61 protein-coding genes and 1 riboswitch (2 of these 62 only partly in view) are annotated in these 57,671 nt (G+C 47.5%); of the genes, 6 read left to right on the top strand and 55 right to left on the bottom strand.

Annotation, left to right across the window (positions count from 1 at the left end; translation table 11 throughout):
• The 26 genes from fliF to smc form a co-directional block, all read right to left on the bottom strand.
• A protein-coding gene (gene fliF, locus MUN34_RS04515; RefSeq protein WP_247856948.1) for a flagellar basal-body MS-ring/collar protein FliF crosses the window boundary here: on the bottom strand, window positions 1-509 show its beginning. The gene continues 1,060 nt to the left of window position 1, outside the view; 509 of the gene's 1,569 nt are visible here — the first part of the coding sequence; its start codon is at window positions 507-509; its stop codon lies beyond the left edge, outside the window.
• Window positions 510-537: 28 nt separating this feature from the next.
• Window positions 538-825, bottom strand: a complete 288-nt coding sequence (gene fliE / locus MUN34_RS04510; RefSeq protein ID WP_026828005.1) for a flagellar hook-basal body complex protein FliE — start codon at window positions 823-825, stop codon at window positions 538-540.
• Window positions 826-840: 15 nt separating this feature from the next.
• Window positions 841-1,239 (bottom strand): flagellar basal body rod protein FlgC, encoded by a 399-nt coding sequence (gene flgC / locus MUN34_RS04505; RefSeq protein ID WP_026828004.1) that lies wholly within the window; start codon window positions 1,237-1,239, stop codon window positions 841-843.
• A 3-nt stretch (window positions 1,240-1,242) separates the two neighbouring features.
• The gene (flgB, locus tag MUN34_RS04500) at window positions 1,243-1,608 is read right to left on the bottom strand and encodes a flagellar basal body rod protein FlgB (RefSeq protein WP_247856947.1); all 366 of its coding nucleotides are present in this window, start codon (window positions 1,606-1,608) and stop codon (window positions 1,243-1,245) included.
• Window positions 1,609-1,854: 246 nt separating this feature from the next.
• Window positions 1,855-2,634, bottom strand: a complete 780-nt coding sequence (codY, locus tag MUN34_RS04495) for a GTP-sensing pleiotropic transcriptional regulator CodY (RefSeq protein WP_012370753.1) — start codon at window positions 2,632-2,634, stop codon at window positions 1,855-1,857.
• Window positions 2,635-2,650: 16 nt separating this feature from the next.
• Complete coding sequence (gene hslU / locus MUN34_RS04490) at window positions 2,651-4,021, bottom strand: ATP-dependent protease ATPase subunit HslU (RefSeq protein WP_026828002.1); 1,371 nt, start codon at window positions 4,019-4,021, stop codon at window positions 2,651-2,653.
• On the bottom strand, window positions 4,014-4,610 hold the full coding sequence (gene hslV / locus MUN34_RS04485; RefSeq protein ID WP_427374421.1) for an ATP-dependent protease subunit HslV: 597 nt from the start codon (window positions 4,608-4,610) through the stop codon (window positions 4,014-4,016). Before hslV ends, hslU begins: the two co-directional genes overlap by 8 nt.
• On the bottom strand, window positions 4,579-5,457 hold the full coding sequence (locus tag MUN34_RS04480; protein WP_026828000.1) for a tyrosine-type recombinase/integrase: 879 nt from the start codon (window positions 5,455-5,457) through the stop codon (window positions 4,579-4,581). Before MUN34_RS04480 ends, hslV begins: the two co-directional genes overlap by 32 nt.
• A gap of 171 nt (window positions 5,458-5,628) precedes the next feature.
• Window positions 5,629-6,933 (bottom strand): FADH(2)-oxidizing methylenetetrahydrofolate--tRNA-(uracil(54)-C(5))-methyltransferase TrmFO, encoded by a 1,305-nt coding sequence (gene trmFO, locus MUN34_RS04475; RefSeq protein ID WP_247856946.1) that lies wholly within the window; start codon window positions 6,931-6,933, stop codon window positions 5,629-5,631.
• Window positions 6,934-6,936: 3 nt separating this feature from the next.
• Entirely contained in the window at window positions 6,937-9,033 is a 2,097-nt protein-coding gene (gene topA, locus MUN34_RS04470; protein WP_247856945.1) for a type I DNA topoisomerase, read from the bottom strand.
• A gap of 47 nt (window positions 9,034-9,080) precedes the next feature.
• Window positions 9,081-9,908 carry a DNA-processing protein DprA gene (gene dprA / locus MUN34_RS04465; protein WP_247856944.1) on the bottom strand — a complete coding sequence of 276 codons (828 nt, stop codon included), beginning with the start codon at window positions 9,906-9,908 and terminating at the stop codon, window positions 9,081-9,083.
• Window positions 9,909-9,972: 64 nt separating this feature from the next.
• On the bottom strand, window positions 9,973-10,887 hold the full coding sequence (gene sucD, locus MUN34_RS04460; RefSeq protein ID WP_247856943.1) for a succinate--CoA ligase subunit alpha: 915 nt from the start codon (window positions 10,885-10,887) through the stop codon (window positions 9,973-9,975).
• Window positions 10,888-10,900: 13 nt separating this feature from the next.
• Window positions 10,901-12,061 (bottom strand): ADP-forming succinate--CoA ligase subunit beta, encoded by a 1,161-nt coding sequence (sucC, locus tag MUN34_RS04455; RefSeq protein WP_026827995.1) that lies wholly within the window; start codon window positions 12,059-12,061, stop codon window positions 10,901-10,903.
• 88 nt (window positions 12,062-12,149) lie between these two features.
• The gene (locus MUN34_RS04450; protein WP_214763980.1) at window positions 12,150-12,410 is read right to left on the bottom strand and encodes an EscU/YscU/HrcU family type III secretion system export apparatus switch protein; all 261 of its coding nucleotides are present in this window, start codon (window positions 12,408-12,410) and stop codon (window positions 12,150-12,152) included.
• Window positions 12,407-13,285: a hypothetical protein gene (locus tag MUN34_RS04445; RefSeq protein WP_247856942.1), complete on the bottom strand. Its 879-nt coding sequence runs from the start codon at window positions 13,283-13,285 to the stop codon at window positions 12,407-12,409. The genes MUN34_RS04450 and MUN34_RS04445 overlap by 4 nt, the downstream gene beginning before the upstream one ends.
• A 13-nt stretch (window positions 13,286-13,298) precedes the next feature.
• Window positions 13,299-14,051 (bottom strand): ribonuclease HII, encoded by a 753-nt coding sequence (locus MUN34_RS04440; protein WP_026827992.1) that lies wholly within the window; start codon window positions 14,049-14,051, stop codon window positions 13,299-13,301.
• A gap of 59 nt (window positions 14,052-14,110) precedes the next feature.
• Window positions 14,111-14,977, bottom strand: coding sequence for a ribosome biogenesis GTPase YlqF (gene ylqF, locus MUN34_RS04435; protein WP_026827991.1), 867 nt, complete (start codon window positions 14,975-14,977; stop codon window positions 14,111-14,113).
• Between the two features lie 214 nt (window positions 14,978-15,191).
• The gene (gene lepB / locus MUN34_RS04430) at window positions 15,192-15,731 is read right to left on the bottom strand and encodes a signal peptidase I (protein ID WP_026827990.1); all 540 of its coding nucleotides are present in this window, start codon (window positions 15,729-15,731) and stop codon (window positions 15,192-15,194) included.
• Window positions 15,732-15,831: 100 nt separating this feature from the next.
• The gene (rplS, locus tag MUN34_RS04425) at window positions 15,832-16,185 is read right to left on the bottom strand and encodes a 50S ribosomal protein L19 (RefSeq protein ID WP_012370767.1); all 354 of its coding nucleotides are present in this window, start codon (window positions 16,183-16,185) and stop codon (window positions 15,832-15,834) included.
• A gap of 112 nt (window positions 16,186-16,297) precedes the next feature.
• A complete protein-coding gene (gene trmD, locus MUN34_RS04420) occupies window positions 16,298-17,026 on the bottom strand; it encodes a tRNA (guanosine(37)-N1)-methyltransferase TrmD (RefSeq protein ID WP_247856941.1) in 729 nt (242 codons plus the stop codon).
• Window positions 17,023-17,532 carry a ribosome maturation factor RimM gene (rimM, locus tag MUN34_RS04415; protein ID WP_026827988.1) on the bottom strand — a complete coding sequence of 170 codons (510 nt, stop codon included), beginning with the start codon at window positions 17,530-17,532 and terminating at the stop codon, window positions 17,023-17,025. Before rimM ends, trmD begins: the two co-directional genes overlap by 4 nt.
• Before the next feature lie 89 nt (window positions 17,533-17,621).
• Complete coding sequence (rpsP, locus tag MUN34_RS04410; RefSeq protein WP_012370770.1) at window positions 17,622-17,897, bottom strand: 30S ribosomal protein S16; 276 nt, start codon at window positions 17,895-17,897, stop codon at window positions 17,622-17,624.
• A gap of 95 nt (window positions 17,898-17,992) precedes the next feature.
• Entirely contained in the window at window positions 17,993-19,345 is a 1,353-nt protein-coding gene (gene ffh, locus MUN34_RS04405; RefSeq protein ID WP_026827987.1) for a signal recognition particle protein, read from the bottom strand.
• An 11-nt stretch (window positions 19,346-19,356) separates the two neighbouring features.
• Entirely contained in the window at window positions 19,357-19,677 is a 321-nt protein-coding gene (locus tag MUN34_RS04400) for a putative DNA-binding protein (protein WP_026827986.1), read from the bottom strand.
• A gap of 101 nt (window positions 19,678-19,778) precedes the next feature.
• Window positions 19,779-20,783: a signal recognition particle-docking protein FtsY gene (gene ftsY, locus MUN34_RS04395; RefSeq protein WP_026827985.1), complete on the bottom strand. Its 1,005-nt coding sequence runs from the start codon at window positions 20,781-20,783 to the stop codon at window positions 19,779-19,781.
• Entirely contained in the window at window positions 20,780-24,349 is a 3,570-nt protein-coding gene (gene smc, locus MUN34_RS04390; RefSeq protein WP_247856940.1) for a chromosome segregation protein SMC, read from the bottom strand. The genes ftsY and smc overlap by 4 nt, the downstream gene beginning before the upstream one ends.
• 128 nt (window positions 24,350-24,477) lie before the next feature.
• Between smc and MUN34_RS04385 the strand changes: the two genes are divergently transcribed.
• Entirely contained in the window at window positions 24,478-24,678 is a 201-nt protein-coding gene (locus tag MUN34_RS04385) for a DUF1128 family protein (protein ID WP_026827983.1), read from the top strand.
• Between the two features lie 49 nt (window positions 24,679-24,727).
• Here the strand turns inward: MUN34_RS04385 and rnc are convergent, their stop codons facing one another.
• From rnc to MUN34_RS04330, 11 genes are all read right to left on the bottom strand, one after another.
• The gene (rnc, locus tag MUN34_RS04380) at window positions 24,728-25,498 is read right to left on the bottom strand and encodes a ribonuclease III (RefSeq protein WP_247856939.1); all 771 of its coding nucleotides are present in this window, start codon (window positions 25,496-25,498) and stop codon (window positions 24,728-24,730) included.
• 57 nt (window positions 25,499-25,555) lie between these two features.
• Entirely contained in the window at window positions 25,556-25,795 is a 240-nt protein-coding gene (gene acpP / locus MUN34_RS04375; RefSeq protein ID WP_012370777.1) for an acyl carrier protein, read from the bottom strand.
• A gap of 69 nt (window positions 25,796-25,864) precedes the next feature.
• Window positions 25,865-26,596 carry a 3-oxoacyl-[acyl-carrier-protein] reductase gene (gene fabG / locus MUN34_RS04370; protein ID WP_026827981.1) on the bottom strand — a complete coding sequence of 244 codons (732 nt, stop codon included), beginning with the start codon at window positions 26,594-26,596 and terminating at the stop codon, window positions 25,865-25,867.
• Complete coding sequence (gene fabD, locus MUN34_RS04365) at window positions 26,593-27,513, bottom strand: ACP S-malonyltransferase (protein WP_114595477.1); 921 nt, start codon at window positions 27,511-27,513, stop codon at window positions 26,593-26,595. Before fabD ends, fabG begins: the two co-directional genes overlap by 4 nt.
• Before the next feature lie 13 nt (window positions 27,514-27,526).
• Window positions 27,527-28,522, bottom strand: a complete 996-nt coding sequence (plsX, locus tag MUN34_RS04360) for a phosphate acyltransferase PlsX (protein ID WP_026827979.1) — start codon at window positions 28,520-28,522, stop codon at window positions 27,527-27,529.
• The gene (fapR, locus tag MUN34_RS04355) at window positions 28,519-29,088 is read right to left on the bottom strand and encodes a transcription factor FapR (RefSeq protein WP_012370781.1); all 570 of its coding nucleotides are present in this window, start codon (window positions 29,086-29,088) and stop codon (window positions 28,519-28,521) included. Before fapR ends, plsX begins: the two co-directional genes overlap by 4 nt.
• An 85-nt stretch (window positions 29,089-29,173) precedes the next feature.
• Window positions 29,174-31,204, bottom strand: coding sequence for an ATP-dependent DNA helicase RecG (gene recG, locus MUN34_RS04350; protein ID WP_026827978.1), 2,031 nt, complete (start codon window positions 31,202-31,204; stop codon window positions 29,174-29,176).
• Window positions 31,188-32,084, bottom strand: a complete 897-nt coding sequence (gene sdaAA, locus MUN34_RS04345; RefSeq protein WP_026827977.1) for an L-serine ammonia-lyase, iron-sulfur-dependent, subunit alpha — start codon at window positions 32,082-32,084, stop codon at window positions 31,188-31,190. The genes recG and sdaAA overlap by 17 nt, the downstream gene beginning before the upstream one ends.
• A gap of 4 nt (window positions 32,085-32,088) precedes the next feature.
• Window positions 32,089-32,751 (bottom strand): L-serine ammonia-lyase, iron-sulfur-dependent subunit beta, encoded by a 663-nt coding sequence (gene sdaAB, locus MUN34_RS04340; RefSeq protein WP_012370784.1) that lies wholly within the window; start codon window positions 32,749-32,751, stop codon window positions 32,089-32,091.
• A 91-nt stretch (window positions 32,752-32,842) separates the two neighbouring features.
• Window positions 32,843-34,516 carry a DAK2 domain-containing protein gene (locus tag MUN34_RS04335; protein WP_481804373.1) on the bottom strand — a complete coding sequence of 558 codons (1,674 nt, stop codon included), beginning with the start codon at window positions 34,514-34,516 and terminating at the stop codon, window positions 32,843-32,845.
• 25 nt (window positions 34,517-34,541) lie between these two features.
• Complete coding sequence (locus MUN34_RS04330; protein WP_026827974.1) at window positions 34,542-34,904, bottom strand: Asp23/Gls24 family envelope stress response protein; 363 nt, start codon at window positions 34,902-34,904, stop codon at window positions 34,542-34,544.
• Window positions 34,905-35,187: 283 nt separating this feature from the next.
• Between MUN34_RS04330 and rpmB the strand changes: the two genes are divergently transcribed.
• Entirely contained in the window at window positions 35,188-35,376 is a 189-nt protein-coding gene (gene rpmB / locus MUN34_RS04325; protein ID WP_012370787.1) for a 50S ribosomal protein L28, read from the top strand.
• 140 nt (window positions 35,377-35,516) lie between these two features.
• A complete protein-coding gene (locus MUN34_RS04320) occupies window positions 35,517-36,920 on the top strand; it encodes an amino acid permease (protein ID WP_026827973.1) in 1,404 nt (467 codons plus the stop codon).
• A gap of 61 nt (window positions 36,921-36,981) precedes the next feature.
• Here MUN34_RS04320 and MUN34_RS04315 read toward each other — a convergent pair whose 3' ends face one another.
• The 12 genes from MUN34_RS04315 to gmk all read right to left on the bottom strand — a co-directional run bounded on the left by MUN34_RS04315 (window position 36,982) and on the right by gmk (window position 49,756).
• Window positions 36,982-37,590, bottom strand: coding sequence for a thiamine diphosphokinase (locus MUN34_RS04315; protein WP_247856938.1), 609 nt, complete (start codon window positions 37,588-37,590; stop codon window positions 36,982-36,984).
• On the bottom strand, window positions 37,590-38,150 hold the full coding sequence (thiT, locus tag MUN34_RS04310; RefSeq protein WP_026827971.1) for an energy-coupled thiamine transporter ThiT: 561 nt from the start codon (window positions 38,148-38,150) through the stop codon (window positions 37,590-37,592). The genes MUN34_RS04315 and thiT overlap by 1 nt, the downstream gene beginning before the upstream one ends.
• Window positions 38,151-38,213: 63 nt before the next feature.
• Window positions 38,214-38,320: riboswitch (TPP riboswitch) on the bottom strand.
• Window positions 38,321-38,343: 23 nt separating this feature from the next.
• Window positions 38,344-39,000: a ribulose-phosphate 3-epimerase gene (gene rpe, locus MUN34_RS04305; protein ID WP_247856937.1), complete on the bottom strand. Its 657-nt coding sequence runs from the start codon at window positions 38,998-39,000 to the stop codon at window positions 38,344-38,346.
• 1 nt (window position 39,001) lies between these two features.
• Entirely contained in the window at window positions 39,002-39,907 is a 906-nt protein-coding gene (gene rsgA, locus MUN34_RS04300) for a ribosome small subunit-dependent GTPase A (protein WP_247856936.1), read from the bottom strand.
• A 37-nt stretch (window positions 39,908-39,944) separates the two neighbouring features.
• The gene (gene pknB / locus MUN34_RS04295) at window positions 39,945-41,870 is read right to left on the bottom strand and encodes a Stk1 family PASTA domain-containing Ser/Thr kinase (protein ID WP_247856935.1); all 1,926 of its coding nucleotides are present in this window, start codon (window positions 41,868-41,870) and stop codon (window positions 39,945-39,947) included.
• A 2-nt stretch (window positions 41,871-41,872) separates the two neighbouring features.
• Window positions 41,873-42,607, bottom strand: coding sequence for a Stp1/IreP family PP2C-type Ser/Thr phosphatase (locus MUN34_RS04290; RefSeq protein WP_026827967.1), 735 nt, complete (start codon window positions 42,605-42,607; stop codon window positions 41,873-41,875).
• 24 nt (window positions 42,608-42,631) lie between these two features.
• Window positions 42,632-43,972 (bottom strand): 16S rRNA (cytosine(967)-C(5))-methyltransferase RsmB, encoded by a 1,341-nt coding sequence (gene rsmB, locus MUN34_RS04285; protein ID WP_247856934.1) that lies wholly within the window; start codon window positions 43,970-43,972, stop codon window positions 42,632-42,634.
• The gene (fmt, locus tag MUN34_RS04280) at window positions 43,969-45,354 is read right to left on the bottom strand and encodes a methionyl-tRNA formyltransferase (protein WP_247856933.1); all 1,386 of its coding nucleotides are present in this window, start codon (window positions 45,352-45,354) and stop codon (window positions 43,969-43,971) included. The genes rsmB and fmt overlap by 4 nt, the downstream gene beginning before the upstream one ends.
• 11 nt (window positions 45,355-45,365) lie before the next feature.
• Entirely contained in the window at window positions 45,366-47,690 is a 2,325-nt protein-coding gene (priA, locus tag MUN34_RS04275; protein ID WP_247856932.1) for a primosomal protein N', read from the bottom strand.
• Window positions 47,687-48,877: a bifunctional phosphopantothenoylcysteine decarboxylase/phosphopantothenate--cysteine ligase CoaBC gene (gene coaBC / locus MUN34_RS04270; RefSeq protein WP_247856931.1), complete on the bottom strand. Its 1,191-nt coding sequence runs from the start codon at window positions 48,875-48,877 to the stop codon at window positions 47,687-47,689. The genes priA and coaBC overlap by 4 nt, the downstream gene beginning before the upstream one ends.
• Before the next feature lie 56 nt (window positions 48,878-48,933).
• Complete coding sequence (gene rpoZ / locus MUN34_RS04265; protein WP_012370799.1) at window positions 48,934-49,137, bottom strand: DNA-directed RNA polymerase subunit omega; 204 nt, start codon at window positions 49,135-49,137, stop codon at window positions 48,934-48,936.
• A 1-nt stretch (window position 49,138) separates the two neighbouring features.
• The gene (gene gmk / locus MUN34_RS04260; protein ID WP_234944616.1) at window positions 49,139-49,756 is read right to left on the bottom strand and encodes a guanylate kinase; all 618 of its coding nucleotides are present in this window, start codon (window positions 49,754-49,756) and stop codon (window positions 49,139-49,141) included.
• A gap of 168 nt (window positions 49,757-49,924) precedes the next feature.
• Between gmk and MUN34_RS04255 the strand changes: the two genes are divergently transcribed.
• Window positions 49,925-51,619, top strand: a complete 1,695-nt coding sequence (locus MUN34_RS04255; protein ID WP_026827962.1) for an Rqc2 family fibronectin-binding protein — start codon at window positions 49,925-49,927, stop codon at window positions 51,617-51,619.
• Window positions 51,620-51,677: 58 nt separating this feature from the next.
• Here the strand turns inward: MUN34_RS04255 and MUN34_RS04250 are convergent, their stop codons facing one another.
• From MUN34_RS04250 to MUN34_RS04235, 4 genes are all read right to left on the bottom strand, one after another.
• Window positions 51,678-52,589 (bottom strand): FUSC family protein, encoded by a 912-nt coding sequence (locus tag MUN34_RS04250; RefSeq protein WP_026827961.1) that lies wholly within the window; start codon window positions 52,587-52,589, stop codon window positions 51,678-51,680.
• Entirely contained in the window at window positions 52,586-53,485 is a 900-nt protein-coding gene (locus tag MUN34_RS04245; RefSeq protein ID WP_247856930.1) for a DUF4097 family beta strand repeat-containing protein, read from the bottom strand. The genes MUN34_RS04250 and MUN34_RS04245 overlap by 4 nt, the downstream gene beginning before the upstream one ends.
• Window positions 53,486-53,692: 207 nt before the next feature.
• On the bottom strand, window positions 53,693-54,382 hold the full coding sequence (locus tag MUN34_RS04240) for a metal-dependent hydrolase (protein ID WP_026827959.1): 690 nt from the start codon (window positions 54,380-54,382) through the stop codon (window positions 53,693-53,695).
• Between the two features lie 40 nt (window positions 54,383-54,422).
• Window positions 54,423-54,722, bottom strand: coding sequence for a winged helix-turn-helix transcriptional regulator (locus tag MUN34_RS04235; RefSeq protein WP_012370805.1), 300 nt, complete (start codon window positions 54,720-54,722; stop codon window positions 54,423-54,425).
• Between the two features lie 105 nt (window positions 54,723-54,827).
• Here MUN34_RS04235 and MUN34_RS04230 point away from each other — a divergent pair, with 105 nt between their 5' ends.
• Together MUN34_RS04230 and MUN34_RS04225 are read left to right on the top strand one after the other, a co-directional pair.
• Window positions 54,828-55,319: a lactoylglutathione lyase family protein gene (locus tag MUN34_RS04230; protein ID WP_247856929.1), complete on the top strand. Its 492-nt coding sequence runs from the start codon at window positions 54,828-54,830 to the stop codon at window positions 55,317-55,319.
• Between the two features lie 2 nt (window positions 55,320-55,321).
• Window positions 55,322-56,293: a zinc-binding dehydrogenase gene (locus MUN34_RS04225; RefSeq protein ID WP_247856928.1), complete on the top strand. Its 972-nt coding sequence runs from the start codon at window positions 55,322-55,324 to the stop codon at window positions 56,291-56,293.
• 82 nt (window positions 56,294-56,375) lie between these two features.
• Here MUN34_RS04225 and MUN34_RS04220 read toward each other — a convergent pair whose 3' ends face one another.
• Together MUN34_RS04220 and pyrE are read right to left on the bottom strand one after the other, a co-directional pair.
• A complete protein-coding gene (locus tag MUN34_RS04220; protein ID WP_247856927.1) occupies window positions 56,376-57,185 on the bottom strand; it encodes a GNAT family N-acetyltransferase in 810 nt (269 codons plus the stop codon).
• A 105-nt stretch (window positions 57,186-57,290) separates the two neighbouring features.
• On the bottom strand, window positions 57,291-57,671 hold the 3' portion of the coding sequence (gene pyrE, locus MUN34_RS04215; protein WP_026827955.1) for an orotate phosphoribosyltransferase. It continues 264 nt past the right edge of the window; 381 of the gene's 645 nt are visible here — the last part of the coding sequence; its start codon lies off the right edge, out of view; it ends in the stop codon at window positions 57,291-57,293.

Raw genomic sequence — 57,671 nt, 5'->3', positions numbered from 1 at the left:
TCTGATAAGAAAACGCTTTTTTCCGGTAATGTAATCATGACCTTTGCAGCATCAATCCCATTGACTTGTGTAATCAGATTTTCTAATTCCGTTTGCATCGTGTCCCGCTCGAGAATGTTCATTTCCTTATCTGTTGTTCCAAAGCCGGCGTTTTCGCTAAAGAAGGAATAATCAATTTGACCTGATTTCGGTATTCCGGCTGTCGCCAACTCTACTTTTAAGTTTTCTGCACTTTCTTCCGGTACGAGGATTGTCACACCTTCTGTACCACTGACGACCTCGGACTTTACACCATCTTCATTTAATTTCTCTGTTACTTGACCTGCCTCCTGGGGAGACAATTTCGAGTATAGCGGTGTCATCGTTGGTTTACTTAACCAAATCGCTGCAACAACGATAGCTGCAATTAGGAATAAGATGATTCCGATGATCGTTGCCTTTTTAACGAGCGACCATTCCTGCCATGTCATTTTTAATGCGCCAAAGCGCGTTTTTAGTCCTTCATTCATCAAACATCTCCCACGCTTTCCTTAACAATCACAGTTGCATACGCATCATTTCTTGGTATGCTTCGATGCCCTTATTCCGGACTTCGATAGCGAGTTGCATAGAAAGCGATGCTTCTTCTGTTTTGATCATGATGTTATGTAAGTCCGTCGTTTTTCCAGTCGCAAGATCGACTCGTGCTTGCGAGGAAGCTTGTTGCGCCTCATTCAGACCATTCATGGCCTGACTCAACACTTCACTGAAATCACTTGGTGTCGTTTTGGCAACAGATTGAGACGGTAAGACCATCTGCATACTTTGAATCGGTTGAATCGCCATCGTGTCATCTCCTTCTTACTTGCCGATTTCCATCGCTTTGACTAACATTGCTTTTGTTGCATTCAACGCAGTGACATTGGCTTCATAAGAACGCGTCGCCCCCATCATATCGACCATTTCCTTCAATAAATCGACGTTCGGCATTTTAACGTATCCCAGTTCATCCGCATCTGGATGATTCGGATTGTATTCCAACTTGAATGGTTCTTGATCTTTTCGAATCTCGCTGACTGTCACGCCATTGCCTGTTTCTTTTAAAACGGCTAATTTGCGGGCATATGGTTGCCATTCTCCGTTAACAAGCTCACCGCGTGTCGTCTGAGCATTGGCGATATTGGCAGATACGGTATCGAGTCGCAGACGCTGTGCCGTCAATCCCGTTGCGGATGTATGAAAACCTGAAAACATACTCATGATTTAACGTCCTCCCCGGATGACAGATTGAATTCCTGAAAATTTCCGGTTCAATTGTTCGACCAGTGCTTCGTACTCAATCTGGTTGCGTGATAATTCAGACATTTCGAGATCAATATCGACCCCGTTCCCATCGTTACGCATTGCAGACGATTGTTCGACGATACTTCCTGAAGTGCCGATTGTTGCGTGTCGTTTTAAACTCATTTTCATTTCAGAATCCAAGACATCTTCGAACACTACGCGCTTTGATTTATATCCAGGCGTATCGACGTTCGCAATATTTGCTGAGATTACTTTCTGCGCAGCTACCGTCCGATCGACGGCCTGTGTCATCGTTGTATAATCTGAACCAAGCCAGTTCATCATTCAACCTCCACCTCTATTTATCTCGTAAAACTTAGCATTATACCGTAAGCGGTTAGTAACATATCTGAAATAATTGAAACAAATAGGTCAATGTTTGAAAAGAAGTTTTTTCAAAAAAAGGGGAATGAGATGTTAATTTTACACTTTTTAAACCCTTTTTTTATAAAAATGATAAATAATACCTATAAAAAAAAGAAGACCTAGTGCTTTACTAGGTCTTCTTTGCAATTCTATTATTTTCTTTTTTTAGTTCGATTTAATCCGCTCTAATTCATAGAGGAAGTTGTCATTTAAAATCTTGATGTATGTCCCTTTCATACCAAGCGAACGAGACTCGATGACACCGGCACTTTCAAGTTTCCGCAACGCATTGACGATGACTGAACGAGTGATCCCGACACGGTCAGCAATCTTAGAAGCCACAAGCAATCCTTCGTTTCCGTCTAGCTCTTCGAAGATATGTTCGATCGCTTCAAGTTCAGAATACGATAAAGAATTGATCGCCATTTGGACGACGGCTTTTTTCCGCGCCTTATCTTCCGCTTCATGGGCTTTCTCACGTAAGATTTCCATTCCGACAACCGTTGCTCCGTATTCAGCAAGCACTAAGTCCTCTTCATTAAAATCTTCAAGCATCCGACCAAGTACAAGTGTTCCAAGTCGCTCACCGCCACCGATGATCGGAACGATCGTTGTTTTTGATGTCTCGAACATATCGCGGTTATCGATTGGGAACGCTGTATGCTCGCTGTCGATCGCGATGTTTGCCGTCGTTTCCGTCACATTAAACAATTTTTTCGTATAATCTTCCGGGAACTGACGCTCTTCGAGGAATCCACGAATTCGTGCATTCTCGATTTGTTGTTTAATTGCAATTCCTAATAACTTTCCACGACGGCTGACGATAAAGGTATTTGATTCCATGACTTCACTTAATCGATCTGCCATGACCTTAAAGTCGACATGTGTGCTTGCTTCTTGTTGTAACATCGTGTTGAGCTTTCGTGTTTTTGCCAGTAAATTCATGATTTTCTTCCTCCACTTATAAGATGAACTGACTTAAGTCACGATCATCTGCTACTTTTCCGACGCGGTCCATGACATATTGAGGTGTGATGGTGACGTCTGTCTCTGGCATCTCTGCCGCTTCAAACGATAATTCTTCTAATACACGTTCCATGATGGTATATAAACGGCGAGCACCGATATTATCTGTTTCATCATTTACTTGTGCCGCAATCCGTGCAATTTGACGAATCGCGTCTTCCGTAAATGTGACATGGACTTGCTCCGCCCCAAGCAAAGCCTTGTATTGCTTAAGCAATGCTTGATTTGGTTCTGTCAAAATTTTGACGAAGTCGTCTTCGGTCAAACTGTCGAGTTCCACCCGGATCGGAAAACGTCCTTGCAGTTCCGGAATCAAGTCAGATGGTTTTGCCATATGGAAAGCTCCGGCTGCAATGAATAACATATGATCCGTCTTGACAGGGCCATACTTCGTCACAACGGTTGATCCTTCGACGATGGGTAAGATATCACGCTGCACGCCTTCGCGCGATACACCGGCACTATCTTGTCCCTTCGTTGCAATCTTGTCGATTTCATCGACGAAGATGATTCCCATCTGCTCAGCACGACGAACGGCTTCGTCGTGGACTTCATTCAAATCGAGTAGACGTTCTGCCTCTTCCGCAGTCAAAATCGGACGTGCCTCTTTAACGCTTAGCTGGCGTTTCTTTGTTTTTTTCGGCATGACTTGTCCGAGCATATCCTGCAGATTCGCGAGCCCTTCCATACCTTGTTGTCCGGAGAACAAATCCATTTGACGCTCTTCGATGTCCACATCAATCATGCGGTCTTCTAGTTGACCTTGGAATAATTGTTGGCGAATGACGGACCGATCGGCTGTATCGTTGGCAGTTTCTTGCTCGGGCGGTTTTTGAGTTCCACCGAACAGCATCTCAAACGGATTTCCTCCGCCAAGACCCGTTGAAGCTTTTTTACCGGCAAGGGCATCAACGATTCGTTCATTCGCAACCGCTTCAGCACGTTCTTTCAAAGCTTCTTTTTTCTCATCTTTGACAAGGCGCAGTGAAGCTTCAACTAAATCACGGACCATTGATTCAACGTCACGTCCGACATAACCGACTTCCGTGAATTTCGTGGCTTCAATTTTAACGAACGGTGCACGAACCAATTTAGCAAGTCGACGGGCGATTTCCGTTTTTCCTACTCCTGTCGGTCCGATCATCAAGATGTTCTTCGGTGTCACTTCATCACGCAGACTCGGATCGAGCAGTTGACGGCGATAACGATTTCGAAGTGCAATCGCGACGGCTCGTTTCGCATCCGCTTGACCAATGACATGTTCATTTAGTTTTTCCACGATTTGTCTCGGTGTAAATTCATGCATCTGCACTTCCCCCAATCGTTTCTAAAATGATTTGATCATTCGTGAATACACATAGCTCTCCTGCTGTTTCAAGAGCGGCACGGGCGATTTCCTCGGCTGTCATATGTCCGGCATGCCGAGCCAGTGCCCGACCCGCGGCAAGCGCATAGTTTCCGCCTGAACCGATGGCCAAAATCCCGTCATCCGGTTCGATGACTTCTCCATTACCTGAAACAAGAAGTAAATGTGTTCCATCCATGACAAGCAACAAAGCTTCCAGCTGGCGTAGCATTTTATCGCCCCGCCATTCCTTTGCTAGTTCCACGGCAGCTCGTTGCAGGTTCCCGTTGTACATTTCAAGTTTTGCTTCAAACTTTTCGAATAACGTAAACGCATCAGCTACACTTCCGGCAAACCCTGCAATCACTTTCCCACCATAGAGACGCCGGACTTTTTTTGCACTTTTCTTCATGATGACTTGATTACCAAAAGTCACTTGTCCATCCCCGCTCATTGCAGATTGACCGTTATGTTGAATCGCAAAAATCGTCGTTGCATGAAACATGCTATTTCCTCCCTTAGGCACGCGGATGCGCTTGCTGATAAACATGTCGTAGCCGTTCCGTCGTGACGTGTGTATATTGCCCTGTCGTCGATAATGAAGCATGCCCAAGCAATTCTTGCACCGCTCGTAAATCTGCTCCACGTTCCAGTAAATCGGTCGCGAAACTATGTCGTAAAGCATGTGGTGTCACATGTTTCGATAAAAAGGGATCTGCTTTTTTTAAGATTTTCCGAATCCCGTCCGTTGTCAAACGGCGACCTGAACGAGAAAGAAAAATCGCTTGTTCTTCGTCCTCGGACGGTTGTCGTTCCTTCAAATATTCGGTCAAAGCTTTTTTCGCAAATGATCCGATTGGTGTAATCCGTTCTTTTCGTCCTTTACCGTATACATGCACATACTCCAAGTCCGGATCTAAATCCTTTACGTTCAATCCGGCCAATTCGCTGACACGCATCCCTGTTGCATACAGCAACTCAATCAATGCCACATTCCGTACGCCTAATGAATCCGATGTCCGGAAAACTTCTAAAAATCGTTCGTATTCTGATGGTACTAAAAACGTCGGTAGCGTTTGGTCACGTTTTGGCGCCTTCAATCCTTCAAAAGGATTGACGTCATTTGTATCCCGCGTCACAAAACGCCCGAATTGTTTCAAACAAGATACTTTTTGAGCGATCGTTGATTTAGATGCTTTTTGATCATAAAGAGCAAACAAATAACGCCGTGCAGTTGCCAATTCAATCGATCCCAGCTGATGATCGAGGCAAAAAGCGGCGTATTGTCGAAGTGTTTGATCATAAGAACGGCCCGTATTTGGAGATAATTGACGTTCGATGTGTACATACCGTAAAAACGATTTTCGCAGTACGTCAAACTCTGAGTCTACTCCCATTGATGAGCCCCCTTCTAACCATTTCATACTCGAATCGCCCTTAGCATAGCACACCGTAAGTAGTCTGACAATAGACCAAAAATCGGAAAAATAACAAAATTATCACGCTTTTATGACAAATTAAGAAATGGGAGAAAAGAACGCTGGATTGCGCCTTCTCCCCCATCTTCCTTACATATCGGTAAAGTCTTTAATTGCTTCTAATGCCCGTTCGGCAAGGAGCGCATACTTTTCTGGTTTCTTCATTCGACCTTTTTGGTCGGCAAGTCCCGGTACCAGTCCGAAGTTTGCGTTCATCGGTTGGAAGTTCTTACCTTCAGTCGTCGTGATATAATGCGCCATCGCACCCATCATCGTTTCTTTCGGGAAGGCGACCGGCTCCGCTTCGTTGACTAAACGAGCCGCATTGATACCTGCCGTCAAACCGGAAGCAGCTGATTCGACGTATCCTTCGACGCCTGTCATCTGACCGGCAAAGAATAGATCCGGACGTGTCCGTGTCTGATACGTCGGTTGCAACAGGTTCGGTGAATTGACGAACGTATTCCGGTGCATGACACCATAACGAACGATTTCAGCATTTTCAAGACCTGGAATCAAACGGATGATTCGTTTTTGTTCGCCCCACTTCAAATGCGTTTGGAATCCAACGAGGTTAAACAATGTTCCGGCTGAGTTATCCTGACGAAGTTGAACGACGGCATACGGACGTTCACCCGTTTTCGGATCTTCAAGACCAACTGGCTTCATCGGTCCGAATAAAAGTGTCTTTGGTCCGCGTGACGCTAATACTTCAAATGGCATGCATCCTTCGAAGTAGATTTCCTTCTCGAATTCTTTTAACGGAACGACTTCCGCTTGAATCAACTCATTGTGGAAATGCGTAAACTCTTCTTCTGTCATCGGACAGTTCAAGTAAGCCGCTTCTCCTTTATCATAACGTGACTTTAAATACACTTTATCGCGGTCAATCGTATCACCGTCAAGAATCGGTGCGGCAGCGTCAAAGAAATACAGGTAATCTTCTCCGGTGAACTGCTTGAGAGATTCGGACAAAGCGGCACTTGTCAAAGGACCTGTAGCGACGATGGTGGGACCATCTGGAATCGCTTCAAGTTCCTCATGATGGACCGTGACGTTCGGATGATTTTTTAACGTTTCCGTCACGTATCCGGCAAAGTCATGTCGATCGACAGCAAGCGCACCACCTGCCGGCACACTCGCAAGATCGGCAGCCTTGAGGATCAGTGAGTCGAGTTGTCGCATTTCTTCTTTTAATACACCGACTGCATTTGTCAGTTGATTCGCCCGAAGTGAGTTCGAGCAAACGAGCTCTGCAAATTGATCGGTATGGTGAGCAGGTGTCTGCTTGACTGGTCGCATTTCATATAAATCTACTTGTACACCGCGTTTCGCAAGTTGCCATGCTGCTTCAGAACCTGCGAGACCGGCGCCGATTACGGTTACCCGTTTCATCGGTCATTCCTCCTCTTGCTCCTGATCGATGCGTGTTTCATGATGTCCGCAAGACGTACATTCTACTTTCACACCGTTCTTGATTTTCTTTTGTACCATCATACTGCTACAAACCGGACATGGTTCTTCCACCGGTTTATCCCATGAGACGAATTCACATTCCGGATAATTCGAACAGCCGTAGAATAAGCGTCCTTTTTTACTCCGGCGTTCCACGATCTCACCTGTTCCACACGTCGGACATTTAACACCAATCTCAACTTGAATCGGCTTCGTGTTCCGACATTCCGGGAAGTTTGAGCACGCCATGAATTTTCCATAACGGCCCATCTTGATGACCATCGCGTGTCCGCAGACTTCACAATCTTCTCCGGCCGGTTCGTCTTTGATTTCGATTTTTTCGATTTCGGCTTCTGCACGTGTCAGACGCTTTTCGAACGATTTATAAATCGGATCGACGACTTCCGTCCACTGCATGTCCCCTTTTTCGATTGCATCGAGCAACGCTTCCATATCCGCCGTAAATTGAACGGTGATGAATTCTTGGAAATAATCACTGATCATATCGATGACCAGTTCCCCGAGTTCGGTCGGCAGGAATTTTTTCTCTTCGAGCGTCACGTAACCGCGTTTTTGGATCGTATCGAGTGTCGGCGCATACGTCGACGGACGACCAATCCCGAGTTCTTCCATCGCCCGGACGAGGCGTGCCTCGGTATACCGCGGTGGTGGTTGCGTAAAGTGTTGTTTCGGCTCAATCATTTCCTGCTCCAAGACTTCACCGTCTTCAAGCGGCGGTAACAAACCGTCCTTGACGTCCGTTACTGTCTCATCGTCTGTATCTTCAATATAGACTTTCATGAATCCGGCAAATTTAACCGTCGAACCGTTTGCCCGGAACATGACATCATTTGAAATCAAGTCGACTTTTACTGTATCCAGAACAGCCGGAGCCATTTGGCTCGCAACAAACCGTTCCCAAATTAATTTGTATAATCGGAATTGATCGCGGGATAAATACGATTTGACGAGTTGCGGGTCACGCATCGTCGATGTCGGACGAACCGCTTCGTGGGCATCTTGCGAATTTGCTGCTTTTTTCTCTTTCCGTTTTTCAACAGCGATATATTCTTTTCCGTACGCATTTTCAATGAACCCTTGTGCTTCAATGTTGGCGGTTTCGGATGTCCGGGTTGAATCGGTCCGCATGTACGTAATCAAACCGACCGTTCCTTCTTTTCCGAGCTCGATTCCTTCATATAACTGCTGGGCAATCATCATCGTTTTTTTCGCACGGAAGTTCAGCTTGCGGGCTGCTTCCTGTTGAAGCGAACTCGTCGTAAACGGCAAGGCCGGATTCCGGCGACGTTCTTTTTTCGTAACGGAATCGACCGTGAAGGACTCTGAAAGTTTGGCCAATACTTCATTGACTTCTTCTTCTGAGTGCAATTCGCGTTTCTTTCCGTCAATTCCGTAGAAGTTGGCTTCGAGCTTTTCACCATTTGCGTCCAGCTCCAGTTTGATCGTCCAATATTCTTCCGGTAAAAAGGCATTGATTTCCTGTTCGCGATCAATGATCATCTTCACAGCAACCGATTGAACACGTCCTGCTGACAAGCCTTTTTTAATTTTCTTCCAAAGTAACGGACTCATACTGTAACCGACGAGACGGTCCAAGATACGCCGCGCCTGTTGTGCATCGACAAGATCGTAGTTGATCTTGCGGGGTCTCTTGAACGAATCTTTGATGGCGTCTTTCGTGATTTCATTAAAGACGACCCGACATTCTGTCGATTCATCGACACCGAGGGCTTTCGCTAAGTGCCAAGCGATTGCTTCCCCTTCACGGTCCGGGTCGGCTGCAAGATAGATTTTTTGTGCTTTTTTAGCGGCCGTTTTTAACTCTTTTAAAACCGGGCCTTTACCACGAATCGTAATATACTTTGGTTCATAGTCATGTTCTACGTCAACACCCATTTGACTTTTCGGTAAGTCGATGACATGTCCCATCGAAGCTTTCACGGTATAGTTTGAACCGAGATAACGTTTGATGGTTTTTGCCTTTGCAGGTGATTCGACAATTACTAAATATTTTGCCATTACAATCGCTCCCTATTAGAGGCGTACTCGTATTTTAATCTCACTTATCATAGTAGTCTCGATTCCCATTTGTCAACGTTCATCAAGATACTTTTTGAAACTTCTTCCGGATTCAAGAGTGGAATCGCCCCTTCCGCAATCAGTTGATTTGTCCCTTGAAAGTGTTTTTCTGTCGGACAACCCGGGATACAATACACGTCTTTTCCCTGTTCAAGCGCGTGACCTGCCGTGTTCATCGTCCCGCTTTTCCGGGTTGCCTCAACAATAATCAATCCTGACGCCAGTCCGGAGATAATCCGGTTTCGTTCCAAAAACTGATACTTCTTGATTGGGGTTGGAGCGGGATACTCCGATAAAAGCAGTCCTGCTTGCTGAATCCGTTGAAACAGTTGTGAATGCCGGGCGGGATACAAACAATCAAAACCGCTCGCTAACACAGCAATCGTCGCTTGATGATGTTTAAGGGAAAGACGATGTACAAGAGAATCAATACCAAGAGCACCACCTGACACCGTGACGAATGGAGACTCGAAAAAGGGACGTAAGAAAGATAAACGTTTTGAGTGAGAAGGAGAGGGTTGACGACTTCCGATGATACTGATCATCGGCTGTTTTAATAAGGAAGGATCACCGCTGAAGAAAAGACCGTAGACGGGTTGAGGAATTTGAAGCAACGACATCGGAAAAAACGGGTCACCCGGAACAAGAAGGTTCGTTGGGACTTGATCCAATTGTAAGGCACGCTGATAACGGTTTTTGATGGATCTTGACACGGGTAAATCCTCTACCGGTAAAAGACCGTACTGCTCGATCAAGACAACGATTGAATACGGAACCCGGCAAGTCGCAAAACGTGCATACAGTTCTCTGTCCATTCATTACGCTCCTTTTATATAGAAGAAAGCCGTCCTGATTCAATCAGGACAGCTAACATCTTGTTTACTTCACAGTTGAACCTGTGACACATTCGCCGTAGATACCGGCTTCTTTGATGACACGAATCAACGTCTCACCGATGATAGCTGGTGTTTCTGCTACTTCGATCCCATTGGCACGAAGTGTTTTGATTTTTTCTGCAGCAGTTCCTTTACCACCTGAAATGATGGCACCGGCATGACCCATGCGTTTGCCTTCAGGTGCTGTTTGCCCACCGATGAATCCGATGACCGGCTTCGTCATGTTGGCTTTGACCCACTCAGCCGCTTCTTCTTCTGCCGTTCCACCGATTTCACCCAGCATGATGACGGCTTTTGTTTCCGGATCTTCATTAAACGCTTTGAGCGTATCAATGAAATCTGTTCCGTTGACCGGATCGCCACCAATTCCGACTGCTGTTGATTGACCAATTCCTGCTGTCGTCAATTGATGAACGGCTTCATACGTCAATGTTCCAGAACGTGAGACGATTCCGACGTGACCTGGTGTATGAATGTATCCTGGCATGATCCCGAGTTTCGCAACGCCTGGCGTAATGACACCCGGACAGTTCGGTCCGATCAGACGGACTGGTTTTCCGTCCAGATAACGTTTTACTTTAACCATATCAAGAACCGGAATCCCTTCCGTGATACAAATGATCAAGGCGATGTTCGCATCCGCTGCTTCCATGATGGCATCGGCCGCAAATGCAGGCGGTACATAGATGATTGAAGCATTGGCAGCTGTCTTTTCGACTGCTTGAGCGACTGTATCGAAGACCGGCACTCCTAGTACTTCCGTTCCACCTTTACCTGGTGTCACGCCACCGACGAGGTTCGTTCCGTAATCAATCATCTGTTCGCCGTGGAACATTCCTTGATTCCCTGTAATTCCTTGAATGATGACTTTTGTTGATTCATTTACCCAAATACTCATCCTTAGCTCCCCCTTACTTCACGAGCGCAGCAATTTTTTCTGCGCCGTCTGCCATTGATGTAGCTGCTGTAATCGCTAGACCTGAATCTTTGAGAATTTGTTTCCCGGCATCGACGTTTGTTCCTTCGAGACGAACGACGAGTGGCAATTCTAAGCCAACTTCTTTTGTTGCGGCAACGATACCTTCTGCAATGACGTCACACTTCATGATTCCACCAAAGATGTTAACGAAAATTCCTTTGACGTTCTCATCCGACAAAATCAATTTAAAGGCTTCTGTTACTTTTTCTTTTGTCGCACCGCCACCGACATCAAGGAAGTTTGCTGGATCGCCGCTGAAATGCTTGATGATATCCATCGTCGCCATCGCGAGACCTGCACCGTTGACGAGACATCCGATGTTTCCGTCGAGTGCGATATAGTTTAAGTCATTTTTAGAAGCTTCCACTTCACGTGGATCTTCTTCTGATTCGTCACGGAGTGCGACGACATCAGCATGACGGTATAACGCGTTTGAATCAAAGTTGAGTTTTGCATCAAGTGCCAAGACATCACCGTCTTTTGTTGTGACGAGTGGATTGATTTCAGCAATTGAACAATCCTTATCGACGAAGAATGTATACAATTTCGTGACCATACCGACGAACTTGTTGACAAGTTTAACCGGAACACCCATTGCAAACGCCAGTTTCCGTGCTTGGAAGGCTTGTAAACCAACTGCCGGATCCACTACTTCTTTGATGATTTTTTCCGGAGTTGCTTCTGCTACTTCCTCAATATCCATTCCGCCTTCACTTGAACCCATGATGACGACACGACCTGTTACACGGTCGAGGACGATCCCGAGATAATACTCTTTGTCAATCGCACAACCTTCTTCAACAAGAAGACGTTGGATGACTTTACCTTCTGGACCTGTCTGATGCGTGACGAGTGTTTTGCCGAGTAACTCTGTCGCGAATTCTTTCACTTCTTCTTGCGATTTAGCCAATTTAACACCACCGGCTTTACCGCGACCCCCTGCGTGAATCTGTGCTTTTACGACTTTGATCGGACCTGACAATTGTTCTGCTGCATCGACTGCCTCTTCGACTGTAAATGCTGCAATTCCGTTCGGAACAGGTACACCGTACGAACGAAGTAACTCTTTTGCCTGATATTCATGTACATTCATGAAAAAATCCCCCTTAACCCCTTTAGTTTCGGCTCTTTCATTGTAGTTAAAATTGGAAGCGCTGTCTATCGTTATCGACCGAAAGCATTTATTTCTTCAAAATTTCCGTTTGATCAAGCTGATATAAAAAGGCAAACAACTCGGCGATGACTCCGTATAGTTCGTTTGGAATTTGTTCCGAGACTTGAACGGCATCGAGCAGTGTAATCAGCGTCGCGTCTTCACGGATCGGAATATTGTGCTGTAACGCCTCTTCGAGAATTCGTTCCGCGACCCGTTCCGATCCTTTCGCGACGACCTTAGGGGCTTGCATCTGTTCTTCATACGATAAGGCGATGGCTTTTTTCATATCTGATAGTCCACCCTTCCGTTTCGATCCGTCGGTTGAAATGAGATCCGTTCTTTTTCCGATTCGATCTGTTCAAATCGAATCAAATCATATCCTTGCTCGTGCAGACGCTGCTCGATGGTCGGCTGATAGTGGGACATAAAAGCGGCAATCCGTTCATCCGGATGAAAAACGGAAATCGCGATTTTTCGATCCGTGATTAATAAATCCAATGCAATTTCACCGACTTTCGGCAGTTTTAAGTAAAAAGCAATTCGTGCGTGATCCGGATTAAATTCTTTTTGATCAAAAGGTGCCTCCATCGTGACATCGACTTCTTCGAAAGGACCAAATTGCGGTAATTGAAACAAAAATATACCGCGTCCGGTTTCATTCGTCGCTTGAATGACCTGTTGGGCAAGTACCTGATCACTCGTCTTCCGGTCGAGCTGCCCTTCTGTTGTACCATCCGCACTCCGAGCGAGTTGAACCAATTCAATGATAGCTTGTTTGAAGGCTGTTCCGGACCCTTCCATCACTTTTTGACCCAGCTGTTGCAAGACATCTCGTGTCGTTTGCGGGACGGATTCCGCTGAAAGTGGATTGATTCGATCAAATGTCGGAAGCACCGGTAATTTCGGAGAACTCGTTTCCTGTGAAACGATTTTTAAAACGGGCTGTCCATCTGTACTCGTGACCAGAAAACGGTAAGTCGCGCCCTCTTTCAGCTCGGCTGTCGTTCCTGCCGTCAAGACACGTTGTCCGACTTGCAGCTCCATCAGACCGTCCGGAAGCAGTTTCAATACTTTACCGATGACGTTTGCCCCTTCGCGTAACGGTTGGTTGGTCGAATCAATAATTTTAAAGGGCAGTAAGGCACGATGCTCAATCTGCACGATAGCTCACCTCCTAAAGTCGGTCGAGGACCGGTTTAAATGTCTTTCGGTGAATCGGCGTCACCCCTACACGGTCGAGTGCCTGTAAGTGTTGTACCGTACCATATCCGGCATGTTGTTCAAAGCCGTAATCCGGATAGATCATGGCGTATTGTTCCATCATCGTATCCCGTGTTTCTTTCGCGACGACACTTGCTGCTGCAATCGAGATGCTCCGGGCATCGCCTTTAATCAAGGATTCCTGTGGGAAATCAACATCAAGCGTCATCGCGTCCACTAACAGGGCATCCGGCGTCAATTGAGCGACAGCCTGCTGCATAGCCTGTTTGGAGGCCTGGTAAATGTTGATCCGGTCAATCTCTTCCGGTTCGACGATCCCGATTGCGACTTCTGCGACTTCCTGAATATGCTCATACGCAGCAAGTCGTTGCTTTTTCGACATCTGTTTTGAATCTGTCAGCCCGGGATGATAAAAATCCACCGGTAAAATGACGGCTGCTGCGACGACGGGTCCCGCAAGCGGTCCCCGACCGACTTCGTCCACTCCGGCAATACGCTGATGACCTTGCGCGCGGTAAAGCTTTTCAAAAAGCGATCGTTCTTGAAACTGAACACGTTGTTGCTCTTCGTTTAACAACCGGCGCTCTGCTTGTTTCAGAGCAGTGACAACACCTTTTCGGGTATCTTGCGCGAATTCGCTTTTGATTTGTTCGAACTCTCCTCGTGAGACCATTGCTAATCGTGCTTTGATTTCAGTAATGTTCATGACTTAACTCCTTTTCGAAAAAAGCTTGGATTTCTCATCTCGAGAAGTCCAAGCCTGTCTTATTCTGTAACGGTCGCCCACTCTTCAACGGTCTCGAGCGTAACCCGACCAATTTTCTCCGTTCGGAGCTCGTGAAGCAACATTTCACTTGTCCGCTCAAAGTCGACATAGCCGCCGGTGACGAAACCACGGTTTTTTCCGATGGCTTCTAATACATCAACCGCTTCTCCCGTGATTTCCTTGAGACGATAACGCAGTTTTAATTGTTCCGGATAACGCGTCATCAACTCACGGATGGCAAACAAGGCAATATCATCAATATTCAGGATATCATCCTTAATGGCGCCCGTTGCCGCTAACCGGTAGCCGACAAGCTGGTCATCAAACTTCGGCCAGAGAATTCCCGGTGTATCAAGCAGTTCCATCTCACCCGTCTTCATTTTGATCCATTGTTGACGTTTCGTCACACCTGGACGGTCTCCTGTAATCGCGATGTTCCGTCCAGCCAAACGATTGATCAACGTTGATTTCCCGACGTTCGGGATCCCGATGATCAAAGCTCGAATCGCACTTGGATTCCGCCCTTTATCCCGCATCCGGTCATGTTTGTCTTTCATCAGACGTAAGGCACCTTCATGAATCTGTCCTAACCCTTTACTGTGCTTCGCATCGACTGCGACGACGTCGACACCGTCTTTTCGGAGTGCCTGCATCCATTTTTCGGTCAGACGGGCATCAGCCATGTCTGATTTATTCAGGACGATCAGTCGCGGTTTTCCTGCTGTGATTTGCTCGACCATCGGATTACGGCTTGACATCGGTAACCGTGCATCCACCAATTCGATGACGACATCAATCAATTTTAATTTTTCCGTGACTTCACGGCGTGCTTTCGCCATGTGTCCCGGGAACCATTGTATTGTCATTTCTTCCACCTCAAGTTTTCATAGTGCTTGGACTGCTAATAATGAACGATATATACATCGTGTCTCGTATGACCGATCCACTGCCTGTTCGAGAGAAACGATCCATTCTCTAGTATACGCAACTTTTCGCCAGAAAAGAACCCTGTCACGGTCCGAACAAAAAAACGAAGTCCACATGCAGTGAACTCCGTTTCTTAATTACTGGCTGAAATCGTCAATCGACTGATCGAACATCGCTAAACGGATAGAAGACGAAGTTCGTCGTACCGACGATTTGGTCTTCGTCTACAAAACCGATGTCCCGGCTGTCTTTCGAGTTTTGACGATTATCTCCCATTACAAACACTTTTCCTTTTGGAACGGTCTTTTGTGCTGTTTTTTCTTCCAATGTAAAGTCTTCTGTTAACGGAACACCATTCATCTGCGCCTTAAACTCGTTCAGATAAGGTTCCTCGACTTTTTTATCGTTGACGTATAATGTATCATCTTTGTAGTACATCGTATCACCTGGAACAGCAATCACACGTTTAATGTAATCCCGTGTTTCCGTTGCATGGAAGACGACGATGTCTCCCCGTTCCGGTTCATTGAAATAATAAGGAACCTTATTGACAATCATTCGGTCCGAATTGTGTAACGTCGGCATCATCGATTCGCCGTCCACAATGACCGGGACAAATAAAAACGTTCGGATGATGAACGCAATTACGAGCGCCACGACCAGCGCCTTGATCCAACTAAATAACTCCTTCACGCGTTCCACTCCTTCAACTCAATCTCTTGCCTAAACCTAGTATACGCATAAACGATAAAAAAAAGAAGCTTGTCCGGAGACAAGCCACTTTTTCACATGATTAACGACGAATTTCTTTAATACGAGCCGCTTTACCGCGAAGGTTACGGAGGTAGTAAAGTTTCGCACGACGGACTTTACCGTAACGAACGACTTCGATTTGCGCAACACGTGGTGAGTGAAGCGGGAACGCACGCTCAACGCCAACTCCGTAAGAAATCTTACGAACTGTAAACGTTTCGCTGATGCCGCCACCGTGACGTTTGATGACTACGCCTTCGAAAAGCTGGATCCGCTCACGCGTACCCTCGACGACTTTAACGTGGACGCGGACTGTATCACCAGGACGGAATGCAGGGACGTCTGACTTGATTTGTTCTTGTGTAATTTCACGGAACAATTGTTGTGTGTTCATGAATGATTTCTCCTTTTTTCACCAATGTTCGTATCTTCATTTGCCCTTGGCATCCAACAGCGGAACATCGTTAATAGGTGGCTTTTGCCACATGTTTTAACTTATCACAGTTTCAGTCGTTTGACAATCCTGAAATTGATTGCAAGTAACGACGGTCGGTCTCGGACAAATCGGCCTGCTCAAGTAAATCCGGTCGCCGTTCAAGCGTCCGCTTCAATGCCTGTTCGCGGCGCCATGTCTCGATCCGGGCATGGTTGCCGGACAATAAAACATCTGGAACCACTAACCCCCGAAAATCGGCAGGACGCGTATAATGCGGATATTCGAGTAATCCGGTCGAAAACGAGTCGTCTTCATGACTGGCAGCTTTTCCGAGAACATCCGGCAACAGGCGGACGGTCGCATCAATCATCGTCATGGCTGCAAGCTCGCCACCGGTCAGAACAAAGTCTCCAAGCGACACTTCATCTGTCACCAGTTCATCATGAATCCGTTGATCGAATCCTTCATAGTGACCGCATAGAAAGACGAGTTCTGTTTCGGTTGACCATTCCTCCGCAAGACGTTGATCAAATCGGCGCCCCGTCGGTGTCAGGGCAATGATTCGCCGGTTTGCTTCTGGTAACGCCGCAATCGCGTCAAAAATCGGTTGGGGAGTCAATAACATTCCGGCCCCGCCACCGTATGGAGAATCATCGACACGCCCATGACGGTTCGTTGAATAGTCTCGGAAATTGACATAGTTCAGTTCAATCCGCTTTTCTTCCTGGGCACGGGCGACAATCGAGTGATTGAGCGCTGTGAACATCTCCGGAAACAATGTCATGACCGTAATCTTCATCCTTCGATCAAACCCGGTAACGGTGTAATTTGAATCCGTTTTGCTTCGACATCGATCGAGGCGACGACTTGTTCGATATAGGGAATCAGAACATCCTTTTTACCGGGACGTTTGATTGTCCAAACGTCATTCGCTCCCGTTTCTAAAATATCAGAGACGACACCGATTTCGTTTTCACCGTCGAAGACCGTACAGCCGATGATTTCATGATAATAAAATTCATGTTCCCCGAGTTCCTGTAAGGCTTCCGGCTGAACATACAGCTTCGAGCCTTTATATTTCTCGACATCATTGATGTGTTGCATTCCTTTGAATGTCACCATGATGAACTGTTTGTGTTTCCGGTAACTGCTGATCGTAAACGGTGTGTATGTTCCGTTCGATTCTAAAAATACATCGTTGCCGACTTTAAAGCGCTGTTCCGGAAAATCTGTGCTTGCCAGTAGTTTCAATTCGCCTTTCAAACCGTGCGTGTTGGCGATTTTTGCGACTTCCAACCATTCCATCTGTTCCACTTCCTTATTTACAAGTCTTGTTTCCCGTTATTATTTTGCCATACAAAAAGGAGGTAAGCTTTCGCTCACCTCCAATCGTCTTACTTCGCGAGTTTCGCGTTGTGGAATTTCTCCATGATACCAGCTTTTGAGAAGAGGTTACGAACTGTGTCTGAAGGTTTAGCACCTTCAGCGAGCCATTTAAGAGCAAGCTCTTCGTTAAGTTTTACTTCTGCTTCTGGTTTAGCAACCGGGTTGTAGTATCCGATTTGCTCGATGAAACGACCATCACGTGGTGCACGTGAGTCTGCTACTACCACACGGTAGAAAGGTGATTTGTTTGCGCCCATGCGCTTAAGACGAATTTTAACTGCCATTCGTAAGTCCCTCCAGATAATAAATAGTTTTTTTTCGTTTAGTCAAATTGACAACTTCACTAGTATACAACGTTCCAGCAAAAGTGAAAAGACTTTTAGAAGAATGGGAGGCCAAAGCCGCCTTTCTTTTTCCCTTTGCCCATTTGGCCGGAGAATTGTTTCATCATCTTCCGCATGTCTTCAAATTGCTTGATCAATCGGTTCACTTCTTGAATGCTACGACCACTGCCGCGCGCAATCCGTTTCCGACGACTCGCATTGAGAATTTCCGGTTCAGTCCGCTCTCGTTTTGTCATCGATTGAATAATCGCTTCGACATAAACAAGTTGCTTCTCATCGATTTGGGCATTTTTCAGACCCTTCATCTTTCCTTTACCGGCACCCGGAATCATTCCTAACAACTCATCCAAAGGACCCATCTGTTTCACTTGCTGTAACTGCTCGATGAAATCGTCAAACGTGAACGATGCATCGCGCATTTTGCCTTCGAGCTCTTTGGCGCGTGTCGCGTCCATTTGAGACTCCGCTTTTTCAATCAGCGTCAGCATATCTCCCATGCCGAGAATCCGTGACGCCATCCGCTCCGGATAGAATGGCTCGATTGCGTCCAGCTTCTCTCCAAGACCGACGAATTTAATCGGTGCTCCGGTGACTGCCTTGATGGAGAGTGCTGCTCCGCCTCGAGTATCCCCGTCGAGCTTCGTCAAGATGACACCTGTCACACCAAGCTTTTCATTAAAGCTTTCAGCAACATTGACGGCATCCTGACCCGTCATCGAATCGACGACAAGGAAGATTTCATTCGGTTTGGCGATTTCTTTCACATCAACCAGTTCCTGCATGAGGTCCTCGTCGATATGTAAGCGTCCCGCCGTATCGATCAACACGATATCGTGGTGATGCTCTTTTGCATAGTCGAGGGCATTAGTGACAATCTCTTGTGGACTGACCTGATCTCCCATTGAGAAAACAGGCAGTTCGAGTTGTTTTCCTAACGTCTCGAGCTGTTTGATCGCAGCCGGTCGATAAATATCCGCTGCAACGAGCAGTGGACTGCGATTTTGTTTCTTCCGTAAATGATTCGCAAGTTTTCCGACTGTCGTCGTTTTACCTGCCCCTTGCAAACCGGTCATCATGATGACGGTTGGCGGACGGTTCGATAACGTCAATGGAGAAACTTCTGACCCCATCAGTTTCGTCAATTCGTCATGGACGATTTTGACGACTTGCTGACCTGGCGTGAGAGACGTCATGACATCTTGCCCGACTGCACGTTCTTTCACATCATTTACGAATTGTTTGACGACTTTGAAGTTGACGTCAGCTTCTAATAACGCAAGGCGAACCTCACGCATCATTTCTTTTACGTCCGCTTCAGAAATCTTACCTTTACCCCGCATTTTAGCGAGACTGGCTTGAAGCCGTTCCGATAATCCTTCGAATGCCATGAAATTGCCCCCTACTCTAATTGCTCGAGTGCCGTAATGGTCACGTGAGCTTCGCTCGGAAGGTCTAGTTGCTTCAACTGATCAAGGAGTAACTTTCGCTGTTCATACTTTGCGAACAAGCCCAGTCGTTCTTCATATTGTTCAAGCATCGCTTCCGTACGTTTTATGTTGTCGTAGACTGCTTGTCGGCTGACTTCAAACTCATCGGCGATTTCACCTAACGAAAAGTCATCTAAATAATAGAGTGACATATAATTCCGCTGTTTCGGCGTCAAAAGCTCCTGATAAAAGTCAATCAGATAATTCATCCGGTTCGTCTTATCAAGTGTCATTCGAACACCTCCACGGTTGTTAAGTGAAATTCCTTTACAGATAGTATAGTACAGCCCTCACAGTGTGTTGTCAAGTTTTTTTCTTTACAAGGAAATCGTGGTCAGTCCTCTTCTCGGGCTTCTTCGACGGTTTCTTTTTCTTCAAAGACATCTCCGAATAATCCATAGACGAATTGTTCGGCATCAAACGGTTGTAAGTCATCGATTTTTTCACCGAGACCAACGAATTTCACCGGCAAATCCAACTCATTCTTAATCGCAAGGACAATTCCGCCTTTCGCTGTTCCGTCGAGCTTCGTCAAAACGATCCCGCTGACATCCGTGGCTTGTTTAAAGGCTTTTGCTTGAACCATCGCATTTTGACCGGTCGTTGCGTCAAGGGCGAGCAATACTTCGTGTGGCGCCCCCGGAATTTCCCGTTCGATGACACGCTTTACTTTTTCGAGTTCATTCATTAAATTGACTTTGTTTTGCAGTCGACCGGCTGTATCGCAAATCAGGACGTCGACTTTTCGTGCTTTAGCGGCTTGAACCGCATCATAGATGACCGCTGCCGGGTCCGACCCTTCACCTTGGCGAATGACCGGCACACCGGAACGTTCACCCCAGACTTGAAGTTGATCGATGGCGCCGGCCCGGAACGTATCTCCGGCTGCGAGCATGACCGTTTTACCTTCGTTCTTCAGACGGTTCGCCAATTTACCGATCGTCGTCGTTTTCCCGACGCCGTTGACACCGACAAATAAGATGACATTGAGTTCGTGACTGAGATCTAGTTCCGATTCTTCCTCTTCTACCAACATGTTGGCGACGACTTCGACCAGTACGTCACGCACTTCCTTTGTATCCTTGACGTTTTTACGTTTGACCTCGACTTTTAACTTTTCAACGAGATCCATCGTCGTCGTGACACCAACATCGGCCTGAATCAGTACTTCTTCCAACTCTTCGAAAAAATCTTCGTCGACTTCCCGGAAACGGTAGACGAGATCGTTGACGGCATTCGCCAATCCGTCCCGTGTTTTCGTCAAGCCTTCCGTAAACTTCGACGTCACTTCTTGCGTGGATGTCGTCAGACGATCTTTTAATTTTTTAAAGAAACTCATTTTTTTATCCCCTTTGGTTCTACTTCTTCACTGAGTGTCCGTCTCGCTTCTTCTAGTTTAACGGATAATACTTCGGAAATACCGTTTTGTTGCATTGTAACGCCATACAAGACGTCGGCGGACTCCATCGTTCCCTTTCGATGGGTGATAATGATGAACTGTGTCTCGCGTGCCAGTTGGTGGACGAATTCTCCAAACCGGGCGACATTCGCCTCGTCGAGTGCTGCTTCGACCTCATCAAGGACACAGAATGGGACTGGTCGTGTTTTCAAGATGGCGAATAGTAGGGCGATTGCAGTCAAGGCACGTTCCCCACCGGACAATAAGGACAGATTTTGTAACTTTTTGCCGGGTGGTTTGGCTACGATATCGATACCGCTCGTCAAGAGGTCGGTTGGATCCACTAAAATCAAGTCGGCTTCCCCGCCGCCAAACAGTTCCCGGAAGGTCTCCCGGAAATGTTCGCGAACGGCTGTGTATGTCTGTTTGAACAACCGAACGACTTCCCGGTCCATTTCTTCGATGACGGCATACAAATCTGTTTTCGCACTGACTAAATCGTCACGCTGCGTCGATAAAAACGTAAAGCGTTGATCGACTTCGGCAAATTCCTCGATGGCACCGAGATTGACAATCCCGATTTCCTCGAGTTGCCGTTTCAAGAGATGCAATTCTTCCTTGGCTTCCTCGAATGAAGTGGTTAATGGTTGAATCAAATCCGCGACCAGACCCATTTCCTCCAGTGTTTCGTGACGTGTCTCAAGACGTGTGCTGAGTCGTCCCTGGGCAAGCCGGGCTTGATCGAGGCGTTGCGTCGTCCGCTGACGTGCTTCCGTCAATTGCGCTTCCTGAATCCGTAACAGACGTAAATCTTCTGCTGCCTGCTGGATTTTTTTCGTCACAAGCGTCAATTCGTGTTCGACTGAAGTTTGTTCTTGTTGCATCTGCATTTTTTCAACATGCAGCGCATCAATCTTCGCTTCATCGAATCCTTCTAGAACATGCTTCAAGTCACGCCGTTTGTGACTTCTTTCTAATTTTGCATGACTCAGTGTCTCCCGGAGACGCGTCACTTCACGATCGATTTGATCACGTGTCATACTGATCGTCCGTTCCTCGAGCAATGCTTCTGCTTGTTGTTGTTTTAATTCCTCGACTGCAACAGCTCCGCGTGATTGCGCTTCTTTCAGCTGATCGAGAGCCTGCCGCAGTTCCCCTTGGCGTTTCGTCAACTGTTCCATGTCCTGCTCTGATGTTGCAATGATCGTTTTTGCTTCGGTTGCTTGTTCAGCAAGACGATTCAATTGACCATCATGGACCGACAATTCGGAGGCGGTGACGGCGAGACTACGCTTCGCATCTGTCCAGGCTTCACGAACACTTTCCAATTGCGCCTGAACCAGTTGAATGTTGCGGATATTTTCTTCAAGTAAACCGGCAAGTTGTGTGATGGCCGTTCTCATTTCATCACGGCGTCGCTCTTGTTCCCGAATGACAGCCTGACCTTGTTTTAATCCAGTCTGCAACTCTTCCAGTTCACGCGACTGACTGAAGAGAGGTGTTCCTTTTTTCCGACTGCCTCCCGTCATCGATCCCCCGACGTTGACGACGTCGCCTTCGAGCGTCACGATCCGGTAACGATGTCCTGTCGAACGGGCAATCGCATTGGCTTGTTCAAGCGATTCAACGACCAGTGTCGTCCCCAGTAAATTATCTTTCAGTTTTGTGAAGTCTTCTCGTGTCGTGACCAGATTACTCGCGACGCCAAGATAACCGGACATGCCCGATAGACTTTCTTGCACGGAAGTACTCAGTTCACGACGCTGAATGGACGAGAGCGGCATGAATGTCGCCCGCCCGGCGTTTAACCGACGTAGTTCCTGAATCAGTTTCCGACCTGTCACATCTGTATCGACGACGACATTTTGCATCGCTCCGCCCAAAGCGGTTTCAATCGCCGCCTCAAAACGGGCAGGAACGGTAATCAGTTCCGCGACAGCCCCATGGATCCCAGCAATCCGGTCCCGTTGTTTCAAAACGGTTTTGACGGCTCCGAAATAACCACTGTAGTCTGCTTTGACGGATTCCAAAAACTCAATCCGGTCTTCTGTCTTATCGCGACGCCGGTGGAGATCGATGATGGATTGCTCCATTTGCCGGAACGTCTCTTGTTGCTGACGATGTCGGTCTTGTTGTGCGTGTTCTTCTTGACGCAACGTTTCTAAACGGTTCCGTAACTCTTCCACCTGTTGTTCCAAACGAATCGTTTCCGCTTCATACGTCGATCGGTCCGTTTGTTTTGACCCGACATTTTTAGAAAAACTGATTTGCTGTTCTTCTGCATGAAGAAGATCTTGTTTGGCTCGGTGGTAAGCATTCGTTGCCGCCGCCAGACGGCTGGCCACTTCAAAGGCCTCCGAACGTAATTGTTCGGCCTCTTTTTCAAAATCCCGGTCGGAGTAAGACAAGGCAGCATCGGCTTGTTCCCGTTGCGCGACAGTATCGAGGTACAGTTGCTGAGTCTGTTGCTGTTGTCTCAGCACCGTCTGTTCCTCTTGCTCGATTTGCGCTACGCGTTGTTCAGCAACCGCTACTTCCTGTTCCAGACGCGCCTTCATTTCCGCCCCGTGTTTTTCCCGTTCTTTCGCCAGGTTCAATGCCCCTTCGATTTCAACAAGTTTATTCGAGACAAGCCGTAAACGATCCTGCATTTCCGTCTCAAGTCGCCGTGTCTGTTCTAGCGACGTTTCTTGCGTTTCCCGTGTTGCGATCGTATCTTGTAACCGGTCTTGCTCAGTCAATAATTGAGTTTGGCACGATTCGATTTCAGTCGACACGTCAGCGAGTTGTGTCTTATATTGTTGAATTTCGGTTGCAATGATGCCCCGCTCCAAGAAGTCGTACCGTTCACGGGCAACTAAAAATTCTTTTGCCAATGATGCTTGTTCCCGTAATGGTTCGATTCGTCCACCCAGTTCAAATAAGATGTCATCGACCCGTGACAAATTTGTTTCTGTATCTGTTAACTTTCGTTCAGCTTGTTTTTTACGGTTGCGGTATTTTAAGACACCTGCCGCCTCTTCGATGACAGTACGTCGTTCTTCCGGTTTTCCGGAAATCACTTGTTCGACCCGCCCTTGACCGATGATGGCGAACGCGTCACGCGACAATCCGGTATCCATGAATAAATCCAGAACATCTTTTAATCGGCATGGTTTTTTATTTAAAAAATAATCGCTGTCACCGTTCCGGCTGACACGCCGTGTTACATTGATTTCTTGATACGGCAAGGCAACAGTCCCCGACTCATTGTCGAGCACGAGCGTGACTTCCGCAAATTGTTTCCGGTGTTCCGTGATACTTCCGGCAAAGATGACATCTTCCATCTTCCCACCGCGTAATGATTTAGCTGATTGCTCACCGAGCACCCAGCGCACAGCATCCGATATATTGGACTTCCCACTGCCGTTTGGTCCGACGACGGCCGTGACTCCCGGAAGGAAGTCGAGCTCCGTCCGACTGGCAAATGACTTGAAGCCATTGATTTCAATTCGTTTTAAGTACATCTTGACCACCCATATGTTTAAATTTCTTTTTGATTTTCTTTTTTAGTTTACCATAGCCGAAAGGTCTACAAAATGGTAGCTTTTATGGTAATGTTAGGCTTAAAGAAATGAAGAGGAGATTTTAAGACATGACAATTGAACAAATGATTGTAGACATTCTGGATAAATTAAACATTATCAACAAAGGTGTCATCAAGGCAGAACAATTCGACGGCACGAAAAATGATGATTTAAAAGAGATTTATGACTTCGTCATGATGCGTGAGTCTTTGACGTTAGCAGAAGTCGATGCTATCGTCGATGAACTGAAATCACTCAAAACCGTTTAAGATTCCTCACAAAAAGGCACTCCATTTTAAAATGGGTGCCTTTTTCATATCAGAAGCTGTTTTTAAGTTCCAGCAATGCTTGCTTAGCGGCCTGCTGTTCGGCTTCTTTTTTCGAACGACCGGTACCGATGCCTTCTAGCTTATCCGCGATGTGAACGCGCGAGATGAACTCACGACTGTGCGCCGGACCACGTTCTTCGATGATTTCATACTCGATTTGCCCCAGTCCGACACGTTGGATCGCTTCTTGGAGCTGGCTTTTAAAATCAGTTTGTTCTTCAAAAAATCCGGATGCCACTTTCGGAAAAACCGCTTCGGCGAGGAATCGTTCTGTAGCTTCAATCCCTTGGTCCAGATACAAGGCACCGATGAAGGCTTCAAACACATCCGCTAGTAGTGCCGGACGATTTCTTCCTCCTGTCAGTTCCTCCCCCTTACCAAGTAGAATCATTTCAGAAAACTCATAATGATTCGCGAACTGGACCAGTGACGGCTCACACACGATGGCCGCACGCAGCTTTGTTAATTCCCCCTCGGAACGTTCCGGATAGTGCTGAAATAAATACCTGGAGACCGTCAATTCTAATACGGCATCGCCTAAAAACTCCAGACGTTCGTTATCTCCGTCTGATTCACGTTGTTCATTTACAAAAGAAGAATGCGTAAATGCTTGCTTCAATAGTTCTACATTCGCAAAATGAATATCCAGCCGTTCTTGAAGCTGGCTGAATTTCTGTTCAATTTGTGCCAAAGCCCGTGAGTCTTTCCGTCGCTTTACATACGGTCCTTTTCGGACACGACGTCCTTTTTGATTCGTCATAATGCCTCCTAAACAGCTAAATCCCACCGCAAAAACGCGGTGGGCCAGCTTCATGTATTAGACTTGTGTTTCGATGTAGCTGACGACATCGCCGACTGTTTTTAGGTTTTCTGCTTGGTCATCTTCGATTGTGATTTCGAATTTGTCTTCGAGATCCATAACGAGTTCCATGACTTCAAGTGAATCTGCTCCGAGATCGTCTTTAAACGATTTGTCGAGTGTGATTTCACTCTGTTCTTTGCCTAACTTCTCTGCGATTGCTTCTTGCACGTCTACTAAAATTTGTTCTTTTGTCATTTGAAAATCCCTCCATGAGTTGAGTATATAAGATGATTGCCAATTTGGCAAAGTAGTACCACAGTTCACTTACATTGTCATGCCGCCATCGACTGCCAAAGTTTGACCAGTGATGTAACGGGCATTGTCTGACGCGATAAAACTGACGAGCGACGCGATATCTTCCGTCTGACCAAATCGTTTTAACGGAATTTGGTCGAGTGTCTGATTGCGTTGTGTTTCTGTCAATTCATCCGTCATATCGGTTTCAATGAAACCAGGACAGATCGCATTTGCCGTAACGCCTTTGCTCGCCAGTTCACGGGCGACCGACTTCGTAAATCCGATCAGACCGGCTTTTGCCGCCACATAGTTGGCTTGACCCGGATTACCGGTGATCCCGACGACGGAAGCGATATTGATGATGCGGCCGCTCGATTTCAACAAGGGACGCGTCGCCGCTTGCGTCACAAGAAACGCACCTTTTAAGTTCGTGTTCAGAACGGCGTCAAAATCTGCTTCTTTCATTCGCATCAACAGACCGTCCCGCGTGATACCGGCATTGTTGACGACGCAATCCAGCTGACCGTACGTATCCAGTGTCGTCTTCAGCAATGCTTTCACTTGTTCGGCGTCTGCAACGTCTGCTTGGACGGCGATGGCTTCACCACCCGCATCGACGATAGACGATACGACTTCTTCTGCTTTTGCTATATTCCCGGCGTAGTTCACGACAATCCGGAATCCGTCTGTCGCCAATCGTTTGGCGATAGCGGCTCCGATTCCGCGTGATGCACCGGTTACGAGTGCTACTTTATTCAACGAATCGCCTCCGCTTCCAATTGTTCAAGTGTCGTGATACTGACGATCTTGACATCTTTTTTAATCCGCTTGACGAGACCACTCAGTGGTGACGACGGACCGAATTCGATAAATGTATCCGCACCCTCTTCAATCAATTTTTCCACACAGGATTCAAAACGAACCGGTGAATACAATTGTTGAACCAGTAAACGAATCAATTCATCTGGCTGATCGTGAAAATCACTATCGACGTTCGAGATGAATTTTGTTTTCGCCGCCTGGAAAGGTGAAGAAACCAAGATATCTTCAAATCGTGAGGCGAACGGAGTCATTAACGACGAGTGGAACGCTCCCGATACATCAAGCGGAAGGACACGTTTCGCACCCAACTCTTTTAATTTCGCAGTCGCCGTCTCGACAGCTGCAACTTGTCCTGAAATCACGAATTGTCCCGGACAGTTGTAGTTTGCGATTTGGACGATCTCTCCTGTTGCCGCGATGGACTCGACCGCATGATGTGCGGCTTCGACATCGTTCAGCCCGATGACAGCTGCCATCGTACCGCCTGTCACTTGATTCATCAGATTACCCCGTTCACGAACGAGGTAAACCGCTTCACTTGCTGTTAACACAGACGCTGCAACGAGTGCACTGTACTCTCCGACACTATGTCCGAGTACGAAGTCCGGTCGATGACCAAGTGCCGCATAACGATTCGCAAGCAGCGTGCTGTGTGCAACGATGGCAGGTTGTGCGATTTCTGTCGGCTTCAAATCTTCTTTTGTCCCCGTCGTCAATAAATCCGTTAAATCGAGACCAATCCGTGTCCCAAGGTCCATCAATGCTTGACGTGACTCTTCATGATGTAGAAGCGTTTGTCCCATTCCTGGCATTTGTGAACCTTGACCTGGAAACATCCAAACCGTTTTACCCATCCGTCTCACCCCTTTAGATTTCTTTCGTTGTCTTTGCCTCGATGATTTTTGTGACTACCTGTTGTTCAACCATCTGTTCTGCTTGTGCCAACGCCCGGCTGAATGCATAGGCATTACTTGAGCCGTGTGCTTTGATGACCGGAGCGGCAATCCCGAACAATCCGGCTCCGCCGTATTCTTCATAAGCAAGCAGTTGTTTCATTTTTTTCAGTTTCGGCTTTAGAATCAAGGCCGCAATTTTTGAACTGAACGAACTCATGAATTGTTCTTTCATGACGCCCATGATCATACTAGCGGCACCCTCTGTACTCTTTAACAGCGTATTTCCGGCAAAACCTTCAGTTACGATGACATCTACTTCACCGCTCATCGCTTCTCGCGCCTCAACGTTACCGACAAAATGGATGGGAGCGGTCTCAAGCAGAGGATAGGTCTCTTTCGTCAGGGCATTACCTTTACCGGCTTCTGATCCGATATTCAGCAATGCCACTTTCGGCTGTTTAATTCCTCTGACTTGTTCTGCGTAGACCGAGCCCATAATCGCATAATCCAAAAGATGTTCTGCTTTTGCATCTGGATTGGCACCGACATCTAAGATGACGACCCCTTTTCCATTTCGTGTCGGGAAAGTCGGCGCTAATGCCGGACGGTCAATTCCTTCGATCCGACCGATCACAAACAATCCGGCTGTCATGAGTGCACCCGTGTTGCCTGCTGAAATCAAAGCATCTGCCTCTTTTGATTTCACCAGGTTTGCAGCCACCACGAGTGAGCTATCTTTCTTGCGACGGATTGCGCGGACCGGTTCGTCTTCTCCGGTAATGACGGATGCGGCATGAACGATTTTCACACGTGGATCCTTGATGTCATACGAACGTAACTTTAATTCATCGCCAACCAACCGAATTTCAATCTGTTCCGTTGGACGTTCCGCTAAAAATTGAACGACTCCTTCTACGATGGCGCGTGGAGCATGATCTCCTCCCATTGCGTCTACTGCTAAAATCATTTTGATTCCTCCTTACTACTTCGATACACCGTGAATTCACCGATGAACACACACTCGTCGCCGACAAAACTCTCGACATTGATGTCCGATCGTCCATCTTGTCGATGCGAGCTGACGAATGCTTTCGCCACGACACGTTCACCAACATGAACGGACCGTGTGAACTGGACATTGGCTTTCGTCGTCAAGGCCAGTTCATCATCAATCAAGGCGATTGCCAATGAATTGGCTTGAGCAAACAAAATATGTCCGCGGGCAATCGCATTTCGGCTGAACGCGTGTTCCGGAAGGATTTCTAAAATCGAAATCGCCGATGTATCCAGTTTCAGGTCAATCATATCACCAATGACTTCATTTTCAGTCAATGTACGCACATCATCCAACCGTTCCGTCGCGACGTGTTTAATTCGTTCACGTAATTCCGGAATCTTCATCTCCATCCGGTCCAGACGAATCGTTTGGATACTGACGTTGAAATGAGTTGCTAGTGCTTCGTCCGTAATGAACGGATTTTGTTCAATTGTATGCTGTAATTCAGTTTGTCGCTCTTTTTTAGGTACCCGCATGTACGTTCCTCCCACAAGAAGGATGTCTACCATTATTACCTGGTACTAATAGTAGTATATATCCCTTGTTGTTCACTTTCAAGTATTATTCGATTCTTTCTCCGTCCAGCAGTCCCTGCTGTTCGATGTATTGCCGTAAAACCGCGTACTCCGGATGTTGCCAAAAGGCATCAGAACGTAACAGGCGAACTGCGTCGTTTCGTGCAGTCTCCATCACTTGGATATCGAGTGCCGGATCTGTCAGCACGAATCGGGGCAACCCGCTTTGCTCGGTTCCGAAGAAGTTCCCGGCCCCTCGTAATTCCAAATCTTTTTCAGCTAACTTAAATCCGTCGTTTGTCTCTGTCATCGTTTTAATCCGTTCTTTTCCTGTGTCGGAAGACGGATCGGCAATCAGGATACAAAATGATTGGGCAGCTCCCCGCCCGACCCGACCACGTAACTGGTGCAATTGTGCTAAACCAAACCGTTCCGCGTCGTAAATGACGATGATCGAGGCATTCGGAACGTTGACACCGACTTCGACGACGGTTGTCGAGACCAGGACTTGTACTTGATTTTCCTTAAAAGCCTGCATGACGTCGTCTTTTTCTGACGAACTGAGCCGGCCGTGCATCAATCCGACACGTTGCGCTGAAAACCGTTCTGTCAAAAGCAAATGCAGTTCGATTGCATTTTGAACATCAAGTGATTCAGATTCCTCAATCAGTGGCGTGATGATATACGCTTGATGACCGAGCAGTAACTCTTTTTCGACAAATCCGAAGACACGTTCCATTTGTTCCGGTTTTGCCCAATAAGTTTCAATTTCTTTTCTTCCTGCCGGCATCTCGTCAATGATTGAGACATCCATATCGCCAAACACGGAAATCGCTAGTGTCCGTGGAATCGGTGTTGCCGTCATATAAAGAACATCTGCCTGATCTGCTTTCGCCCGGAGGCGTTTTCGTTGTTCGACACCAAACCGGTGCTGTTCATCCGTAATGACAAGATGAAGATCCTTAAAGACGACTGTATCTTGAATCAAGGCATGGGTCCCGACCAACACATCAATTTCACCTTGCCGCAATGCTTCCAGTAGGAGCAATCGGTTTTTTCCTTTGACGGAACTCGTCAATAATCCGACTTTGATCCCGAACGGCTCAAGTAGTGGGGCAAGTGATGAGGCATGCTGTTCCGCTAAAATCTCTGTCGGCACCATCAATGCACCCTGTTTATCGGCACGGACGGCAGTAAAAAGAGCAATGGCGGCCACGACCGTCTTCCCGCTTCCGACGTCCCCTTGGAGAAGCCGGTTCATCCGTTCCGATCGATGCATGTCGGCTAAGATTTCTTCTGTCACTCGTTGTTGTGCTCCCGTGAGCGGGAAAGGTAACGTCGCGATGAATTGATCGATGTCTTCCTGAAATAACGGAAGAGCAAGACCTTGTCCCTTTCGTTTCCCAAGACGTAACGTCTGCAACTTCAGTTGGAAATATAGACATTCTTCATACACATAACTTCTTCGGGCAGTCGTCAAGTCTTGACGGGTCGTCGGAAAATGTAACCGGCGCAACATCGTCATGCGATCCAGTAATCGGTACGTTTTGCGAATGTTATCCGGAATGCGTTCTTCGAGTGTTTCACTTTCGGCAAAAGCCAGTTCAACGACCCGCCGGAATGTCTTCATCCGCATATCTCCTTTTAGCGAATAGACCGGTGTCAATTCCCCTTCAATCGCTCCGAATTGTAATTCCGTTGCCGAAATCGTCATCCGGTGTAAGTCCCATTTGCCACTGACCGTCACTTCTTCGCCGAGTTTCAACTGATCTTTGTAAAAGGCACGGTTGAACATCGTCACGGTAACGCTGTAACGGTCTTCGACAAGCAGCCGGAACGTCAACCGGTTTTTTCCTTTTCCGTAATAACGGACAAGCGCTTCCGATTGGACCTGTCCCGTGAATTTCACCTTGTCTTCATGGATGGCCTCTGTCAGACTGCCGGTTACAAAATCGTCATAACGAAACGGGACGTGCTCAAGCACGTCCGCAATCGTCAGCATATCCATTTCTTCAAGTTTACGGGCTAAATCCCGCCCGACTCCTTTTAATGCAGTTACTTTATTTGATGGATTCATTCGAGAGTTCCCCAAAGATTTTTGATTCGAGCCAACGCCCGGTCGGTGTGTTGGCAAGTCCGCCTTTTGCGGTTTCCCGTAAAGCGGATGGCATCATTTGACCGATTTCATACATCGCGCCAATGACTTCGTCACACGGAATCCGTGACGTGATTCCCGCTAACGCCATATCGGCTGCAACAAGCGCATTCGCTCCGCCCATGGCATTTCGTTTCACGCACGGTACTTCAACGAGTCCCGCAACCGGATCGCAGACGAGTCCGAGCATATTCTTAAGGGCGATCGCAAATGCGTGGGCCGATTGATCGGGTGTTCCACCAGCCATTTCTACGATTGCCGCCGCCGCCATTGCCGTTGCCGAACCGACTTCCGCCTGACATCCGCCCGCTGCTCCGGAAATGGACGCATTGTTCGCAACGACGAAGCCGAATGCACCGGATGTAAACAAGAAACGTAGCATCTGTTCGCGACTCGGATTCAAGCGTTCCCGAACTGCGAATAACGTTCCCGGGACGACGCCCGCACTACCGGCTGTCGGTGTCGCACAGATTTTTCCCATTGCAGCATTAACTTCATTTGTTCCAATCGCTTTACTGACGGCATCTAACAACAGATCACCGGATAACCCTTGACCGCTCGCGCGGTATCGTTGCAGCAAGACAGCGTCGCCGCCGGTCAGACCGGTAACGGACTCGACGCCGTCTCCTGTCAGCGAACGTTCAACCGCTGCTTCCATGACTTCCAGATTCCGTTCCATCATCCCGAGGACTTCATCCCGTTCGAGGTGCCGAACAGTCATTTCCTGTTCAATCATGATTTCTGAAATTGGTACATTTTTTTCAGTCGCCAGTGCGACGAGTTCTTTTACGGATTTAAACATCTCTTCACTCTCCCATCATGACAGAACGCTCGACTTGTGGTAACCGGTTGATTTCTTCGAGAACGGCAGTTGGCATCCGGTCATCGATTTCAATAGCCATCAATGCCTGCTTGCCTTTTTCATGACGCGATACTTCCATATGGCCAATGTTGATTTCATAATCGGCCAAAATACTTGTGACGGCTGCGATCGCTCCGAAGCGGTCATGATGCAGGACGATCAAGGCCGGTCCACCGCCTGACAACTTTAACGGGACACCGTTCAACTCGGTAATCTCAATCGTTCCCCCGCCAATTGAAATACCCACGAGTTCAAACTCCGCCTGTCCATCCGTCAAATGAACACGTGCCGTATTCGGATGGTCCGTCAATGCCTCACTCGTTTCAAAATGAATCCGGATTCCTTTTTGTTCCGCAATCTTGATGGATTCCGGAATCCGGTCGTCAAACGTATCATACCCCAAGACACCGCCGATAATGGCGACGTCCGTTCCGTGTCCCCGGTACGTGTCCGCAAATGACCCATAAAACGTAATCGTAATATCCGTCGGCTGTTCGCCAAACAGTTTCCCTGCCATTAATCCAATTCGCGCTGCCCCCGCCGTATGCGAACTGGATGGTCCGACCATGATCGGACCGATGATATCAAATACACTCCGGTACTTCATCTTCTTTTCCCCTCTCTTCCAACTAAACAAAAATCCCACCTCTATTATCGCAGATGGTGGGATATGTGAAAAGGTACGTTCACGTTTTATATTATTCGACGCTCAAGATATACGAGTAAAGCGGTTGTTTTCCGTCATGTACTTCTACTTCCGCTTCCGGATTAATGGATTCGATGTAAGCAACAAGTTCGTCGACCTCTTCTTGTGCCACACCTTCACCGAATAGGACTGTGATAATTTCGTCTTCGTCCGTAACAAGTGTGTCAACAAGCTTCTTGACAGCACCTAGACTCGAACGATCCGTTGCGATGATTTGCTTTTCAGCAATCGCCATATGATCATCTTTTTTAATTTCGACACCATCGATGCTCGTATCGCGGACGGCATATGTGACTTGACCGGATTTGACTGCTGCGATCGCATCCATCATGTGACGTTCGTTTTCGGCGACTGTCGCTTCCGGATTGTAGACGATTGTCGCGGCAAGTCCTTGAGGCACTGTCTTCGACTTGACGACTGTCACCCCACAAGAGGCAACTGATGCCGCTTGTTCTGCCGCCATGATGATGTTCGAGTTGTTCGGGTAGACATAGACATGTTCCGCATGGGCATCTTCAATGGCTTTAACGATGTCTTCCGTTGACGGGTTCATCGTTTGTCCGCCTTCGATGACGATACTGACACCCAGTGATTTAAAGAGTTCGCTGATTCCTTCGCCCATCGCTACCGTCACAAGCGCTGACTGTGCTTTTGCTTTCGTCGCGACCGGAGCTGCCACTTGATTGGCTCCCTCTTCTTCGAGGATCGTCGAGTGCTGTTGACGCATGTTTTCGATTTTGACGGCAACGAGTTCACCAAAACGTTGACCTTTTGTGATGACTTCACCCGGTGTTTCGACGTGAACATGGACCTTCAATAACTCTTCGTCTGCAACGACGAGTAATGAATCTCCGAATTCCGCGAGCTCGTTGCGGAATGTTTCTTCGCTAAAGGGTGTTTTCGCCAGCTTATCGTCCTGGAAACGAACCATGATTTCCGTGCAGTAGCCGTAATGAATTTCTTCCGTCGACATGAAGCTTTGAGCCGATTTGTGATGCTCTGCTTCGACGAGTGCTTCCATGACCGGTGCATGCGGCTTTTCAAGTTCTTTTCCTTCGAGTGTCGCAAGGAATCCTTCATAGATACAAACAAGTCCTTGACCACCGGAATCAACGACGCCGACTTCTTTAAGTACAGGTAACAAGTCTGGTGTGCCTTCGAGTGATACTTTTGACGCTTCAACGATACCGCGCATCAACTCAAGTAAATCGGTCGTTGTTTCTGACTGGGCAATCGCTGCGACAGCTGTCTCGCGTGCCACTGTCAAAATCGTTCCCTCGACAGGTTTCATGACTGCTTTATACGCTGTGTCGACCCCTTTTTGCAAGGCATCTGCGAATTCCTTTGTATCAATCGCATCTTTTCCTTCGATTGATTTCGAGAAACCACGGAACAATTGGCTTAAGATAACGCCTGAGTTCCCGCGTGCGCCCATTAAAAGACCACGTGCAAAAACCGTGGCGACTTCTGAGACTGAATCTGTCGTTGTTTTTGTTGCTTCTTTCGAACCCGACGTCATTGTCAAGTTCATGTTTGTTCCCGTGTCACCGTCTGGGACCGGGAAAACGTTCAGCGAATCGACAAAATCCGCATTTTGATAGAGATTCGCTGCGCCATTCTGGATCATTTTGACCAGTTGCGCTCCTGTTAAACGATCTACGCTCACTAAAGTTTCCTCCTCTATTCCCGCCTTAGACATTCGTCAAGCGGACTCCTTGGACAAAAATATTTACAGATGTCACTTCTAAACCAAGTGCCTGGCTGAGTGAATACTTCACACGGCTCTGGACGTTGTTTGCGACTTCTGAGATTTTTGTTCCGTAACTAACAATGATATGCATATCGATGTGAACTTGTTCCGATACCTGCCGCACGATGACACCACGTGCAAAGTTTTCGCGTTTCAGCAGTTCAGCCAGTCCGTCTTTGATTTGCGACTGGGATGCCATACCAACGACACCAAAACATTCCATCGCTGCTCCGCCTGCAAGTTGCGCAACGACATCGTTGTCTACGTCAATTTTTCCATAAGTCGTTTTCATCTCGATCGCCACTTGAGTAGCCCCCTTTGTTAATTGTGTTCTTCTCATAATTCTACTATAAGGACCTACTATTGAAAAGTCGCCGTACTGACTATACAATGAATATGTGAAAAATAGTAGCGGTCAAATGAACTTTTACCATCATCCTCATTCATTATTTTAAATTTTGAGGTTGTCTGTCAAGTTTTTTTCTTGTCAGCTACTTTTTTTATGTTGCAACCGTCTTAACAGCATGCTAAGATAGCAAAGTGTCTATTAGGACGAACGCAAAACAACATAAAAGGAGGCGGAACACATGGCACGTAAATGCTACGTTACTGGGAAATCGCCGAAGTCGGGAAACAACCGTTCACACGCATTGAACAAAACGAAACGCACTTGGGGAATCAACGTACAAAAAGTACGTATCCTCGTTGACGGTAAACCTAAAAAGGTTTGGGTTTCAGCTCGAGCGCTCAAATCAGGTAAAGTCGAACGCGTATAAGGCGCAGTAACCGGATGGGAATCTTCCCTTCCGGTTCTTTTTTTGTTCTTTTTTTATTTTTCCTATAAACTAATTGTCTGAACAATTGAAAACGCTTACAATAAACAAGCAGTTATTTTTTTCAAGGGGGAAGGGTCAACATGCAGTTAAAAAGAGAAATGACAAGCCGACATCTCTTCATGATTTCACTCGGAGGGATTATCGGTACGGGACTGTTCCTCGGTTCTGGATTAACGATTTCGCAAGCGGGACCGCTCGGGGCGGTTCTCAGTTACATCGTGGGTGGGACCATCATGTATCTGACCATGTTATGTTTAGGAGAAATGGCTGTCCATATGCCGGTTTCCGGATCGTTTCAGACGTATACGACACGGTTTATTGGACCGGGTATCGGATTTGCCGTCGGTTGGATTTACTGGCTGGGTTGGGCTGTCACGGTAGCGCTCGAAATCACGGCAGCCGGCAGTCTGATGGACCGGTGGTTTCCGGATACACCAATCGTCATCTGGTGTGCCATTTTCACCGTCATTTTATTCGGTCTCAATGCGGTATCCGCAAAAGCCTTCGGGGAGGCCGAGTTCTGGTTCTCGAGTCTGAAAGTCCTTGCCATTCTATTTTTCATCGTGCTCGGGGGAGCGGCTTGGTTTGGCTGGATTGATATGACGGCAGCACGTCCGGAAAGTTTGTTTGCCAATTTTACTTCAAATGGATTATTCCCGAACGGTGCCCTCGGGGTGTTGACAACGATGATTGCCGTCAACTTTGCGTTTCAAGGGACCGAATTGATCGGCGTTGCTGCCGGAGAATCGAACGATCCAGAAAAATCGATTCCAAAAGCAATTCGTAATACCGTCTGGCGGACGTTCATCTTCTTCGTCCTGTCGATTACGATTGTCGGAGCATTGATTCCTTATGAAACAGCCGGCGGCATCAGCAGTCCATTCATCATGGTCTTCGATGCCATCGGAATTCCTTATGCAGCTGATTTAATGAACATCGTCGTGTTGACAGCCTTACTGTCGGTCGGAAACTCAGGTTTGTACGCCGCTACTCGGATGTTATGGTCGATGTCACAAGAAGGCATGATTTCGAAAAAACTTGCCATCGTCAACTCACGCGGAGTACCGATGCGCGCTTTGTGCTTTACGATGCTGTTTGCGATGTTATCACTATTGACTGCCTTTTTCGCGGAAGATACCGTCTTCATCTGGCTGTTGTCACTCGCCGGACTCGGTGCGCAAGTCGGTTGGATTTCGATTTCCGCTTCACAGATCGCCTTCCGTCGTCAATTCATCAAAGATGGACATGCTGTCAGTGAATTGAAATTCAAGACCCCGTTCTTCCCGGTCTTACCGATCATCTCGTTCTCTTTAAACATGCTTGTACTGATCAGTCTGGCTTTCCAAGCAGATCAACGGATTGCCTTGTACATCGGTGTTCCATTTTTCCTCTTGACGTGGGCCTCTTACCATCTGTTCGTCAAAGGAAAACATATTGCGGCTCAAACTGAACGTCAGGCAGCCAGCTCGACATTGGAATCTTAAAAAACAAAACTACCAAAAAACGTGATCGGCTTTTAGGATATCCTAAAGCCGATCACATTTTTTAACGGTCTGACAAACTTCGTAAAGCAATTACTTCACCGGTATGCACCGTCACGTTCGCCGCCCCTTGATCTGTCCATTCATTGCTGACGGTCAAGGATCCGCCGACCGGCACATCATGGTTCACCAGCGGATATTTGACCTCCTGGAGTGTCAAACGTGTCGGAACGAGCGGGATGAAGGACAAATAGTGATACTGGTCCGCCTGGAGAGTGTACTGCCCCTGTTGTAAGAAACGGACCTCTTCCCGCTTCGTCATCAAGCGGACTGCCGGAAATTGTTTTAACAGATAGACGTTTTGAAGCGTCATATCGAGTCGTCCTCCGGTCGCACCGAATACCAACACTTCCGTTGCTTCATACTGCTGACTGACGTACCGTAAAGCCAGTTCCAAATCGGTCTCATCCTTTTCAGCCGGATGGATGATGGCTCCTTCCGGTTTGTATCCGAGCGAATCGAAGTCACCGATGGCCAAGTCAAAAGCGAAACCTTGTTGTGCCAACACGGTGACACCTCCGTCGACAGCGATGACAATCGTCTTCTCATCCATAAACGGCTTTAGGGACGGGATGTCTTCCGCCGGACCGGCCGCTACAATCACGACCCGCATCAGACACCTCGTGCTGAATAACGAAGAAGTCGTGGTGCTGTCGTAAACAGGAGTCCTGCGACAATACCACATAACAGATACGATGGAACCATATACGTCGCGTTATAGATCAACGAATACGGGACAACTGGACCTTCCGCATACTCAGCGAAGAACACGATTCCACTGATGACGTGACACACATAACGTAAGCCCGCACCAAGCAATGTCGCACCTAGTACAATCGCCATCAAACGGCCATTTTTCCCGGTTGCTGCTGCTTTTTTAACTTGCCGTGCGAATAATCCGCTCAATCCGACGACACCAAACGCAATCGTATAATCGAGTAACGGCTGAACGACCGTCAGAATTTGCGGAGCGAACATCAGTTGGATCGTTCCGACAAGTGCGCCTGTCACGACCCCACCGACGACACCATGACGAAAGGCCATGACGAAGATTGGCAACATTGCCAAACTAATTGAACCACCTTGCGGCATTTTAAATGGGATTAATAAATCGAATACCACACCAAGACTTGCAAAGATTGCAATTTCCATTAACATTTGTAGCCGTTTCATCTTTTTTTCCTCCTAAAAATAAAATCGCAGGACGGCAAAAAGGCAGTACGACGAACGCCGTACTGCCTGCGTGCGCCACATCCCTACGTCCGTCTGAACGGAACAGGTTCGAAGGGTTAAAGTCCAATCACTTCTCTCAGCCGCTTGACGCGACACCCCTTGCGGTCATCATTTAATTTTGATTCTGTTCCTATTATACGTGAGCAGCATTTCGAATACTAGTGATTGCTTCTGAATAGTCCGGCGCATTGTAGATAGCGGAACCTGCAACAAGAACGTTTGCCCCATTCTCGATACATAATTTCGCTGTTTCCGCATTGACTCCACCATCGATTTCGATCTCGAAGGATAGATTTTGTTCTGCTTTCATTGCAGCCAGTTGATTTAATTTCTTCATCACACCTGGAATGAACGCTTGACCGCCAAAACCCGGATTGACCGTCATCAGCAAGACCATATCGACTTCTTCGAGTACATGTTCAATCGTCGAAAGTGGCGTGTGCGGATTGAGCACTACTCCCGCTTTCGCACCTGCTGCTTTGATTTGTTGCAGAACACGATGGACATGATTCGTCGCCTCCACGTGGAAGGTTACGATATCAGCACCTGCTGCAACGAAGGCTTCGACAAAGTTTTCCGGACGATCAATCATGAGATGGACGTCGAGAACCATGTCTGTTTTTTGACGTAAACTGCTTAGGACAGGGAGGCCAAAGGAAATGTTCGGAACAAACTGACCGTCCATGACATCAAAATGAATATAGTCGGCTCCCGCCGCTTCAACGGCTTTGACATCCCGTTCTAAATTTGCAAAATCTGCTGATAAGATTGATGGTGCGATTTTAATCATCTTAATACCTCCGTGTCCGATTCTTGATTTCCTCTACAAACATACCATAATTCGTATACCGGGAGACCATGATCTCATGTGTCTCGACGGCTTGTTTAACGGCACAACCGGGCTCATTCAAGTGCAGACAGCCCCGGTACTTGCATTCGTCCTGTAAAGCAACAAATTCAGGAAAACACCAACGTAATTCCTCGAGTTCCATTTCATGCGGAAAATCGAGATTCGAGAACCCCGGGGTATCTGCAATCAATCCTTCGCCAAGCGGGATCAAGGTCACATGGCGGGTCGTATGGCGTCCACGACCAAGCGCCTTCGAAATATGACTCGTTTCCAGTGCCAACGAAGGTTCCAAGGCGTTCAACAACGAACTTTTCCCTACACCGGATTGTCCGGCCAGGACACTCGTTTTATCCTTTAACAACGGACGGACGGATTCGACTCCGGCCAATGTCTCACTTGACGTTTCAATGACGTGATATCCGATGGTCCGGTAAGCGGCAATTGCTTCCAATACCACCTGTTCGGCTTCACCTTGTAACAAGTCCATCTTCGTCAAGATGATGATCGGTTGAATTTCCTTTGCTTCAATCAACACTAAAAACCGGTCCAACAGATGGGCAGAAAAATCAGGTTCTGCTGCCGATACGACCAACAAAGCTTGATCGATATTGGCAACTGGTGGGCGAACCAAGAAATTTTGACGGTCCTTTACTTCTAGTATATATCCGGTCTCACTTTCGATGTGTAACACAACTTCATCGCCGACGACAGGGCTGATGCCCCGTTTTCTGAAATTACCGCGTGCCCGTGAACGGATTTCACCTTGAGGCGTCATGACATCATAAAATCCACCCTGTAAGCGGATAATCGTTCCATCCCGATTGTCTTCAATTCGACTTTCTGCCATCCTACGCCCTCCTTTGTCAGGATTAACATCCTGCTCGTTATTCTTGTGATTTTGCCTGGTTGTACGTAATCGTCTTCGCCCGGTAAACTTCGTCATCTTTATAAATCGTAATCTTACCTTCTTCTCCCGGATCAATCGTCAATGGAACATCAAACGTTTCATCCTGATCAATCGATTCTTCAATGACGGTTCGTTTCCCTTTGGCATCTTCCGTCTCAATCCGAACAAGTTGACGTGGCGCAGGCTCTTCGTCTTCACTGACGCCATCATAGACTACTTTCTCAGGGAACGTCGCCGTGATGGTCTTTTCTTCTTCGCCGCGTGAGATGAAGACGGTCACCGAATCATTGGGCTCCACTTGCGCACCCGCTTGTGGATACTGTCGAATCACTTGATCCAGCGCGACCTCACTTGAGAACTCCTGTTCAAACGTTCCGTCCAGTCCCATCTCATCCAAATAAGCTTTTGCTTCAGCACTCGATAAGTCAGTCAAATCTTTCAGAACAAATACGGGTGATCCGTTTGAGACCGTGATGGTAATCATCTGTTCTTTCGCGATGACTTCCGTTCCAGCTGAAATGGATTGTCGGATGACATTTCCACGTTTGATGTCTTCAGAGTCTTCCCGTTCGACATCAACTTTTTCAAAACCGCTGTCCTTTAAGATGGCGATTGCTTTTTTCTCTGTCTCATCTGAGACGTCCGGCACCTCGACCGGATCGCTTCCTGTCGAGACGATCAAATCCACTGTCGATCCTTTTTTGACGGTCGCCTGTTTACGAGGTGACTGACTGATGACGAACCCTTCTTCCACAGTATCACTTGAGCGTTCAGTCGATTCCACGATGAATCCCATTTTTTCAAGCTTCGTTTCCGCGTCATCGGCATCTTTACTCGTGACATCCGGTACAACGACCGTCGGGTCAGGCCACATGGCAAACGTCGTTGCGGCTCCACCCATTATCAACAACAACAATAAGATGATCCACCACGTGCGTTTCTTTTTATTTTCTGGTTTCGGCATAACGGTAGCGACCTTTGGAACGGGTGCTGTTTGTTCGATATCTTCTGGTGGCAAAGACACCGGACTGAGCACCATCGTTTTTTCCATCAAATCGTCCCCGCGGATGCCTTCGTTTGCCCGTTCAGCTGACATCGCGGTCACCATATCTTCTTTGAAGGCAGCGACCGTTTGTTGCCGATCATGCGGTGCTTTAGAGAGAGCTTGCATGATGCAATTTTCTAAAGCTTGCGGTACGGCTGGATTCAACGCAGTCGGACGGCGTGCGGTATCTTGCAGATGCTTCAGCGCGACAGCAACGGGTGAATCGCCTTCAAACGGAACTTGTCCCGTCACGAGTTCGTACAAAACGGCTCCAAGCGAATAAATATCTGATTTTTCATCCGCAAATTTCCCTTTCGCCTGTTCCGGCGAAAAATAATGAACGGATCCTAAGACTGACATCGTATGGGTCAGGGTCGCGTTCGACATGGCGACCGCAATGCCGAAATCAGTCACCTTGACGGTCCCATCCTCACGAACCAGCATATTTTGTGGTTTGATATCGCGATGAATAATCCGGTGGGCATGGGCATGGTCAATTGCATCACAAATTTGGCTGATGATGTCAATCGCTTTTGTGACCGGTAATGCCCGCCCTTCACAATACGTTTTCAGTGTCATACCGTCGATATATTCCATTACGATATAATAAATCGCTTCTTCTTCTCCTACGTCATAAACCGCGACGATGTTGGGATGATTTAAACTCGTCGCAGCATGTGCCTCTCGTTCAAATCGACGGATGAATTGTTCATCATGCGAAAACTCAGTACGTAAAATTTTGATTGCGACAGTTCGATTCAAGATTTCATCATATGCCTGATAAACGTTTGCCATTCCGCCATTTCCAACTAACCGTTCTATGCGGTAGCGGTCGTTCAATCGATCTCCGTAACGCATATTCAGATCCTCTCTCTTTCTTTAAAACGGATTGCAGCAATCGTAATGTTGTCTGCGCCTCCCCGGTCATTCGCCTCGGATACGAGGCGTTCGACAATCGTATCGAGCGGTGCATCTTCTTGAAGCAACCGCTCGATGACTTCATGAGGAACCTCATCCGATAAACCGTCGCTGCACACTAACACGATATCATAGTCCGGTGCATCCCGGACTTGAATGTCGACATCAACGGATTCGTTCGAACCGACGGATCGTGTAATGACATTACGGCGTGGATGATTTTCAAGCTCGGCTTCCGATAATTCCCCTAATTGTTTGAGCATGTTGACATAGGAATGATCATCCGTCAGTTGTTTCAATCGTCCTTCTTCCAGGGCGTAGACGCGGCTGTCCCCTACGTGTCCAATGACAAGTAGGTCATCCGACCAACAGACACAGGCCATCGTCGTACCGACAATCGACAAATTTTCGACTTGGGAAAAACGTAAAATCTGCGTATTGGCTTCTTTCACTAATCGCTCGATCCAGGAAGATAACTCCATCGGGCGGTTTGGCATGTCTGCGTATGCTTCGGCAAAAATCTGCTTGACGATGGCACTCGCCGTTTCACCGGCTGCGTGTCCCCCCATGCCGTCAGCGACGACAGCTAATCCTTGTGTTGCATCGCCTACCAATAAAACCGTGTCCTCATTTTTTGAACGGACCTTTCCAGTCGTCGTCAAATAAGCTAACTCCATACCCGTCCTCCTCTTCGTTTTTGATTATCCCGTTGTTTCATTCATTTTTTTGAATGCAGCGATATAAAAACCATCTGTACCAAGCGATGTCGGGAGTAATTTTAATTCAGCCCGTTCACCAATCAACGATTGAACGGCTTCCGGCATCCGCGCTTTGAACGTCTCGTCAAAAACAAATCCTTGGCTGAGGATGTAGTCCGTTTGCTGCTCATTTTCGAGCGGATCCATCGTACAGGTCGAATAGACGAAGGTTCCGTCCGGTTTGACCAGTGGAAGAACCGCTTCGAGAATCTGCCGCTGAATGACCGGCAACTGCGTTAAATCTTCCGGACGTTTCGTCCACTTGATATCGGGTTTCCGGCGAATGACACCGAGTCCTGAACACGGTGCGTCGACCAACACCCGATCAAACGATGCCGCCTCAAAACGTGTTCCTGCTTGGCGGGCATCCAGTGCCTCCGCCTGAACATTTTCCAGTCCAAGACGAACTGCCTGTTTTTCTAACAATTTCACTTTATGAGGATGGAGATCCAGCGCCAACAACGAACCGGTCGCTAAACCTTCGGCGATATGCATCGCTTTCCCACCCGGAGCCGCACAGCTGTCCAAGACAAGATCCGTCGGTTGTGCGCCTAACGCGGCAGCAACCAGCATCGAACTTTCGTCCTGGAGCGACAAGTAACCGCGTTCCAACAGATCCGTCTGTTGCACACTGCCACTGATGATTTCGAGCCCGTCTGGTGCCGCATGGGCTGGTTTCGCACTGACACCCTGTGCTTCCAGTAATTCAATCGCTTCTTGTCTGTCTGTCCGGGTCCGGTTGACACGGACGGTAACAGGGGCCGGTTCATTGTTCAGTCGGCACATCTGCCACGTTTCTTCTTCTCCGAACAATTCGATCCACCGTTCGACGAGCCATGTCGGATGGCTTGTTTCGATACTGATCCGGTCGATCACTGAAGGAATCGCTGAGAAATCAGGTTTTCCTTGTCGAAGGACGTTACGCAGCACACCGTTGACGACTTTCGCGATATGCGGTTTACCGCGTGTCTTGGCAATCTCGACTGCCTCGTTGATGACGGCGTGATCCGGAATCCGGTCGAGATAAAACAGTTGATAGACACTCATCCGTAATAACGGACGCATGAATGGGTCCAGCTTCTTTTGTTTCATTAAGAACGGTTCTAAAATATAGTCGAGTGTCAATTCACGGCTAAGCGTTCCGTACACCAGTTCCGTATATAAGCCGACATCCGCTTTTGAGATGGCACGTTTTTCAAGCATCTGGTGGACGGAAATCGTGGAGAACGCCCCACCTTGACCAATTTTTAATAAAGTTGTTACTGCTGCATCTCTGACGTTCATGCTTGTTCGCCTACTTTCTGTCCAATCGTCAATGTCTGTCCGACACCACGCATAAATGTGGCACCATCCATCCGTTTTTTACCCGCCGGTTGTACATCTACTAATTTCAGTGCGACATCTGATCCGGTTGCGATGACCGGTCCGTCGGCTTCGAGGGCAATGATTTCGCCCGCCGTTCCGTGACCCGGGACTTTTTCAGCAAAGTAGACTTTCAGACGGTCTGAACCAAGCATCGTATAGGCACTCGGGAACGGATTCATTCCGCGAATTTGATTGTATAACGCTTCTCCGGGACGTGAAAAATCAAGTCGTTCCCGTTCCCGGCTGATATTCGGAGAAAACGTGACGTCCTCTTCCCGTTGCGCTTCCGGTGTCAACGTTCCCGCAATCAACTGCGGTAATGTTTCGATTAATAATCGGGCACCGGCAGCACTGAGTTTGTCGAACATCGTTCCGACCGTATCACGTTCTTCAATCGGCACGATGATTTTTGATAACATGTCACCTGCATCCAATCGGTCCACCATATACATGATCGTGACTCCCGTTTCCGTTTCACCATCGATGATGGCTTGATGAATCGGAGCGCCGCCGCGATACTTCGGCAATAAGGAAGCATGAACATTGATTGCACCATATCGAGGTGCTTCGAGCACGGCTGTCGGAACGATTTGTCCGTAAGCGGCCGTAATGATCAAGTCCGGTTTCAAGTCGAGCAATTCTTGATAATCCTCCCGAATTTTAACGGGTTGTAAGACGGGAATGTCGTGAGCCAGCGCAACTTCCTTCACCGGTGTTGGTTTGATTTCACGTTTTCGTCCGACGGGTTTATCCGGCTGGGAGACGACACCGACGACATCATAGCCGGCATCAATCACTTCACGGAGCGTATTTGCGGCAAAGTCCGGCGTCCCCATGAAGACGACGCGAGGTGATGCTTCTGTTTCGACTAATTTATCCGTAAACAATACACCATCCAGATGATCCATTTCGTGCTGAATCGCCCGTGCAAAAAAACCGTTCGCCTTAATTTTGACACTTCGTCCAAGACGGTCTTGTGATTTGACGACGATTTGCTCGAACCGTTCGACCGGTCCGAAAATCCCCGGCATGCTCAAACACCCTTCGTCATCGATTTCTGAACCGGATGCTTCGATGATTTCCGGATTAATCAGCTCGACGGGTCCCGTCTCATCATCCGTATGGACGACGGCGACACGAATCGGGTGATTGATTTGCGGAGCTGCTAGTCCGACGCCGTCATATTCATACATCGTGTCGAACATACGATCAATCATTTTTCCTAATTTCTTATCAAACTTCGTTACCCGTTGGCATTTTTGACGCAACACTTCATTTGGTACTTCTACAACTTTATACATAGTTTGCCACCTCACATGAATACAAATGGATTTAAATCCACTGTTACTTGGACTTTTTGTTTGATGCGTAACGCAAGCATCGCCCGGAGTGCCTCCCGTACCTCTTCTTGACCTTTATGTTTTAAAATCACCTGCTGGCGATACATGTTTTTCAATCGTGCGAGCGGGGCTTCGAGCGGACCGTTGACAATCAAGTCGTCTGATTCCAAATGCCGGAGTTCTCCGGCAATCGCTTCTGCTTCTGCTTGGGCTTCGAGCGGATGGTCCGCTGAAATCGTGATCAATCCTAAAAACCAGAAGGGCGGGTGACCGCCTAACTTGCGCAATTGCATTTCCCGCTTATAGAATGCTTCATAGTCGTGTCGTTTTGCCGTTTGGATGACGTAATGATCCGGATTATACGTCTGGATGATCGATTGTCCGGCAAGTGCTCCCCGACCGGCCCGACCTGAAACCTGTGTAATCAACTGAAACGTTCGTTCACTCGCTCGAAAATCGGGAATTCCGAGTGTTGCATCCGCCGCAATGACACCAACCAGTGTCACGTTTGGAAAATCAAGCCCTTTGGCGATCATTTGTGTCCCGAGCAAGATGTTTCCTTCGCCACGCTCAAACGCATTCAATAATTTTTCATGCGCTCCTTTGCGTGACGTCGTATCTTGATCCATGCGAATGATTTTGGCTTCCGGAATTAAATGTGCCAGTTCTTCTTCGATTTTTTGTGTTCCTGTACCGAACTGCCGAATTTTTTTCGATTCACAGGACGGACAGGTTTTCGGCATCGCTGCTTCAAATCCACAATAATGACACTTCAGACAATCTTGGTGTTGATGATAGGTCAGATTGACGGCACAATGTGGACATTGAAGCGTTTCTCCGCAATCCCGACACAGCACGAATGTCGTGTATCCCCGTCGATTGAGGAGCAAGACCGTCTGTTCGCCCCGCTCGATGCGCTGTTTGATTCCTTCGACGAGCGGCAGGCTGAACGGTGTTCGATTGCCGCGTTCCAGTTCTTTTCGCATATCGATGATCTCGACCGGTGGAAGTTCGCCTCCGAAACGTTCCTTTAGAGGGAGGTAACGATAGACTCCTTTCTGAGAACGTGCATACGTCTCTAGAATCGGCGTCGCACTTCCAAGGACGACGGGACATTTATGGTATGCCGCTCGCCATGTTGCCACATCCCGGGTATGATACCGCGGATTTTCTTCTTGTTTATAGGTCGTTTCATGTTCTTCGTCTAAAATGATGACACCGATGTTCGTCAACGGTGCAAAAATCGCAGATCGTGCCCCGACAACGACGTCCACTTCTCCATGCGAAATCTTTCGCCATTCATCGTATTTTTCACCTAACGACAACCCACTGTGAAGTACGGCGACACGGTCACCGAACCGTCGTTTAAAACGTTTGACCATCATCGGTGTCAAACTGATCTCCGGTACGAGCAGAATGGCCTGACGCCCTCGTTCAAGCATGGTATGAATCGACTCCAGATACACTTCCGTTTTCCCGCTTCCGGTCACCCCATGGAGTAAAAACGTATTGGTTTCATCCGGTGCCGTAATCGCATCGACGGCATCCTGCTGATGCGTCGTCAACGTCGACGGAACGAAGATATCCTGGACAAGATGTTCATATGGATTCCGGTTCACATCAATCGTCTCAACCGTAATGACACCTTTTTTCTCCAGACTATTGAGAATGCTGACGGTCAAATCGAGTTCATGCATTACTTCACTCCATAACACTTCCGGACGTTCCATCAGATAATCACGAAACAGGATCTGTTTGGTAGCTTGTTTCGATAATTCAATCGTCGCATCCAGCAGACGAATCCGCTTATCGGTTTTAGACGTCTTCTTTTCTTTGACGATCGGTTGAAGGTCCACCTCTCCCTTTTGGGCAGCCACTAAAACCTGTTGCTGAATCTCACTCGGAAACTGACTGATTTTCTTCTGATTCCAGTGAATCCGTCGCGGATTTTCCGTTAAAATCAGTTTATCATAACTGACTTTTAAGGCCGCCGGTAACATCGCAAGAAGCGCGGTAGCCTGATAGCAAAGGGTCGTCTCTGACAAATAACTCGACAGTCGAAGCAATTCTTCCGTATACGTCGGGGTCTCATCGAGGACACGCACGATTGGTTTAATCCGGGCGAGCTCCGTTTCATTCTTCACGGCTACGACGATTCCGAGTAATGCCCGCGGACCAAACGGGACTTCGACACGCATACCGGGAACGACAAGATTACGCCATAAGTCCGGTACTTCGTAGTCAAATGGTCGATCGACCGTCGCAGCGGCGACATCGACGATGACTTCGGCAATCATCGTAATGCCTCTGCGAACTGCTTGATTAATGCGGTTGCCAACCGGGTCTTCGATTGTTGATCGTAATGAACGACCGCACTATTTTTACCGTAAACCGTGACTTGATTTTCATCACTTGAAAAACCGATATCCGTACGTGAGACATCATTCGCTACGATAAAATCCGCCTGTTTTCGAATTAATTTTTGTTGCGCATGTGTTTCCAGGTTTTCCGTTTCTGCTGCAAAACCAACTAAAACCTGTTTGGTCTTCCGCTCACCAAGCGTTCGTAAGATATCGGTCGTCTCTTCCAGTTCAATCCGTAACGGTCCATCGATTTTCTTTTGTTTACGATCATACCGGACGGTCGGGCGATAATCTGCGACCGCCGCTGCCATGATGACTAAATCTTGTTTGTCGTAGACGGCTAACATCGCTTCGAGCATCTCCTCACCAGATTCGACAGCAATCGTCGTCATGCCGGTCGGCAATGTTCCACGGACCGGACCATGAACAAGTGTGACGGCCGCTCCGGCATCCCGGGCTGCTTCTGCAAGCGCGATGCCCATCTTTCCAGACGAATCATTCGTCAAATAACGAACCGGATCAATTCGTTCCACCGTCGGACCGGCACTGATCAACACATGACGGTTTTCCAGTTTTTTAGTTTCAAAAAGACCGGATAATGTCTCGACCAATTCTTCCGGTTCAGGCAACCGTCCTTTTCCGACCCAACCACATGCCAAATTTCCGACGCCGGGTGCAATCAAGTGGACTCCGTCTGCCATCAGCCGGTCCATATTTCTTACCGTCGCCGGATGTTCGAGCATGTTGACGTTCATCGCCGGAGCGACAACGACGGGACATTTCGCAGCCAAGATGGTCGTCGTGATGAAATCGTCGGCAATCCCATGGGCAAGTTTCGCAATCAGATTGGCTGTTGCAGGAGCAACGACAATCAAATCGGCTTCATCTGCTAAATCGATGTGGGCAATCTTGGATGCATCATGCTCAATGAAGACATCATCATAGACCGGTTTCCGCGTCAGCGCGGCAAACGTCGTTTTTCCGACGAATTGTTGGGCATTCTTCGTCATCGCGACTTGAACGTTCGCCCCGGCCTGAACGAGTTTGGATGCCAAGGCCGCCGCTTTATATGAGGCGATTCCTCCTCCGACACATAATAGGATGTTACGATTCGTTAGCATGATGAATTCCTCCTTATTGAAAAAAACAGCCACAATGAGGAGTGGCTGCTTCAAAATTAGTCTTGCGGTTGGTTCGTAACCACGACTTCACCAGAAAAGAGTTCTTCGAGCGCTTTTCCGACTGGTTTGTATGATTTCGGGTTCGCTACTTTCACGCGTTTCCCGTCTTGGATTTGACGCGCACGTTTCGCTGCGACCGTCACGATTGTGTATTTCGAAGGGACCGTCTTTTGAAGCTTGTCTACTGATGGATATAACATGTTATTTGACCTCCATGGCTTTTTTATACAAGGACGCAACGCGTTCCCGGCTACAATGTTCTGCAGTGACGATTGCTTGAATTCTGTCACATGCTTTGTGGATCTCATCATTCGTGACGACGTAATCATAAGCATCCATCATCTCAATTTCTTCTTTAGCGACAAGAAGACGTTGCTTGATGACTTCTTCTGATTCCGTTCCACGTCCAACGAGGCGGTTACGGAGTTCCTGTAGACTTGGCGGAGCCAAAAACAGAAAAACAGCTTCCGGAAAATGTTCCTTAACCTGCATCGCACCCTGCACTTCAATTTCTAAGATGACGTCTTTTCCTTCATCTAAGATTTTGTTGACCCATTCGACGGGTGTACCGTAATAATTGCCGACGAATTCCGCATGCTCGAGCAATTGGTTATTGGCAATCATACTTTCGAATTCTTCACGTGTCTTGAAGAAATAATGGACACCATCCACTTCTCCCTCACGCGGTTTGCGTGTCGTACATGACACCGAATAGTGCAAATTGTTGTCTTCGTCTTCGCGTAAGGCACGGCAAACCGTTCCTTTACCGACACCACTCGGACCAGACAATACGAGTAATAAGCCACGCTCTTTAAAAATCACTTCAGAACCCCTCCATCTAACAAACTTCACATTGTTTCATATTAGCAGTAGAGACAGGAAGTTCGCAAGTGGTCTTTTTCAGCTCGACTGCTTAATCATACCATAACCGTGCACTTTCTGTTACCTTTAGAAAGTGGAAACGAAATCAAGAAAGAAGGTAATATCATGGCTTTTGATGGACTAATGACGACACGTGTCGTCCGGGAACTCCAACCGCTCGTTGGGGCACGGATTAATAAAATACATCAACCGTATGCACTCGATTTGATTTTCAGTGTCCGGGCAGAACGAAAAAACGTGATGTTGCTCGCATCGGCCAATGCGATGTACGCCCGGCTTCATCTGACATCGGAGTCGACCAGTAATCCAAGCGAACCCCCGATGTTTTGTATGATGCTCCGGAAGCATCTTGAAGGCGGCTTCATCGAATCGATTGAACAACTCGGACGTGACCGGGTCATTTTAATGCGGATCCGTTCACGAAACGAACTCGGAGACGAAGAAGCCAAGAAGCTGTACATCGAACTGATGGGCCGTCACTCCAACATCCTGCTGACAGATGGACAAGATAAAATTTTAGATGCCATCAAACATCTTCCGCTCAGCCAAAATACATTCCGGACCATCATGCCGGGTTTACAGTATCAATTGCCACCGGAACAAGATAAGGTCGATCCGCTGACTGGTGACATCGAACAGACGTTACACCGGATTGATTGGAATGCCGGAAAGATCGACCGTCAGTTATTAGGATTGTTCAGTGGTTTTTCACCACAGATCACTGCTGAGATCGTGTCACGGGCCGGACTCTCGAACCGGACGTCACTTGCGCAAGCGATTCATTCCGTACTGGGCGAACTGACAGGTCCTTATTATTTCCAGCGTCTCACAAACGGGAAAGAACGGTTCTCTCCTGTCGCGCTACACCACGGAGAGATTGCTGAAGAAAAGACGTTCGCAACCAGCGGAGACGTCCTCGATGCGTTTTTCCATCAGAAATCGAACCGGGATCGTGTCAAACAACAAGCTGCCGACTTGGAACGGTTCATTAAAAGTGAATACGATAAAAATATCCTCAAACGAACGAAACTCGAGCGTGATCTCGCCGCCACTGAAAAGATGGACGAACTGAAACACAAAGGGGAATTATTGACGACCTACCTGTACCAGCTCGAACGTGGGATGAAAGAAGCAACGGTCGTGGATTATTACGAGGAGGACGGCAAGGAAATTACGATTGCCCTTGATCCCCGCTTTTCACCGAATGAAAATGCCCAACGCTATTACAAACGGTACAACAAACTGAAGACCGCTAAAATCGAAGTGGCGAAACAACTCGAGAAAAATCAGCTCGAAATCAATTATTTTGAGTCATTGCTGGCACAACTCGATGTCGCTTCACCGGAAGATATTCGGGAGATGCGAGAGGAGCTCGTCGAAGAAGGTTACGTTCGGGAGCGCAGTAAAAAGAAAAAGAAACCCCTCGTCCCGAAACTTGAGGCGTACCAATCTTCGACCGGCATTCCATTTTTCGTCGGGAAAAACAATAAACAAAATGATTATGCGACCTTTAAATTCGGACGCCGTTCCGAGACATGGTTGCATACAAAAGATATCCCTGGTTCACACGTCATCATCCGCAGTGAACAGCCGGATGAGACGACACTGAAAGAAGCAGCAATTGTCGCCGCTTATTATTCAAAAGCACGTGAATCGAGCCAAGTCCCGGTCGACTTCACAGAACTCCGTTATGTCAAAAAGCCGAGTGGTGCAAAACCCGGATTCGTCATCTATACGGATCAAACGACACTTTACGTCACACCGGATGCCGATCTCGTCCAGTCATTGCGCACACCTTAAACCAAAACGTCGTCCTCGTTCTTTTTCAATTGAAAAAGCGTTTCGAGGACGACGTTTTTTATTTCATTTTTTCGAGTTGCTCCCGGTAATCAAGCAAGTGTCCGTTGATGATGTCTTTGACTTCACTGACTTCCTGGTCAAAGCTGAACATCGGTTGATCACGGTCATGCGAAAAGATCACATCATAATGATGGCTGAGAAGAAAATCGATTTCTTGACCGAGTGTTTTTTCCTGCTCGTCTGACATCGGTAAGTCACGATGACTGGCGATACTCTCGAGAAGCAACAGAAGTTTGTCTTCCAAATCAACAAGCTGTTTCAATTGAATGAACGCTTTACTCTGACCACTGGCGACAAGTGGATATTTCTGATCTTCTTGCAACATGATAATCATTTCCTCATGTTTTAAGACTTGTTTACGGACCGTCAGTAATTTCGCATCGTCTTTGACCAGACTCCGCCAATCCTCCATCAATTGTTTGGTCGTCTTTTTGACGAACAGCAACAAGCGGTCTTCGTAGTGTGGCGGGAAGACGATATAGTTGACGGCGACAGCGGATAAGACACCGACGACCGTCAATAAGGACCGTGTCAACGCATAATGGACATAGTCAGCTGTCGGACTCTCAAACATCAGGACGATGGCAAAGGCAGCAAACGTCGACATGTCGGTCCGTCCGATCATCGAGTTGAAAACAAGTGAAACGATGACTGCCAAACCAATCGTCAACGGATTCGCTCCCAGCGTGGCGACGACTGCTAGTCCACAAACTAAGCCAAGAATCGTTCCTAAAATCCGATTGAAGACGATTTTAAACGACCGGTGAATCGTCGGTTGCATCGCGACGATGGCAGCAACGGCTCCCATACCCGAATAGATCCCGAAGACATACCAAGAAAAACTAAGGGCAATCGCTACAGCAATTCCGGTCTTGATCGTCCGGAGACCAATACGAAACTGGAATTTCACTCGAGCGTCACCTGCCCGACTTCACTCTCGACAGTCACTTCCGGTTTTTCTTGTTTGGATAACTCGAATAAAGCGACGTCTTCGTCTTTTTGTTTCGTATACCGGTCGGAAGCTTTAATGTCGCCTTCTGTCGTTACGGCGATTGTCCCAGCCGCTTTCGTTGGTTTCAACCGAACCGGACCATCAATCGTTGAAACGGCCAAATCCAGTTTTGCACCGTATTCCGATAAACTAACCGATTCTGCCGTCACTTCAGCATGGACGGCATTCATATTCGATGCTTTGACACTGCCTTGACCTGTCAGCACAATATCGTCGGCGTCCATTTTATTTAAGTCGATCGTCTCAGCTGACAGATTAATTGATTTGGCGTAAACACCCATTCCTTTGATCGATTCGGCGTCGACATCGATACGATTCATATAGTTTGGTAATCCGACTTGAATCGAAAAATCACCCGCCTTCCCGCTCGGACGATTCCCGAGTCGTGCCGCAAATCCGTCTCGCCCCGTCACCGTCAAAGTATTTCCTGACGTTCCGATTTTTAATCGTTTTTGACTTGACGCACTATCGACCAATTTCAGTTGGACATTTCCGTCCGTACTACGGACAAAATTGATCGTGCCGTTTGGGGCATTAATTTGTAACGTTTTATACCGGTTCGTCGTTTTAAACGCTTCGCCCCGTGATAAGGACTCCGTCGTCAAAAACAAAGTCACCGTATATAAAACCAGCAAACTCAAAATAACCGACCCATACACAATCAGTGGACGCCGGACCGGTTTGCGGGAACCAATCCGATCAAATGACGCCGTTATTTTCCGTCGTTTATCCTTTAACCGCGTAAACGAAGATTGTTTGCGTTTTCGTTCTGTTCTACTTGTGTTCTCCTCCATTGGTCTACCTCCATCCAATTCTCTCCCATTATTCCGAATTTATGATTCGTCTGTCAACATTCCTTCTTTATCATACGAAATTGTTCACATATTACCATCGGGCGGAAGATGGAACATGACAAAAAACGAACAATTCTTTCTGATATTCCAGAAGAATTGTTCGTCTTAACCGGATACAGCTAGTCGTACTAGCTATCACCCTATTGTTTATAGTTCAATCGACTCGTCGATTTTCAATGCTTGACCCGTTTGTCCCTGCGCTTCCAGGTTTGCGCAAAAAGCAGTTGCATCCTGCTTGATGAGATCAAACGTATCGTAATGGACCGGAACAATCGTTTTTGCCTGCAACATATCTGCTGCTACCAACGCATCATCCGGACCCATCGTATAGTTATCCCCGATCGGTAAGAATGCAAGATCAATATCATAATGTGCACCATAAAGCGCCATATCACCAAACAGTGCCGTATCTCCCGCATGGTAAATGACTTTGTCTTCAATCGTCAATAAGAAGCCGGCCGGCATTCCCATATACGTAATCGTCTGCTTTTCTTCATCAATGATGCTTGAAGAATGAAATGCCTGCGTCATTTTGACTTTCCCAAACGGAAACTCAAACTGCCCGCCAAGGTTCATCGGATGCACGTTCAGTCCTTTAAAACTGAGATAAGTCGCCAGTTCATGTGTTGCGACAATCGTGGCACCTGTGGCTTTCGCGATGGCTTCCGCATCCAGCATATGATCGGCATGTGCATGCGTTAACAAGATAAAATCTGCTTTGACGTCTTCCGGTTTTGTCATCGCGTGATCGTTACCGCTGAAAAACGGATCAATCACGATGTGATGCCCGTTCGTTTCGATTGTGACAGTAGACTGTCCATGATAAGTCAATTTCATCTAAAAGGACCTCCTGAGATTAGTGGTATCAACAGAACATTTAGTTCCCTTCTCCCCAGGCACATAAACCTTTTATCGCAGGTTGCAACGTGTAAGCGGCGTCTGTCAACCGGTACTCGACATGTAAGACAGCTTCATCGAATTCAATCCGTTCGACCATCCCGAGCCGTTCCAGTTCCTTTAATTGATCGGTCAAGACTTTCCTCGAGATACCGGGAATCGCGCGTTGTAATTCTAAAAAACGTTTCGGACCGTCCTCTAACGTGCAATATAACTGTGGACGCCATTTTCCGCCGATGATGGCGAGCGCCCGATTGACTGGAAATTGTTCTGTCGTCATTGCTTCGTCTCTCCTTCAGGTAGTTACTTCAAAGTGCGTACTATGCAGTCGAGTGTATCGTAAGTTATCGTTGTCGTAAATCAAAAAGCAAAGGAGCTGGAAGTGATGAACTATCCACGTAATTTTTCGCACATCGGACTGTCTGTCCCGAATTTAGAACAAGCCATTTCGTTTTACTCGGAGGTCATGGGCTGGTATATCATCATGGAACCATCTGATGTCGTGGAGGATGATTCGCCGATTGGTGTCATGTGTACGGATGTCTTCGGAGCCGGCTGGGAGAAATTCCGCATTGCGCATATGGCAACAGGTGACCGGGTCGGGATCGAGTTATTTGAGTTCCCGAACAACGAACAACCGGAAAACAATTTTGAATTCTGGAAGACAGGTATTTTCCACTATGCGATTCAAGATCCGGATATTGAAGGAATGGTCGAAAAAATCGTCGCGCATGGCGGCAAACAACGGATGCCGATCCGTGAATATTATCCAGGCGAAAAACCGTACCGGATGGTGTACTGCGAAGATCCGTTCGGCAACCTCGTTGAACTGTATTCCCATTCGTATGAGCTGACCTACTCGGAAGGAGCGTATTAAAAATGAAAGCATGGCTAAATCACGCAGGCGACACAGTCGATCAATGGACATTTGAAGAAGTCGAAACACCGATACCGGATGAAAAACAGGTCTTGATTCGCGTTCAAGCCGCCGCCTTGAATCCCGTTGACTACAAAGCGACAAAAAATCCAGCCTGGACGTACCCGCATATTCCGGGTGTTGATTTAACCGGTATCGTTGAACAAGTGGGAAAAGACGTAACGGATATCGAACCCGGTGACCGGGTGGCAATTCATACGAACCTCCAAAAAAACGGGGCTTTTGCGGAATATGCTGTCGTCGATGCCCGTGCCTTGGCCAAAATCCCGGACGATGTCAGCTTTACCGAGGCAGCGGCCATTTTGTGTGCCGGGATGACAGCCTATGAAGCAATCGTTCAGAAGATGAACACGACCGGTAAAGAAACCATTCTCATCCATGCCGGTGCGGGTGGGGTCGGCGGAATCGGAATCCAACTCGCCAAACGTCTTGGACTTTCCGTTGCAACGACGGCCTCGACGGAGAATCACGATTGGGTCAAGAACCTCGGTGCAGATCTTGCGATCGACTATAAAAAAGAAAATGTGACAGAAGTCATCCGAGACTGGACGAACGGTCGCGGTGCTGATTTGATTTTCAACACGGTAGGTCGCGACGAAGCAACAGCTGATTTCGGACGCCTCGCTTTTTCCGGTCAACTTGCCTTCATCGCCGGTGGTCCCGATCAATCGGTCGTCAAACCGTTTACGCTCTCTCCGTCCGTCCATGAAGTCGCACTCGCTGCTGCTTATGCGAGCGAAGATGACCGTGCCATCCGAAACCTTGGTCATATGGCGAATGAGCTTCTAAAACTCGTTTCAGCAAAAGAACTTGATCCGCTCGTCACGGAAGAAATTCCGGCGGCAGACATCGTCAAAGGTTTACAACGTTTGTCAGAGCGACACGTCCGCGGAAAAATCATCGCGACGTTTTAAAATATCTTATTTCTACAACAAAAGCAGCAGTGCTTCCTCCTGATTCAGGAAAGCACTGCTGCTTTTTCATGCCGTCATCCGGTCATTGGTATTTCGGACGTTTCGTAATTTGTACCGAACGTCCGACGAGTTCAAAGCCGACTGCTTGATAAATCTTGTTCGACGTCGGATTCGACCAGTCCGTGTACAATGATACCATCGGATACTGCTGTAATAAATGCTCGGACAAACATGCCACTAAGTAAGAAGCAATCCCTTGCTTCCGCCATTTTTGCGGGGTGAAGACATACGAAATCGTCACACCGGAAGCAGTTGGTCGACTGGAAGACGCCATCGCGAGCAACTGATCCCCGTCGAACAGACCAAACAAGGTATCTGCTTGAATATGTTTTCGGATTGTTTGTTCATTTTTGAAACGACTGCGTTCTGTCGCGGGTAAGGCACCGGTCTCCTGGATGAATGACCAGCCAAATGCAACAGCCTGATCAGCAAACCGTTCCTCGATTAGACAGAACTCATAGTCGAGCGTTACCGGAGGAATGACCGTCGTCAATGCGTAAATCCCTTGATCCATCTTGATTTGAAACGGACTGTGCGAAACCAGCAACGGTTCAATGATTGCCTGCTCGCCGACATATCCGGGACAGTTCAAAATCCGTGATAACTTTCGAATTCCTTCGTATGTAAAGACATCCCCTGCCAGGATCGCCTGTTCTTCAATCGTTTGCAGGACGACAATCGTCCGATTTCCTTCTTCTGCAATCGCCATCAAAATCGGAACATCTCCACGCTCCAATATGCCGAGCGGCAACTGATGGACATCCGGTCGTCGTTCGAGTATCGGGACCGCAACCTGTTTGAAGCTCTCATAATCACGATAATGGGTCAACATCTGAAAACAGCTCCTTTTCTTTGTTTTCAGTGTATCAAAAAAAAGAACACATGACGGATGATTCTTATCTTTTCCGCCATGCCCGGATCACTTTTCATAATGCTGTCATCCATTTGTCTTGGCGACTGCAAGGAACGTTTCACTCCAATGCACCGGATCGACTGACCAGGTCCGTAAAGCGTCCTGTTCTTCTTTGGAAATGTATGCCGTCTCGACAGCTGTCTCCAGCAATTCTGTGAACGTCAGTAATGCATCCGCCTCCACTTCGGCTGCCGTTAAGTTTTCCTTCAGTCGTGTCATGCCGTAAGAGAAGATGGCTTGAATCCGGACGACGGTTCCCCCGGCTGCTTCAACTGCTTGAGTGGCTTCAATTGAAGACATCCCGGTCGATAGTAAATCTTCGATGACGATGACACGTTGTCCGGCGTGCAATCGTCCTTCAATCTGATTTCCTTTTCCGTGTCCTTTCGCACTTCCGCGGATATA

Source organism: Exiguobacterium sp. 17-1, from assembly GCF_023096305.1.
Lineage (GTDB): Bacteria > Bacillota > Bacilli > Exiguobacteriales > Exiguobacteriaceae > Exiguobacterium_A > Exiguobacterium_A sibiricum_A.
Note: the sequence above shows the minus strand (reverse complement) of the source record. Positions and strands in the feature narration are given on the sequence as shown.

Coding starts and splice junctions, on each gene's coding strand:
- fliE (WP_026828005.1), bottom strand. CDS start 825: ATGGCGATTCAACCGATTCAAAGTATGCAGATGGTCTTACCGTCTCAA.
- flgC (WP_026828004.1), bottom strand. CDS start 1,239: ATGAGTATGTTTTCAGGTTTTCATACATCCGCAACGGGATTGACGGCA.
- flgB (WP_247856947.1), bottom strand. CDS start 1,608: ATGATGAACTGGCTTGGTTCAGATTATACAACGATGACACAGGCCGTC.
- codY (WP_012370753.1), bottom strand. CDS start 2,634: ATGAATTTACTGGCAAAAACACGAAAGCTCAACACGATGTTACAACAA.
- hslU (WP_026828002.1), bottom strand. CDS start 4,021: ATGCATGAATTTACACCGAGACAAATCGTGGAAAAACTAAATGAACAT.
- hslV (WP_427374421.1), bottom strand. CDS start 4,610: ATGTTTATCAGCAAGCGCATCCGCGTGCCTAAGGGAGGAAATAGCATG.
- MUN34_RS04480 (WP_026828000.1), bottom strand. CDS start 5,457: ATGGGAGTAGACTCAGAGTTTGACGTACTGCGAAAATCGTTTTTACGG.
- trmFO (WP_247856946.1), bottom strand. CDS start 6,933: ATGAAACGGGTAACCGTAATCGGCGCCGGTCTCGCAGGTTCTGAAGCA.
- topA (WP_247856945.1), bottom strand. CDS start 9,033: ATGGCAAAATATTTAGTAATTGTCGAATCACCTGCAAAGGCAAAAACC.
- dprA (WP_247856944.1), bottom strand. CDS start 9,908: ATGGACAGAGAACTGTATGCACGTTTTGCGACTTGCCGGGTTCCGTAT.
- sucD (WP_247856943.1), bottom strand. CDS start 10,887: ATGAGTATTTGGGTAAATGAATCAACAAAAGTCATCATTCAAGGAATT.
- sucC (WP_026827995.1), bottom strand. CDS start 12,061: ATGAATGTACATGAATATCAGGCAAAAGAGTTACTTCGTTCGTACGGT.
- MUN34_RS04450 (WP_214763980.1), bottom strand. CDS start 12,410: ATGAAAAAAGCCATCGCCTTATCGTATGAAGAACAGATGCAAGCCCCT.
- MUN34_RS04440 (WP_026827992.1), bottom strand. CDS start 14,051: ATGAACATTACTGAAATCAAAGCACGATTAGCAATGGTCTCACGAGGA.
- ylqF (WP_026827991.1), bottom strand. CDS start 14,977: ATGACAATACAATGGTTCCCGGGACACATGGCGAAAGCACGCCGTGAA.
- rplS (WP_012370767.1), bottom strand. CDS start 16,185: ATGAACACACAACAATTGTTCCGTGAAATTACACAAGAACAAATCAAG.
- trmD (WP_247856941.1), bottom strand. CDS start 17,026: ATGAAGATTACGGTCATGACATTGTTTCCGGAGATGTTCACAGCGCTC.
- rimM (WP_026827988.1), bottom strand. CDS start 17,532: ATGGAATGGTTGGAAGTCGCAAAAATCGCCAACACGCACGGTTTGAAA.
- rpsP (WP_012370770.1), bottom strand. CDS start 17,897: ATGGCAGTTAAAATTCGTCTTAAGCGCATGGGCGCAAACAAATCACCT.
- ffh (WP_026827987.1), bottom strand. CDS start 19,345: ATGGCATTCGAAGGATTATCGGAACGGCTTCAAGCCAGTCTCGCTAAA.
- MUN34_RS04400 (WP_026827986.1), bottom strand. CDS start 19,677: ATGACACTTGATAAGACGAACCGGATGAATTATCTGATTGACTTTTAT.
- ftsY (WP_026827985.1), bottom strand. CDS start 20,783: ATGAGTTTCTTTAAAAAATTAAAAGATCGTCTGACGACATCCACGCAA.
- smc (WP_247856940.1), bottom strand. CDS start 24,349: ATGTACTTAAAACGAATTGAAATCAATGGCTTCAAGTCATTTGCCAGT.
- MUN34_RS04385 (WP_026827983.1), top strand. CDS start 24,478: ATGACAATTGAACAAATGATTGTAGACATTCTGGATAAATTAAACATT.
- rnc (WP_247856939.1), bottom strand. CDS start 25,498: ATGACGAATCAAAAAGGACGTCGTGTCCGAAAAGGACCGTATGTAAAG.
- acpP (WP_012370777.1), bottom strand. CDS start 25,795: ATGACAAAAGAACAAATTTTAGTAGACGTGCAAGAAGCAATCGCAGAG.
- fabD (WP_114595477.1), bottom strand. CDS start 27,513: ATGGGTAAAACGGTTTGGATGTTTCCAGGTCAAGGTTCACAAATGCCA.
- plsX (WP_026827979.1), bottom strand. CDS start 28,522: ATGATTTTAGCAGTAGACGCAATGGGAGGAGATCATGCTCCACGCGCC.
- fapR (WP_012370781.1), bottom strand. CDS start 29,088: ATGCGGGTACCTAAAAAAGAGCGACAAACTGAATTACAGCATACAATT.
- recG (WP_026827978.1), bottom strand. CDS start 31,204: ATGAATCCATCAAATAAAGTAACTGCATTAAAAGGAGTCGGGCGGGAT.
- sdaAA (WP_026827977.1), bottom strand. CDS start 32,084: ATGTTTAAATCCGTAAAAGAACTCGTCGCACTGGCGACTGAAAAAAAT.
- sdaAB (WP_012370784.1), bottom strand. CDS start 32,751: ATGAAGTACCGGAGTGTATTTGATATCATCGGTCCGATCATGGTCGGA.
- rpmB (WP_012370787.1), top strand. CDS start 35,188: ATGGCACGTAAATGCTACGTTACTGGGAAATCGCCGAAGTCGGGAAAC.
- MUN34_RS04320 (WP_026827973.1), top strand. CDS start 35,517: ATGCAGTTAAAAAGAGAAATGACAAGCCGACATCTCTTCATGATTTCA.
- MUN34_RS04315 (WP_247856938.1), bottom strand. CDS start 37,590: ATGCGGGTCGTGATTGTAGCGGCCGGTCCGGCGGAAGACATCCCGTCC.
- thiT (WP_026827971.1), bottom strand. CDS start 38,150: ATGAAACGGCTACAAATGTTAATGGAAATTGCAATCTTTGCAAGTCTT.
- rpe (WP_247856937.1), bottom strand. CDS start 39,000: ATGATTAAAATCGCACCATCAATCTTATCAGCAGATTTTGCAAATTTA.
- rsgA (WP_247856936.1), bottom strand. CDS start 39,907: ATGGCAGAAAGTCGAATTGAAGACAATCGGGATGGAACGATTATCCGC.
- pknB (WP_247856935.1), bottom strand. CDS start 41,870: ATGCGTTACGGAGATCGATTGAACGACCGCTACCGCATAGAACGGTTA.
- MUN34_RS04290 (WP_026827967.1), bottom strand. CDS start 42,607: ATGGAGTTAGCTTATTTGACGACGACTGGAAAGGTCCGTTCAAAAAAT.
- rsmB (WP_247856934.1), bottom strand. CDS start 43,972: ATGAACGTCAGAGATGCAGCAGTAACAACTTTATTAAAAATTGGTCAA.
- fmt (WP_247856933.1), bottom strand. CDS start 45,354: ATGTATAAAGTTGTAGAAGTACCAAATGAAGTGTTGCGTCAAAAATGC.
- priA (WP_247856932.1), bottom strand. CDS start 47,690: ATGATTGCCGAAGTCATCGTCGATGTCGCCGCTGCGACGGTCGATCGA.
- coaBC (WP_247856931.1), bottom strand. CDS start 48,877: ATGCTAACGAATCGTAACATCCTATTATGTGTCGGAGGAGGAATCGCC.
- rpoZ (WP_012370799.1), bottom strand. CDS start 49,137: ATGTTATATCCATCAGTAGACAAGCTTCAAAAGACGGTCCCTTCGAAA.
- MUN34_RS04255 (WP_026827962.1), top strand. CDS start 49,925: ATGGCTTTTGATGGACTAATGACGACACGTGTCGTCCGGGAACTCCAA.
- MUN34_RS04245 (WP_247856930.1), bottom strand. CDS start 53,485: ATGGAGGAGAACACAAGTAGAACAGAACGAAAACGCAAACAATCTTCG.
- MUN34_RS04240 (WP_026827959.1), bottom strand. CDS start 54,382: ATGAAATTGACTTATCATGGACAGTCTACTGTCACAATCGAAACGAAC.
- MUN34_RS04235 (WP_012370805.1), bottom strand. CDS start 54,722: ATGACGACAGAACAATTTCCAGTCAATCGGGCGCTCGCCATCATCGGC.
- MUN34_RS04230 (WP_247856929.1), top strand. CDS start 54,828: ATGAACTATCCACGTAATTTTTCGCACATCGGACTGTCTGTCCCGAAT.
- MUN34_RS04225 (WP_247856928.1), top strand. CDS start 55,322: ATGAAAGCATGGCTAAATCACGCAGGCGACACAGTCGATCAATGGACA.
- MUN34_RS04220 (WP_247856927.1), bottom strand. CDS start 57,185: ATGTTGACCCATTATCGTGATTATGAGAGCTTCAAACAGGTTGCGGTC.